The following is a 57,177-nucleotide window of genomic DNA, read 5'->3' on the forward strand; positions in this document are numbered from 1 at the left end:
CTGGCAAAAAAGAGGGAGGTTAGTTATATGAAGGTTCAGGTAGTCTATACAACACATTGTAAAGATGCAAAAATTCTGGCTGAGGATATGGCAAGATATGCACGTACCTATGCGAAGCCTATAACTGACTTCTGTTTTCAAGAAGATATTGATTTACTTGTTATTGGCTTTGAAGAATATCCTTGTTTAAAAGATAAAGAGTTAGAAAATTTTATTTGTCAGCTTTCAAGAAAGCATATTCGCAATTTAGCTTTATTTAATTTGTTTTGCTTTAAAAGCAAGGAAATGGAAAAAGTCATTCAACTTTGTCTGAAACAGGATTTACCATTAATGCGTGAAACATATTCGTGTAAAAAATCAATAAAATCTAAACATTACCTTGATGATGATGTTTTATCAGGTGGACGTGTTTATATTGAGGATATGGTCAATATATGTAATCATTACTATTAAGCTATCGGAAGATAGCTTTTTCTTATCTTTTTTTTATATTCTTAATGTGTTACAATATCTTTCATAAAGGGGGAATGTTTATGTCAAAACAATATCAATTTGAAACTTTACAAATTCATGCTGGACAAAAACCTGATCCAGTAACGAAGGCAACAGGAGTTCCTATTTATTTATCTAATGCCTTTACATTTGATGATGCAGATCAGGCGAAGAATATTTTTGCATTGGAAGAAGGTGGGTATTTTTATTCACGTTTATCCAATCCAACTGTTGATGTTCTTCAACAAAGAATGGCTGCTTTGGATGGTGGTGTTGGTGCAGTCGCATTTGCATCAGGAACAGCAGCTATTATGGGGTTAATTATGACTGTATGTCAAAGTGGAGATGAAATTATTGCAGCTAATAATCTTTACGGTGGAACAATTGGTTCTTTATCTGGAACAATGCGAGGAATGGGCTTTATTTCTCATTTTGTCAATCCAAGAGATTTATCTGCAATGGAAGCTCTCATTAATGAAAAGACAAAAATGGTCTTTGTTGAATCAGTTGGAAATCCTAATGGTGATATGTTGGATTTTGATGCTATAAGTGCTTTATGTCATCGTTATGGTATTTTATTTGTCGTGGATAATACAACACCTACACCATATTTGTTTAAGCCAATTGAACATGGGGCTGATTTGGTTGTTTATTCTACCACAAAATATATAGCTGGACATGGTAATGTTATGGGTGGTATTATTGTGGATAGTGGAAATTTTGATTGGCACAATGAAAGATATCCATTAATGACAACGCCAGATAAAGCATATCATGATATTGTCTATGCAGATTTAGGACAGCAAGCATTTTGTACAAAAGCAGTGGCCAAAACGTTGCGTGATTTAGGTGGATGTATGTCTCCATTTAACGCCTATATGACTTTACTTGGATTAGAAACATTATCTTTACGTATGGATAAGCATGTTGAAAATTCTCGAAAAATAGCACAGTTTTTACAAGAAAATGAAAAAGTGGAATGGGTTAGCTATGCAGAATTAAAAGGGCATTCATCATATGAATTATGTCAAAAGTATTTTCCAAGAGGATTTGGGGGATTATTTACATTTGGTGTCAAAGGTGGATTAGAAGCTGGAAAGTCTGTTATCAACCATATTCAACTTTTTACTCATGTGACGAATTTTGCGGATTCAAGAAGTTTATTAACACATCCTGCATCGACAACACATGCCCAAATGAGTGAAGAAGAAAGACTGGCTGGAGGAGTTCAACAGGGAACAATCCGTATTTCTGTAGGATTAGAAAATGTTGATGATTTAATTGCTGATTTACAACAGGCTTTTGATCAAATTGAATTATAAGAAATGTCATGAATGTAATTTTTTCATGGAAATATTGAATATATCTCATCATTGATGATTGAACTGGTTATAATGACATAATAAAAATGCTTTATCGAAAAGATAAAGCATTTTTCATTATTTGAATAGAATCTTTATTCAACAATCATAGCATCTGGAATAGGTGCTTTTGGATTGGTTTTATTGAAATGATCATAAAAAAGGATGCCATCAAAATGATCTAATTCATGTTGCAAACAGATAGATAAGAATCCTCTTGCTACAATTGTCACATCTTGATGTGTTAAAACATCGTATCCTTTAACTGTTACTTTTGCATGTCTTGGTACGTAACCATCCTTTTCTTCATTGACACTTAAACATCCTTCACCATCTTTCAGATAAGATTGTTTTTCAGTATAAGAAACAATTTTTGGATTGACTAAAGCGTAGTCATCTGCTTTTTTTATATTTCCGTCTTGATCATATGTTAGAACATGGATTGCACACATTCTTTTTAAAATGCCAAGCTGTACTGCTGCAATTCCAACAGCAGGTCTTAATTGATATTTTTCAGACATCTCTTCATCCTGTGAATTGACAAGAAATTCATGCATATCTAGTAATAATTGTTCATCTTCTTGACTTAGAGGCATCTCAACCGGCTTAGAAATTTCACGAATCAAAGGATGATGATCATCAATAATATCTTTCATTAAAATCATAGTTTTAATCACCTCGCCAAGTATTGTATCATAAACAAAAAAAATATGCTAGAAATCTAGCATATTTTCTCTTTTAACAAATTTTTGTGCAGCCACAGATAATTAATAATAAGAAAACAACCAAGACAATCGCAAACCATGTGCAGCCATTACCACAACCGAAGCCACCACAACTTGTTGTCATGATAGGGAAGCTGTTACATCCACCACATCCAAATGGATTGCATCCAAATGTTGGCATAAAACTATTGCATCCGCATCCTCCATAGTTATAACAAGAGTTCATTGAAATCCCTCCTTTCACTTTAAACTATTCTTTATTTACAAATTTGCTAGTGTTTCTACCTAATTCTTATTTTATTTTTAAATAATATCATGTATAATATGAAAAAAGATAGGAAGTGAAAAAACATGTACGATTATCCATTAAGTCCTTTTTGGGATACACAAGATATTATAGATGTTATGGCATTATATAATGCTGTAGAAAAAGCTTATGAAGAAGGCATTTCTAAAGAGGAGTTTATGAATTGTTATCGTCGATATACATCTGTTGTTGACTCTAAAAGTGAACAAAAACAAATTGATACAGCTTTTGAGAAAGTATCACATTATTCAATATATCAGGTATTTAAAAAAGCACAGGAAAATGATTGGATTGACATGCGATGATTAGTTTTCTAAAAAAAATATTTAAAAGTCGAGGTGTAGATAAAACAATATATTTCTGTGTGGTTATTCTTGCTATTTATGGAATTGTTATGATTGGAAGTGCATCAGTAGGTCAGTCAGCCAAAATGGGTGCTATGTATGCTTCTATGAATATGATCAGACAAGCGATATTTGTGTTTGTTGGATTTGGATTGATGATTTTTTTGACGCGTTGTTTCAAAAAAAGCTGGGTAACCTATCGTACAACCTGGATTTTTTATGTCATTGGTTTGGCTTTGATGGTTTTCTGTCTATTCTTTGATGATGGAAATGGTTCTCATGCATGGATACGTATTGGCTCATTTAGTATTCAACCAGCAGAGTTTATGAAAATCATTATGATACTTTTTCTGTCTTTTCATTTCGGAGAAATCGAAGAGTATTGTCAAATTCCACGAAATATATCGAAAACAAAAAAAGAAAGATTACAGAAGAAGAAAGTATGGTATTGTATCTTTAGACCCATTTTAATGATTTTTATTGCTTTTTTTATAGGTGCCTTTTTACAAAGAGATATGGGAAGTTCTTTAATACTGGCTTTTATTTGTATGATGCTATTTTTTATTACTCCACGACCATATTATACTAAGTATAAAAAATTAGCTTTGATTTTATTGGGAATAGGGATTGTTCTGGTTGTTTTAGGTGCAACATTTATTTTAAAACCCTATCAGTTAGGACGTATCTATACATGGTTGAATCCATTAGGTGATATTGAAGGTGATGGATGGCAATTGACAAACTCATTGATTGCTTTTGCGACAGGAGGTCTCTTTGGAAAGGGATTTGGTGCTTCTACTCAAAAATATGGATATATTCCAGAATCTCACAATGACTTTATTGTGGCGATTATTTATGAAGAATTGGGGTTAGCAGGATTCTTATTATTCTTGATACCTTACTTTATTATTATCTACAAAATGTTTCATTATGCGATACAGATTAAAGATACAAAAAGTAAACTGATTCTTTATGGTGTTGGTTTGTACTTTTTTACTCATTTGGTTGTAAATGTTGGTGGTGTTTCTGGATTTATTCCTATGACAGGAGTTCCTTTGTTGTTAATATCTTCAGGGGGCTCTTCAACTTTGGCAGCAATGATGGGATTGGGAATTGCTCAATCTATAATTGCAAAATATAATCGAGATCTTTTAAAAGAACAAATTGAGTAATGATGCATATTCTAATAGTGGTGAGAATATGCAAATAGATGAATTTAAAGCTTTTGTAAAAACAATCCCTGCAATTAGGGAAGAAGTTGTCAAAGGACATTATACTTGGCAACAATTATATGAATTTTATGTTTTATATGGCGAAGATGATAAAATGTGGGAACCATATAAAAAAAACAAAAATGATTTCACTGCTATTTTGGATATTTTAAAAAATGTGGATTTGGATGCTTTATCTAAAAGTTTTGAAGGCCTTCAGAAAATTTTAGATATTGTCAGTACTTTTGTTGTTAAAGAACAACCGTCATCACAAAATAGGCAGTGGTATGATGATTAATGAAGAGATGAGACAATATTTGCGTTTACATCCTAAGTGGTATTTGATTCTTTCACGATATCCACAGGAGTTTCCAACACTTTTACAGCAATATAAAGTTGAAAATAAACTGACTTTAGCAGATCGTATTGAAAAAGTAGGAACAGTATTACAAATGTTAGAAATGTTATTATAGGTGAAAAATATGTATGAAATGATTAATAATCTCATTGACTCTATTATACAGACTTCAGAGTTTCAAAATTATCAGCAGGCACAAAAAGAGCTCTATGATAATCATACAATGGCGTTATTGTCCAGATATCAGGATTTAATGGAAAATTATTTGAGAATAAAAAAATATTCACATGATGTAGGACAAGATGATTTAAAGGCGTCATTAAAAGAGATTCAAGAAGAAATCAAACAAAATCCTGATATTCAAAAATATTATCAGGCATATTATCAATTAAATGATATGTTAGAAGAAGTAACAGAAATTGTTTTTCAGAATATCAGTTCTGATTTGAAGCAAAATCGATGGAAAATATGAGGTAGGAAAATGAGAGTAATTGCTGGAAAATTTAAAAGTCGACAATTGAAAAGCGTTGATTCAAAACGTACAAGACCGACAACTGATAAAAATAAAGAAAATCTTTTTAATATGATTGGCCCGTATTTTCAAGGTGGTGTATGTTTGGACTTGTTTGCTGGTAGTGGCGGTTTAGGAATTGAAGCCATCAGTCGAGGGATGGATGAATTATATAGTGTAGATCATCAATATCGTGCTTTTACAACAATACAGGAAAATGTCAAACTTTTAAAAATTGAAAATCAGGTTCATGTTTATAAATCAGATTATTCAAAAGCTCTATTTAATTTTTCAACAGAGGGAATTCGTTTTGATTTGGTTTTATTAGATCCTCCCTATGGAATGAAGATACATCAGAAAATATTAGATTTTTTAAATCAGCACCAGATGTTAAATGATGGCTGTGTGATTGTTATTGAAGATTTAAAAGAAGAAAAGATAGAGGTTCATGAACCTTTTGTTTTGAAAAAAATTCAAAATTATGGAATAACAATGATGGAAATATTGGAATATAAGGAGAAGAAATAATGAAAGCAGTTTATGCCGGAACATTTGATCCAGTTACAAATGGACACTTAGATATTATAGAGCGTGCCAGTAAAATGTATGATGAGCTCTATGTAACAATATTTATAAATCCTCAAAAACAAACATTATTTTCTTTAGAAGAAAGATTGGAACTTTTAAAAAGTGTAACTCAGCAGTATGATAATGTCTATATAGACGCAAGTGATGATTTGGCTGTCAAATATGCCAAAAGAATGGGTGCGCAGATTTTAGTACGTGGATTACGTGCGACAATGGATTTTGAATATGAATCGCAATTAGCTTTTTCTAATCAATATTTAGATGATAGCATTGATATGGTTTTCTTAATGACAAGACCTAATCATTCTTATATTTCTTCTTCTTCAGTGAAAGAAATTGCCTCACATCAGCATAGTGTAAAAGGTTTGGTACCTGATGTTGTGGAAAAAGCTTTAAAAATGAAATTAGATAAGTTGAATATTTGTCAAACAAAATGACTTTTGATATGATAAAGGTAGAGTATAGATATGAGTCAGATAAGGAGGATATATGAAAAAAATTGTAGATTTAAATGATTTATCTTTGGAACAAATTCAAGATATTATTGATGAAGCAATTGCTTTTAAAAAAGGAAAAACTATTGATTATCATCAAAAAAAGGTTGTTGCCAATCTTTTTTTTGAGCCATCAACAAGAACACATTATAGTTTTGATATGGCTGCTGGCAATTTGGGATGTCGAACACAAAATTTTGAAGCAAGCAATTCTAGTTTGAAAAAAGGCGAAACTTTATATGATACTTGTAAACTTTTTGAAAGTATAGGATGTGATGCCTTGGTTATACGTCATCCAGAAGAAGACTATTATAAACAATTAGAAAATTTGAAAGTTCCTATTTTAAATGCGGGAGATGGTAGAGGCAATCATCCATCACAGTCATTGTTAGATTTAATGACAATTAAAGAAGAATTTGGACATTTTGAAGGATTGAATGTTGTGATTGTGGGAGACATTTTTCACTCACGTGTTGCCCATTCAAACTATCATGTTATGCAAAGATTGGGAATGAATGTTTATACTTCTGGACCATTGGAATATAAGCAGGAAGGTTATCATTATGTTCATTTTGATGATGTCATTGAAGATATGGACATTGTTATGCTGCTTCGTGTTCAACATGAAAGACATATTGGGGATGAAAATTTTTCAAAAGAAAAATATCATCAAATTTATGGCTTGTCTTTAGAAAGATATAAACGTATGAAAGATTCTGCCATTATCATGCATCCTGCACCTATTAATCGAGATGTGGAAATTAAAGATGAATTAGTGGAAAGTGAGAAGAGCCGTATTTTTACACAAATGCAAAATGGTGTTTATGTAAGAATGGCTATGCTTCATAAGGTATTAGAAGATGAATAGTTACTTATTAAAAAATGCTTATTTATATTATTTAGGACAATTCCAGAATGTTGATCTTTTGATCAAAGATGGTTATATTGTTGATATTGATCGTGATATTACTGCTGATGTCCCTGTGATTGATTTACAGGGAAAACTGGTTTCTCACAATTTTATTGATATTCATACACATCTAAGAGAACCAGGATATGAACATAAAGAGACAATTGAAACAGGTAGTTTGAGTGCTTTATATGGTGGTTATGGAACGATTGTTGCTATGGCGAATACTTTACCATGTATGGATGATGTAGAAACTGTGGAAGATTTTAAACAACGTGTTGCTCAAGATGGGCATGTGAATATTTATACATATAGTGCTATTACAGAAAATTTACAGGGTCAAAAACTTGTTGATATGGCTAAACTTGTTCAGGAAGATATTGTTTTGGGATTTTCTGATGATGGAAAAGGTGTCCAAAGTGATGAGATGATGGAATTAGCAATGCAGTTGGCAGGCAATCTTGATTCCATTATTGTTGCTCATTGTGAAGATGAAAGTGAGTTACATGGTGGTTGTATTCATGAGGGACATTATGCCAAAGAACATGGTTTAGTAGGAATTAACAGTGCTTCAGAATTTAAACAGGTTGCAAGAGATCTTGATATTGTCAGACAATATCATAATCGTTATCATATTTGCCATATCTCAACGAAAGAAACAGTTGCTTTATTAAAGCAAGCTCGCTTAGAAGGTTTGTCTGTTTCAGGTGAAGCTTCACCACATCATCTGATTTTGACTGAAGATAATATTAAAGATTGTCATCCAAATTATAAAATGAATCCTCCTTTAAGAAGTCAGGAAGACCATCAAGCTTTAATTCAGGGATTGAATGATCATACAATTACTGTTATTGCGACAGACCATGCGCCTCATGCCAGAGAAGAAAAAAATACAACGATTGATAAAGCACCATTTGGAATTATTGGTTTACAGCATGCATTTTCATTATTGTATACTTATTTGGTCAAAAAAAATCTGGTCTCTTTAGAAACTGTGCTTGATGCATTAACGATTGGTCCTGCACAAGTTTTGAATTTGGATTGTCAAATTCAAAAAGGAAGTTTAGCTAATTTATGTATTTTTGATTTAAATCAATCTTTCACAATTGAAGAAAAAGACATTCAATCAAAATCAATTAATACACCTTTTTTAGGAGTTGAATGTTATGGTAAGATTTTTGCAAATATCATTAATGGTAAATTCATGGAATTGGAGGAAAAATAGATGGTGAACTATCAGGGAATGATGAAAATTGTTTCTAAAAAAGAACTTGTAAGAGATGTTTATGAAATGGTTTTAGAAGGAGATGCTGCTAGTTTTATTGAAGCTCCTGGACAATTTATCAATATTAAAATTAATGATTCATTACAACCATATTTACGACGTCCAATGAGTATTTGTGACTATACTCAGAAACAAATGACAATGATTTTTAAGGTGGTAGGAGAAGGAACAAAAATTTTATCACAAAAAAAGATTGGTGAGTCATTAGATTGTCTTATGGGTCTTGGTAATGGTTTTATTGATCTTGATGCGAAAGAAGCTGTTGTGATTGGTGGGGGTCTTGGAGTTCCACCAATGTATAAGTTGGCTAAGACGTTAAAAGAAAAAGGTGTTCGCGTTCAGGCGGTTTTGGGGTTTAATAGTCAGACAGATATATTTTATGATAAAGAATTTGAAAAAATTTGCCCTACATATATCGCAACAATGGATGGAAGTGTTGGAACAAAAGGGACAGTCATTGATGCTTTAAAAGAAAATCAATTATCGTTTGATAAATATTATGCTTGTGGACCAGAAAAAATGTTAGATGCATTAGTTTTAGAATATCCTGATAATGGTTATCTTTCATTTGAAGCGCGTATGGGCTGTGGTTTTGGTGCCTGTATGGGATGCTCATGTAAGGTTAAAACAAAACCTTATAAACGTATTTGTGTGGAAGGTCCAGTATTAATGTCTAGTGAGGTGATTGTTAATGGCTAATTTACGTGTTTCTTTACCAGGACTTGATATGAAAAATCCCGTTATTCCTGCAAGTGGAACTTTTGGGTTTGGTTATGAATTTGCGAAATTTTATGATATTAATTGTTTAGGCTCAATGATGCTTAAGGGAACAACTTTAGAACCACGTTATGGAAATCCTTTGCCAAGAATTGCTGAAGGACCAAGTGGTATGTTGAATGCTATTGGTTTACAAAATCCTGGCGTTGATGCAGTCATGAATGAAGAATTAGAAAAATTAAGACCATTATATACTGACAAAGTTATCGCGAACATAGGTGGGAGTGCTCTTGATGATTATGTTGAGACAGCAAAACGTTTATCATCACATGATATGGTTGGAGCATTGGAATTAAACATTTCTTGTCCAAATGTACATGCTGGAGGTATTCAATTTGGCACAAATCCAGATATGGCTGCACAAGTCACTCGTGCTGTTAAAGAGGTTAGTCAAAAACCTGTTTATGTCAAACTATCTCCTAATGTAACAGATATTGTGGCAATGGCAAAAGCTGTAGAAGCGGCTGGTGCTGATGGAATTACAATGATTAATACATTGGTTGGGATGCGTTTTGATATCCGTACTGGTAAACCAATTATTGCGAATAAAACAGGTGGATATAGTGGACCGGCTATTTTCCCAGTTGCTTTACGCATGGTTTATCAAGTTAGTCAAGCTGTTTCTATTCCAGTTATTGGAATGGGAGGTATTGCAAGTGGTAAGGATGCTATTGAAATGATGATTGCTGGTGCTAGCGCAGTTGCGGTAGGATGTCAGAATTTAGTGGATCCTTATGCCTGCCCAAAAATTATTCAGGAAATGAATGATATTTTAGATGAAATGGGAATTGAAGATATTCATGAGATTATTGGTAAATCACATCAATATGAATAATGATTGAAATAAATGAAAATGGACATACTAGAAAGGGTGAGTAGTATGTCCATTTATTTTCAACTTTTTTTAGCAAGTTTCTTTTGGGGAAGTAATATTATTGTCATGAAATTATTACTTTCCCATATCCCTTTTTTATTTTTAGCTTTTTTAAGAGTAGTCCTATCTTTTCTATTTTTAGGTTTATATATCTATTTTTATCATATTCCAATTCAATGCCCAAATAAGAAGAAGCTGATAATGATTTCTCTTTTGTCAATTTATTTGAATTTCTATTTTACTTTCTTGGGAATGAATCAAGTTAAAGGTGTAGATAATGCATTTATGAATGCTTTATCTCCATCTCTTACATTTTTATTATCTTTTCTTTTTTTTAGAAACCATCATACATTCAAAGAATGGATAGCCATGTTTTTATCAATGTTTGCTTTTTTACTATCAATTCATTTTCAGCTTTTTTCCATCCAAATTGGCTTCTTTTATCTTTTGATTGGAATAATTCTTTATATTTTAGGGAATATTCTGATTCAAAAATGGAATATTTCCAATGGAATCAGTTTTATCTTTTTTGAATTATTAATGGGTTCTCTTTTTTTATTTATCCATTGCTTGTGGGATGGGCAGTTAGCTTTTTCACAATTAAGTTCATTAAGTATCTGGCATTGGATTTTATTTTTGTTGATATCAGGGATTGGTTTTGCTTTTATACAAGTGACATATATGAAAGCAATTGCTCAAATTGGGGCTGTTCAGACAAGTTTCTTTTTAGGTTTAAATCCTGTGTTTACTTATATTGAGTCACTTGTCTTTTTAAACGAAGATTTTGATTTGTTGCATTTTATGAGTTTTGTATTATTATTGATTTCTTTAATGATCATACAAAAAAAGAAAACCTCATGAGTTTTCTTTAAAATAATGAATCAAAGCCTGCGTACCCAGATCATCTTCCTGAAGACTTTGATACATTTGTAAAACGGTATTTAAAACAGGTAACTTTTGATTATCCATTTCTTCTTTGGCAATTTTCATATCTTTAATAAAATGTTTAATATAGAATCCTGGTTGGAATTGTCCATCAATCATCGCCTGCCCATTATGTTCTAACTGCCAGCTTGAAGCGGCGCCTTTTGTGATACATTGCATCAGGATATTCATATCCAATTGATGCACCTCAGCATAATGGATAGCTTCACTGACACCAGCAATCGTACCTGCAATCACAATCTGATTGGCCATTTTTGTATGCTGACCCATACCCGCTGTTCCAACATAGAGACTTGAGCCCAAGGTATCTAATATTCTTTTGACTTTTTGAAATGTTTGTTTGTCGCCACCAACCATAATGGAAAGAGTCGCGTTTTTAGCTCCAATATCACCTCCAGATACTGGGGCATCTAAACTTTCTAATTGATTTTCTTTTGCATTTTCATAAATGCGTTTAGCAAGTTTTGGAGACGATGTTGTAAAATCTATTAAAATAGCTCCTTTTTTTGCGTTTTTGATGATACCGTTTTGACCAAAATAAATGTCTTCAACATCTTGTGGATAGCCAACCATTGTCATAATAATATCCTGATTTTGAATACATTCACAAACAGTATCTTTCCAAGTGATTCCTTGATCTAACAAGTCTTGAACTTTACTTTTTGTGCGTGTATAGATTGTGACATCATAACCGGCATTGGCAAGATTGAGAACCATGGGTTTACCCATAACACCAACACCAATAAATGCAATTTTTTCCATAAAAAATCCTCCTTTGGAATATTCTATAAATTCTTTTTATGAAAATCAATAAAGAACTTGACTTTTTTTGAGCTTTCCTTATAATAACAAATGCGGCTATATCTAGGTTATAAGAGTCCTCAACCTATGACTTGGACATGGCTAAGTTTAAATAAGGAGGAAATGGAAATGTTAACTAAAGAAGAAAAAACTGCTATTATGAAAGAATATGCAACTAAAGAAGGAGATACTGGTTCTCCAGAAGTACAGATTGCTGTATTAACTGCTGATATCAACAAACTAAATGAACACTTTAAAGTTCACAAAAAAGATTATCATTCAAACAGAGGTCTTTTAAAGAAAATCGGTAGAAGAAGAGATTTATTAAAATATCTTAAAAACAAAGATATTGATAGATATACAGCATTAGTTGACAAATTAGGTTTAAGAAGATAGAGATATTCATTTTGAATATCTTTTCTTTTTATCTCAATGATATGAGAAGATTATCGGTTGTTAGTGAAAGTCTATGATTTTTTTAAATGATAGTTATACAACTATATATTTTGATGAAAGAGATTTGAAAAAATAAAGAAATGTTTTGTTATTATAATAAAATATGCTATAATGACAAAGATAATAAACGAGGTGAAAATATAATATGTCGAAACATGTAAAAAGTTTAGATTTTTATGGAAAAACAATAACTGTTGAAACAGGTGAATTAGCAAAACAGGCTAATGGTTCTGTTTTAATTAGATATGATGATACAGTCATTTTATCTACTGCTGTAGCAGGAAAAGAACCAAAAGATGTTGATTTTTTTCCTTTGACAGTTACATATGAAGAAAAATTATATTCAGTAGGAAAAATTCCAGGTGGTTTTTTAAAGAGAGAAGGGCGTCCAAGTGAACATGGAACTTTAACAGCACGTATGATTGATCGTCCAATTAGACCACTTTTTGCAGATGGGTTTAGAAATGAAGTTCAGGTAGTCAATACAGTTTTATCTGTTGATCAGGAAGCATCACCAGAAATGGCTGCTATGCTAGGAGCATCACTGGCATTATGTTTATCAGATATTCCATTCAATGGACCTATTGCTGGGGTAAATGTTGGACTTATTGATGGGGAGTTTACAATTAATGCTGGTCCTGAAGAGATGGAAAGAAGTTTAATTAATCTTGAAGTTGCTGGAACAAAAGAAGCTATTAATATGGTTGAAGCTGACGCTAAAGAAGTTGATGAGGAAACAATGTTAAATGCTTTATTGTTTGGACATGAAGCTATTAAACAGTTAATTGCTTTTGAAGAAGAAATTGTAGCTTTATATGGTAAAGAAAAAATTGAAATACCATTATTTGAATTGGATCAAAATATTGTTGAAGAAGTCGAATCACTAGCAAAAGAAAGAATGATTCAGGCTGTTTCTATTCCTGGTAAATTAGAAAGATATGCTGCAATCGATCAAATTAATGAAGAAGTTGTTGCTTTGTTTGAAAATAGGGAATATGCTGATTTAAAGGAACAGGAAGCTGTTATTAAACAGGTGAAGATTGTTTTACATGATCTTGAAAAAGATGAAGTGAGAAGATTAATTACAGAAGATAAGATTAGACCAGATGGACGTAAAATTGATGAAGTTCGTCCATTGGATGCACAAGTTGACTTACTTCCTAGAGTTCATGGATCAGCATTATTTACACGTGGTGAAACACAAGTGCTTTCTGTTTGTACTTTAGGAGCTTTGGGAGAACATCAAAAAATTGATGGCCTTGGTCTTGAAGATCAAAAACGTTTTATGCATCACTATAATTTCCCACCTTATTCAGTTGGTGAAACAGGAAGAATGGGTGCTCCAGGTCGTCGTGAAATCGGGCATGGAGCATTAGGTGAAAGAGCTTTGGCTCAAGTCATTCCAAGTGAAGAAGAGTTTCCATATACAATTCGTGTCGTTTCTGAAGTTTTAGAATCTAATGGTTCTTCATCACAAGCTTCAATTTGTGCTTCATCTATGGCCTTAATGGCTGCTGGCGTTCCTATTAGTAATCCAGTGAGTGGAGTTGCCATGGGGTTAGTCAAAAAAGGTGACGATTATACAATCTTAACAGATATCCAAGGTATGGAAGATCATTTAGGTGATATGGATTTTAAGGTTGCTGGAACAAAAAATGGTATCTGCGCTTTACAGATGGATATTAAAATTGACGGTATAACTAAAGAAATATTACAGGAAGCTTTAGCACAGGCGAAAGTTGGTCGTCAACAAATCATGGAATGTATGATGAATGCTATTAGTGAACCTAGAGATCATTTAAGCCCTTATGCACCTAAAGTTTATATGATGAAGATTGAACCTGATCAAATTAAAGATGTTATTGGAACAGGTGGAAAAACAATCAATGAAATCATTGAAAAATCAAATGATGTTAAGATTGACATTGAACAGGATGGACGTGTGACAATTTATCATCATGACCAAGAAGCTATTGAAACTGCAGCAAAATTAATTGAAAATATTGTAAGAAGAGCTGAAGTTGGTGAAATTTATGATGGAAAAGTTGTTCGTGTAGAAGATAAATATGCATTTGTTGAACTTTTTGAAGGAACAAATGGTTTCTTGCATGTTGGAGACATTGCTCATGAACGCATCAATAAGGCATCTGATGTATTAAAAATAGGTGATATCATTAAAGTAAAGGTCACAAAAATTACTGATAAAGGTGTTAATGTTTCTCGAAAAGCATTATTACCTAAACCAATACATAAAGAAGAAAAAAAGGAACATGCATAAAAAGATAATATTAGCTAGCACTTCTCCAAGAAGGAAAGAATTGCTGGAAAGAGAAGGCATTGACTTTATAGTTGATGCTTCTTTTATTGAAGAAACATTAGATGATTCATCACCTATTGATGAAAGATTACGTCAGCTTGCAATAAAAAAGGCAACACCAATTCATCAAAAATATCCTCAAGATATTGTTATTGGTGCAGATACTGTTGTCTATTTTGAAAATCAGGTGATTGGTAAGGCGCATAGTCGAGAAGAAGCCAATCAAATTCTTCATCGTTTATCGCATCATAAACATGATGTTTACACAGCTGTTGCTATTTATGATGCCGATACTTTAACAAGTTTTTGTGAGAAAACAGAAGTTTATTTCAAAGATATCACTGATATGATTGAAGCATATTTGGATTCAAATGAATGGGAAGGTAAAGCAGGTGCATATGGGATTCAAGGTGCAGCAGAAGTTTTTGTTGATCATATTGTTGGTGATAAAGATAATGTCATAGGTCTTCCTGTATGCCGTATTAAAGATTATTTACTAAAAAAATAATTGTTTTTAATTTATAATTTTTGTAAAAAAATATTGTAAACGGATACATTTTATGTTGTTTTCTTGTTCGATTTTTATTATAATGAGAAATGGAAATTGATTGTGGAGGATAATGGATATGGAAAAGGAAGTCAAAAGAATCGCATTACTTTCAGGAGGAGGAGATTGTCCTGGATTGAATGCAGTTATTAGAACAATTACAAAAACAGCTATTCGTAAATATGGTTGGGAAGTTATCGGTTATGTTTATGGATATCGTGGTTTATATAACAATAATTATATTGAATTAACAGAAGAAAAAGTAGAAAACATTTATAAAGAGGGCGGAACTATTTTGTATAGTTCTAATAAAGATAACCTTTTTGATTATTTAGTTGATGATGGAAAAGGTGGAAAAGTTAAAAAAGATGTCAGTGATGTAGGTGTTGAAAATCTTAAGAAAGCTGGTGTTGATGTTTTAGTCGTTTTAGGTGGCGATGGAACTTTAACAAGTGCCAGAGATTTTTCAAGAAAAGGTGTCAATGTCATTGGTGTTCCAAAAACAATGGATAATGATTTATCAAGTACCGATTTAACTTATGGCTTTATTAGTGCAATGAGTGTGGGAACAGAGTTTATTGATCGTTTACAGACAACTGCGAAATCTCATCATCGTGTTATCTGCTGTGAATTAATGGGTAGAGATGCAGGATGGATTGCTTTATATTCTGGTTTAGCTGGAAATGCAGGTGTATGTTTGATTCCAGAAATTCCATTTACAATTGAAAATATTGCTAAACACATTGCTAAACGTGATGAACAAGGATTGCCTTATACAGTTATTGCTGTGGCTGAAGGTGCTAAATATGCCGATGGAACAAAGGTTATTGGTAAAATCGTTGAAGATTCACCAGATCCTGTTCGATATAGTGGATTAGCAGCAAAGGTTGCTGATGATTTAGAAAAAGTCATTCCAAATCATGAAGTTCGTTCTGTCAATCCTGGACATATTATCCGTGGTGGAGACATTAGCCCTTATGATCGTATCTTATCAATTCGTTTTGGTGTCAAAGCATGTGAATTGATTGATCAAGGTCTATTTGGAAATGTTGTCACTCTTCATGGAGAAGAAATGGATTATACTTCATTAGAAGAAGTGATTGGGGATGCTAAATTTGGAAAACAGAAACGTGTTGATCCAAATGGTGAATTGGTTCGTGCTGCTAAAGCTATTGGTGTTTGTTTTGGAGACGAATAAAGTCCAACTGTTATACAAAAAATGTATAACAGTTTTTTAAAGAAAAAAATTTTAGTTTTATTTGCTTAAATGAATGAACTTTGATAGAATAACTCGTACAAGTCAAAAGAGGTGAAAAAATGGTTGAAGAATTAATTGAAAGTGGTGAATATCTTCAGGCTTTGGATAGTTTGCGTGATATGAATGATGAGAAAACAAGATACTTAAGGCTTGTCTGTCTTATAGGACTTGGTGAATATCAAAAGGCAAAACAAGAAGGTATGAGGGCAAAAGCAATGGCTCAATCAACATACTATGATGTTGTTTCAATGTATATTGTTGCTTTAAAAGAATTAGGAGAATTTGAAGAAGCTATTGATTTGTTGATAGAAGAATTATCGATGCCATACATTCCATATCAATATGAAAATCTATTTAACACAGCATATGATGAAATCCTATTAGAAAAGCAAGAGGCGCGCTATGAAGTGGAAAGCAAGAACCAGATTTTTTCAATTGAAGAAATTGATCAGCTTTTAAATAAGAAGGAATGCAATGAAGATTTATTGTATATGGCTTTAGATCAGTTACAGCAATTAAATATTCGTATGATTATTCCAACTGTCAAAAGATATTTGATTGATCCTCAAAGACATTTCTTTGCTAAAACTTTATTGATTGAAATTATGATTGATCAACAAGTTGATGAAGAGATGGAGGTTGAAAAATTTGGAGAGATTTATCCGTTGAATCCAAGCTATATGCCTATGGTTCTTGAGCAAATGCAATATGAGGGTATTTTAAGGTATCTGGAAAATGCTTTGGAGAATGAGAACCCATCTTTATTGGAACAATGTCAAGAATATCTTGAATATTTACTCTATGCATTTTATCCAAAAGAAATAGATGAAATGGATTATAATGTTTTTGCGGCAGCAATACATTATTATGTCGCCACATTACTTTCTATAGATATTGACTTGTCAGAATTAGAAATTTTATATTATTGTGATTTAGAAGCAATTGAAGAACAAATTTTAGCACTCAAACAAGTTGAGTGTTAAAATAGTTGCATTATGAGATTGTTTCATGTATAATAAGCGTGTTGAAATAATGGAGGAAGTATAAATGGAAACAGTTTGTAACAAACTTGAAAAATCTATGATGGAAGTCAAAGTGACTTTTACAACAGAAGAATGGAAAGATGCTCAAGAAAAAGCATTAAACAAATTAGCAAAACAAGTAAGAATTGATGGATTTAGAAAAGGTCATGTTCCTAAACAAATGGTTAAGGCTAGACTTGGAAAAGGAGCTATTCTTGAAGAAGCAACTGATATGATCTTACAGAAAAACTATTCTGGTATTTTATTGGATAATGATATCCATCCAGTTGGACAACCAGAAGTGAAAATTGATGAAATTTCTGAAGATGTATTAAAATTAACAGTTAATGCTCCAGTTGCACCAACTGTTGAATTAGGACAATATAAAGGTTTAGATGTAAAAAAAGCACAAGTTAAGGTCACAAAAAAAGAAATTGAAGCAGAATTAAAGAATTATCAAAATCAATTTGCTGAATTAGTCATTAAAGAAGATGGCAAAGTAGAAAACGGAGATACAGCAGTTATCGATTTCGAAGGATTTAAAGATGGTGTCGCTTTCGAAGGTGGAAAAGGAGAAAACCATCCTTTAGAAATTGGTTCAGGATCATTTATTCCTGGATTTGAAGAACAATTAATTGGTATGGGTGTAGGTGAAGAAAAAGAAATTGAAGTCACTTTCCCAGAAAATTACCAAGTTGCTGATTTAGCTGGTCAAAAAGCAACTTTCAAAGTGAAAGTTCATGAAATCAAATCAAAAGTTTTACCTGAAATTGATGATGAATTAGCTAAAGATATTAATGTTGATGGAATTGAAACATTGGCTGATTTAGAAACTTATACAAAAGAACAAATTAGAAATAGAAAACAAAATGAAGCTGAAGCTAAATTTAGTGATGATATTTTCAATGCTGTTATTGAAAATACACCACTTGAAGTTCCTGATGCAATGATTGAAACTGAACTTCAACAAATGATTAGAGAAGTTGAACAAAATTTATCTCAACAAGGTTTAACTTTAGATTTATTCCAACAATTAACTGGAAAAACTCTTGATGATATGAAGGCAGAAATGAGAGAACAAGCTGAAAAACGTGTCAAATTCAATTTGATTTTATCTGAAATTGTTAAAGTAGAAAATATTGAAGTTAGCGATGAAGAAGTAGATGAAGAAATCAAAGAAATTGCAAGTTATTATGGAAGAGAATTTGATGAAGTGAAAAAACTCTTCGAAGGACAGCAAGTACAAATTAAAAATGATTTAGCAACACGTAAAGCTGTTCAATTGATTAAAGATAATGTGAAATAAGACGCTTCAAGCGTCTTGTTTTATTAAATCAAATGAATAGACAAGTGACTCATTATTATATATAATAATGAAAACATAAAGGAGGTCATGAATTATGGATGAATTAGATATTGTCGTTGATTTACCTGTCATTTGTACCAGAGGGATGGTTGTTTTCCCTTCGCATGAAATTTCTTTAGATGTAGGAAGAAGTTTCAGTTTAAAAGCAATTGAAACAAGTATCAATGAATTTGATGAGAATGTTGTTTTTATTTCTCAAAAGAATCCACTCGATGAAAATACAGATTTTGACCATGTTTATCACTATGGAACTTTATGTAAGATTAAAAGAAGAATTAAAAGAGATAATCACGGAACAATTAAATTGACGGTGGAAGGTCAAAAAAGAATTGAAATCTTGAACTTAGAAGAAAGAAATGGTTGTCTATTTGCAAAGACAAAATATCTTGAAGATATTCATGGAGATCGTGCTGAAGAAATTGCTTTGGTCAGAAAAATAACAGATCAGATGCAAACAATGCATAAAAATCTTCAGATTTTTCCACGTGAAGTCTTTTCAAGCTTATCACAAGGAATGAGTGCAAGTGCTTTGGCTGATACAATTGGTCAGTACATCAATGTGGAGTTACCAACAAAACAGGCTATTCTTGCAGAATGTGATATTAATAAACGTTTATTGTTAGTTCTTGGTAGCATGGAAGAAGAAAAAGTTATTAATGAAATTGAAGAAAAAATCAATGTAAAAGTGAAAGAAAGCATTGATGAAAACCAAAAAGAATATTATTTAAGAGAAAAATTACGTGCTATTAAAGAAGAATTAGGTGATACACCTAATAAAGAAGATGATACGGATTATATTCGTGAAGAAATTCAGTCAAAACCATATCCTCAACATATTAAAGATAAAATTGAAGAAGAATTAAGAAGATATGATATGATGCCTGCAGCTTCTTCAGAAGCTAACGTTGTCAGAACATACATTGATTGGGTTATGAAAACACCTTGGTATCAGGAAACAGAAGATACTCAGGATATCAATGAAGTGGAAAGAATTCTTGATGAAGATCATTTTGGATTAGAAAAACCAAAGGAAAGAATTGTTGAACATTTAGCTGTTAAGCAAATGACACAATCTTTAAATGCTCCAATCATATGTTTAGTAGGTCCACCAGGAGTAGGTAAAACTTCTATTTCTAAATCTATCGCAAGAGCTTTAGGTAGAAAATTCGTAAAGGCCTCTTTAGGTGGTGTAAGAGACGAAGCTGAAATCAGAGGACATCGTAGAACATATCTTGGATCTATGCCAGGAAGAATCATTCAAGGAATGAAGAAAGCTGGTGTTATCAATCCAGTATTCCTGTTAGATGAAATTGATAAGATGTCTAGTGATTATAAAGGTGATCCAACAAGTGCAATGTTGGAAGTGTTAGATCCAGAACAAAACCAATTCTTCTCTGATAACTACTTAGAAGAACCTTATGATTTATCAAAAGTCTTATTTATTGCAACTGCTAATGATTTAGGAAGTATCCCTGATCCTTTAAGAGACAGATTAGAAATTATTGAAATTTCTTCATATACTGAACAGGAAAAATTGGAAATTGCAAAAAGACATTTGTTGAAAAAGGAATTAAAAGCTCATGGTTTAAATGAAGAACAGTTATCATTAACTGATGATGCTTTAATGTACGTTATTCGTCATTATACGCGTGAAGCAGGAGTTCGTCAGCTTGAAAGATTAATCGCAAAGATTTGTCGTAAAGCCGTTTTAAAAATCTTAAAAGATTCAAGTTTAAAATTAACATTAAATGTTGAAGATTTAGAAGAATATCTTGGTAAAGCACCATTTGAACATACAAAGAAATTAGATAAACCACAAGTTGGTGTTGTGACTGGTATGGCATATACACAATATGGTGGAGATATTTTACCAATTGAAGTCAATCATTTTGCTGGAAGTGGTAAATTTATTATTACTGGACAGCTTGGTGATGTTATGAAAGAATCAGCTTCTATAGCATTGGATTATATGAAAGCAAATTCTCAAAAGTATGGTTTGGAAAATATTGCTTTTGATAAACAGGATATTCATATTCATGTTCCAGAAGGAGCTGTTAAAAAAGATGGACCAAGTGCTGGAGTCACTTTAACAACAGCTATTTTATCCGCATTTAGTAATCGTCCAGTTCGTGATGATGTTGCTATGACGGGTGAAATTACTTTACGTGGACAGGTTTTACCAATTGGTGGATTGAAAGAAAAATCTATTTCTGCTCATCGTAGTGGTATTCGTACAATTATCATTCCTAAGGATAATGAAAAAGATATTGATGATATTCCTCAATCAGTTCAAAATGATTTGAATATTATTTTGGCTGATAATATCGACACTGTTTTAGAAAATGCTTTGGTTAAACAATAAAAACTGTTGATAATAATCAGCAGTTTTTTTGAAAGGAGATCCTATGTATAAAGTCAATAAAGCCGAATTCATGCTTTGTGCTGCATGGAAATCACAATGGCCAGATCATCACTTACCTGAAATATGTTTAGCTGGACGTAGTAACGTTGGTAAGTCTAGTCTTATCAACACTTTAACAGGTCGTCAGAAATTAGCTAAGGTATCCGGCACACCTGGTAAAACACGTACTTTAAATTTTTTCAACATTAACAATGAATTATGTTTAGTGGATGTTCCTGGCTATGGTTATGCAAAGGTAAGTGATGCAATCAAAGAAAACTTTGCGACAATGATTGATACATATCTTAAAGAACGTGATTTACTTAAGGGATTGATTTTGATAGTGGATTATCGTCATAAACCTACACATGATGATATTCAAATGTATCAATATGCGAAGTATTATGAAATTCCAGTGATTGTTGTTGCAACAAAAGAAGATAAATTAAAACGCAATGATTTGAAAAAGAATGAAAGACGTATTAAAGAAACTTTAGATTTTCAAAAAGGAGATATGTTTGTACGTTTTTCAAGCTTAAAAAATAAAGGCGTTGATGAATTATGGCAAAATATTTTAAAACTTTGCGATTTAGAAAATAACGCTTCTTAACAAATTCTTTTGTTTCTTGTATAATAGATGCAAGGAGGGGAAGAATTATGGTACATATTATGTTATGTTGTGCCTCAGGTATGTCTACAAGCCTGTTAGTTGAAAAAATGAAGAAAGCCGCATCAGAACAAGGTATTGATGCTCAGATATGGGCGGTAGGTGCTAATGAAGTGAAAGCTAATGCAGATAAGGCTGATATCATTTTATTAGGACCACAAGTTCGTTATGCACAAAAAAAGATTGAATCAGAAGCTCCAGGAGTACCTGTTGCTCATATAGATATGAGAGATTATGGTATGATGAATGGAAATTCTGTTTTAAAACAGGCTTTAAATATTATTCATGGTCAATAAATAGATGGATTTAAAAAGTTAAATGAGTTATCGAAGGATAGCTCATTTTTTCGTTTAAGATAGAAATAAGGAATATGATAAATGTATGAGCTGTTACTAATTTTTTATTCATATTCTTCTCCTTTTGGCATACAGTTTGTTAGGAGGGGTTGTATGCAAAAAATATTTTTTAAGAAAACTGTTGATTTGAATCATCAACTTCATGAATTGATTTCTATATCTGTCGATGAATCAATTAGCTATAAAATGGAGTCACAAGGAATGCGTGCGGTAGGGAGTATTATGATTAATGGTGAGTACAAAGATTTTGAAAAAAAACAACAATTTCATGAATCTATTGACTTGGATATATTTGCTTTGTTTGAAAAGATTACTGATAAAAGAGACTTTCATGTCAAGGTTGAAGATTTTGACTATCATTTAATAGATGGAAATCTTTCTTTAATCATACAGGCTTTCGTATATGGAGTACAAGATGATGAAGACCGTGTTATAGAAGCAACTGAAAAGAATCTTCGTGAAGAGACAGATGCAGTAGAAGAGATTGAAAAGCTTTTGCGCGAGGAAGAAAAGGTGACTAATGAAACACCGGTTATATCTGAAGCAGTGAATTCAGAAAAAATAAATCAATTATCTGAACCACAAACAATAGATACTTCGTTTTCAGACGATCATGACGATGAGGATCTCGGTGTTTACTATTTCTATGTTGTCCAAGATGGTGACAGTTATGAAACCATAGCAAAACGATATCAAATCGATGAGTATGCTTTAAAAGATTATAATCATGATCGTTCTTTAACAACAGGAACTATTGTGATTGTTCCTTATATGTTATGAAAGCCTTTTTATTAGAAAACTACGATATTCATGTCATTGGTGAAATAAAATTAAGTTCTCATGTTTATAAGATGAAATGTCAAGAAGGTATTTTTGTAGCGAAAATTACGTCACAAAAATCATTACAAACAATGTATGAATATATTGAAACCTTGAGTTTACATCATTTTGTGAAAATTATTCGTAATCAAAATCAGCAATATTTAACACCATATCAGCATCAATATGTTTATTTGATGCCGTTTATGGATAGTGGTTCTTCTTTTTTGAAAGAACTCAAAATTAAATTTTATTTTGAAACACTGGCATATTTACATTCACATAGTTGTTATGATATGAAAGTGAATCAACAATATTATGAAACATTAAAAAATGATATACTGAAAATTATTCATGAAAGATTATCTTATTATGAGCAAATGATGAGAAACTATGAAAATGAAATCTATCGTTCACCAAGTCAATGGTTACTAGTTATGAACTATTATCGTATTTATCATGCATTATGTTGTGCTCAACAATATTTATCGCAATATATGGATATTGTTAATGGACATCATTCCATTCGTGTTTGTCTGACTTATAAAAATTTTGATTATCAGCATATTTATTTAAAAGAGAAATGTCTTTTATCTTTAGATTATATGTGTATTGATTTACCTATTTATGATATATTTGATATGTATCAAAGAATACCAGATATATTATTTGATTTGGACTGTTTCAGTCAATGCTATATCAAGAAGTTTGAATTAAGAGAAGATGAAAAGCTCTTATTATGCTGTTTAATGAATATTGTACCAATTATACAACTAGAACATGATGAAATTGATAATATTATTAAAATATCACGTTTATTATATTATTTAGATTCAATACAGAATTTTATTTCTCAGTTATAATTGACTTTGAATGCAAGGTTTGTTAGAATAGAAGAAACGTTGAAGAGGAGGAGTACATTTTGTATTCTTAAAGAGAATCTCTGGTTGGTGTGAAGAGATAGAAGAAGAAATGGAAGGTAGCCTTGGAGTTTGTTTTCTGAAAATTCGAGTAAGTGAACACGTATAACTGCGTTAAAGTTTAGAGGTTATCTACGGATAATAAAAAAAGGTGGTACCACGAGATTTCGTCCTTTGGGTTGAAATCTCTTTTTTTTTGAAGGAGGAGAAAATTGTGGATGCAAATATGATTGTATGGATTTTATTTATTGCTGCATTATGTTTCTTAGGTTTTTTCTTTAGAAAAAGAGTGAAAGAGATGCAAACAAAACGTAAAGAGGCAATGATGGAATACGAAGTAAAAAAAGAAAAATATAGTTATTTAAAACCAGGGACTTTGGATTCTTGTCCAAGAGATGACGTAACAGCAGCTGCTTTATTTCATTGTATGAGAAAAGAAAATGATGATTTTGACCATTATTTTGAAAACATGAATGATAGTGAAAAAACTGTTTATGGAATTTATATGGTCAGTTCATCTTTGGAAGGAAAGAATGCTTCATTACATAGTTTCTTTTTAAGTCCAGCAAGTCAACCTTATGTACCAATGATTGTAGATATTTTTGAAAAGGTAGGTGCTCATGAGATTGCGGATTTAATGAAAGCAGCAAGACGTTTTGCTGAGATTATTGAAAATGATGAAGATGACAATGAAGACGATCCAGAAATGGGAGATTATTCACGTTATAATTTTTCTGATTTTACTAATGAGTTTGTAACGCTTGTCAGTACAACAAACTTACCTGAAAAACTGACTCAATTTGTATTAGAACATAAAGAGGATTTCTATGATACGGATATTCCAGAAGAAATTCATGAGGGGGATGAAAGTGATGAAGAAAGAGTTAGCGACGAAGTATGATCATAAAAGTGTAGAAGAAGGGAAATACAAAAATTGGTTGGATCATCATTATTTTGAGGCTGGTGATACATCTAAAAAACCTTATAGTATTGTCATTCCACCACCTAATGTTACTGGAAAGTTGCATTTAGGACATGCATGGGATACAACGCTTCAAGATATGATTATTCGTTATAAGAGAATGCAAGGTTATGATGCATTATGGCTACCAGGTATGGATCATGCTGGTATTGCAACACAAGCTAAAGTTGAAGCACGTTTAAGAGAAGAAGGTATTTCTCGTTATGATTTAGGAAGAGAAAAGTTTTTGGAAAAAGCATGGTCATGGAAAGAAGAATATGCTTCTATTATTCGTAGTCAATGGGAAAAATTAGGTCTTTCACTTGATTATACGAAAGAACGTTTTACTTTAGATGAAGGATTAAGTGAAGCTGTTAAGACTGTTTTTGTGACATTATATGAAAAAGGATATATTTATCAAGGAGAACGTATTATTAACTGGGATCCAGTACAACGTACGGCTTTATCAAATATTGAAGTTATTCATAAAGAAATCGAAGGACATATGTATTATTTCAATTATGAAGTTGTTGAAACTGGAGAAAACTTGGTTATTGCGACAACACGTCCTGAAACAATGTTTGCTGACCAGGCGATTTTCGTTCATCCAGATGATGAAAGATATCAGCATTTGGTTGGAAAACATGCTATTAATCCGGCCAATGGTGAATCATTACCGATTATGGCTGATAGTTATATTGATATGAGTTTTGGAACTGCTGTTATGAAATGTACACCAGCTCATGATCCAAATGACTTTGCATTAGCAAAAAAATATCATTTAGCTATGCCTAAATGTATGAATGATGATGGAACAATGAATGAGCTATGTGGTGAATACCAGGGAATGGATCGTTTTGCTTGTCGTGAGGCATTGGTCAAAGATTTTGAAGCAAGGGGCGTTGTTGACCATATTGAAAAACATATGCATCAGGTTGGACACTCTGAACGTAGTAATGCCATTGTTGAACCATATTTATCAAAACAATGGTTTGTCAAGATGAAACCTTTAGCACAGGCAGCTTTGGACAATCAATTAAGAGATTCAAAAGTTAATTTTGTGCCACCACGTTTTGAAAAAACATTTAAACAATGGATGGAAAATATTGAAGATTGGTGTATTTCACGTCAATTATGGTGGGGACATCAAATTCCTGCCTGGTATCATAAAGAAACTGGTGAAATCTATGTTGGTAAAAATCCACCTGCAGATATCGAAAACTGGAAACAGGATGAAGATGTTCTTGATACATGGTTTTCAAGTGCTTTATGGCCATTTTCTACAATGGGTTGGCCAAATAAGGATAGTGAACTCTATCAACGTTATTTCCCAACTGATACATTGGTAACAGGTTATGATATTATCTTTTTCTGGGTATCTCGTATGATATTCCAGTCATTAGAATTTACAGGTCAAAGACCATTTAAAGATGTTCTTATTCATGGTTTGATTCGTGATGAACAAGGAAGAAAAATGTCTAAATCTTTAGGTAATGGTGTAGATCCTATGGATGTTATTGATCAATATGGAGCTGATACTTTAAGATTCTTCTTGACAACAAATTCTGCTCCTGGTATGGATTTGAGATATATTCCTGAAAAATTAGATGCTGCTTGGAATTTTATTAATAAAATATGGAATTCCGCAAGATTTGTTTTAATGAATATAGATGAAGATATGTCATATGAAAATTTAAACTTTGATCATTTGAATCTAGCTGATCAATGGATTTTAAATCGTTTAAATGAAGTGATTGCATCTGTTGATGAAAATATGGATAAATTTGAATTTGTCAATGTAGGTAGTGAACTTTATAATTTCATTTGGGATGATTTTTGTTCTTGGTATATTGAGTTATCAAAAGTGCATCTTCATAGTGATAATGAAATGGAAAAACAAGCAACACAAAATACATTGGTTTATGTCTTAAATGCAATTGTAAGATTGTTGCATCCATTTATGCCTTTTGTGACTGAAGAGATTTATCAATCTATCCCTCATATGGCAGAGTCTATTTGTATTGCAAAGTGGCCTCAGGTAGAACCTCAGTTTACAAACGAAACAATTCAAGATCAATTTGTATATTTAATTGATATTATCAAAGGTATTAGAAATTTAAGAGCACAATATGTCATTAAAAATGCCATTGAAATTGCTTATTCAATTCAAACACAGAATAACCAATTAGAAAACTTATTAGAGAATCTTTCACCTTATATTTATAAGTTATGTCATGCACGTTGTTTTGGATATAATGTTGAAACATCTTCAAATGTTGCGACTGAAATGATTAAAGGTGGTAATGCTTTAATTATTGAACTTGGTGATTATGTAGACTTAGAAGCAGAAAAGAAAAAAATGGAAGCAGAGCTTCAAAAATTAGAAAATGAAATTAAACGTTGTGAATCAATGCTTTCTAATCCAAATTTTGTTCAAAAAGCACCACAACAAAAAGTTGAACAAGAAAGAAAAAAATTAGAAGATTATCAATCTAAGTATAAGACAATGAAAGAAAAGATGGATACTATGTAAAAAAAATTGGTCATTATTTAGAATTTGATATTATGATTTTGAAAAAAATTAAAATTATTATGTTGTACCAACGAAACGACCTAAGCAGTTAGGCCGTTTTTTGTATATTCATATATAATATTTTTTCAATTTAAACAAATTCAATAAAAGGTGAGTTTTTCTTGCAATCAAAAATAAACTTGGTTATTATTCTCTAAGTTGATAAGATATTATCATCGCTCAGTTTAAGTTGGTTTTTAAAATATACTATAAGGATAGATATTTTTTAAGTAATACCAGTATAATAAGAGAAAAATAGGAATAATTCATAAGAATGAAATACTTGGAATGATTATTATAAGCAATGTATAACTTTTAAAGAGCACGTTGATATAATATATATTATTTTATTAGACGTTTTATATTTCTTAACTTTAAATAAAATACTATGAAAAAACAAGCAATTGATATTGAAATGATTATGGATTTAATATTATGAATCTTATTAATTTTTTTATCAATATTTTGTTGATAAAGTTGAAAATCATATTCATATAGTTTTTTACCAATTTCTATATCACTCTTGTTACAAAGATTATATTTATCCTGATGCATTTCTTTTAGTTCGGGATAAAAAAAGATAGTTGCTTTAGCTTCTAAATAGTAGGTATTTGTTGATGAGTCAAAATCTTTGATTTCAATATCACTCATATATTTATAGTCTTGTATATCCCTTTTTTCAAAACATTGATTAAATTCTTCAAGAAGTTGAAAATAAGTATCAAAATCTTTCTTGTCAAGAGTACCATTTAAAGTAAATTCACAAAAAGCAAAACTGTCTTGAAATGAGTTGTCATTGTTATATGCATGAATAGAAATATAGTCATTAAAATGTATACGTTCATAATCAAGTAAGGAACAGCCAAAAAATATTTTTTTGATTAAATCTTTGTTATTTCTGTGATAATATATTTCATCAGATAAACCTTCTGCATAACCAAATTTTTGGTTGGCATGGAAAAAAGAATTATCATCTCGATTATTCATATATAAATTTTCTCTACGAGAGAGAAAGTATGCTGATGTTATGTTAACGAGTATAAGTACTATAGATATAATGATTAGTTTTTTCATACATTTCCTCCAGTGATATTTATGCATAAAATGTAGTATCTTCTTTTATTTTAAACAAATAATATAAAAATACAATTTTTTAAGAAAATTATCCTATTTACTTATTTATCAATAGAAGCTTTTTAGATCTTCTCATATATTTTATATAAATTGATTTTAAATTAAATCAAATGATGAAATATCATATTTCACTTCAATGGTGATTTTTGATACTTGAAAATATTCTTTGCATAGATAATTTTAAGTGTATAATAAAGGAAAACATGTGTTTTCAATCTTAAGATTAATTTTTTATGTTTTATAAAAATCTATAGAATATAAAAGTATAACTTATAATGCTAATTTCTATTTATTTTATAAATATAAAATTTATACATCTAAAAATATTTTATACAGCACCACCTAACCTCTGTCATAAAAAGAAAAATAATAAATCATGATATAACATCTAAAAATAGGGGATAAGATAATAACTTATTATAAAGTAGAAAAATAGGATATCCTTATCGTTTAAAATTAATAGTGATTTTTTTGATAATAATCGAAATATTGTAGCTCGCATAATAAATATGACCTATTGAAATTAAGATATATTATTTTTTTAGTTAGAAAAAATATATTTTAAAATAATTTCAACATCTAATCATAAAATATGAATCTTCCTTATATTTTCTTTTATAAAAAAGTTTTTTTATTTTTTTGCTGTTTTGAGAAGAAAAATGATAAAAAATTGCGTATATAATAGATGAAGGGCTACTGATGAAAGGAAGGATCAACATGAAAGAATTAACATTACAACAACAATGTGAAATTCAGGGTGGAGGTTTAATTGCGACAGCTTTACTTTATTTGATTTTAGGTGCTGCAGCTTATAAACTTATTAAATCAAAAAAGGGAAGAATTTCGATACCAAGACTCATCAGTATTGAATGGCGTGATTAGTTATGAAAGGCAATTTTGCCTTTCATATTTTTATTAATGAAACATACAATAAACATAGGAGGGGATGAATATGAAGTTTGAATGGAAAATTGTTTTGTTGTCATTAATATCTTCAGTAGTTTTTATGTTGTTATTTACATATGGATGTTCTTTAGGACAAAAAACAGTCTATGTATATCAAGTTGGTATTTATAAAGAAGAAAGCAATAAGGATAATAAAATAGCTGAATTAAAAGAAATGGGAATAGAAGGATATACTTATCAAAAGGATAATCAATATTATGTGCTTTCAATGATAACACAATCAAAAGATGAAATTGAAAAACATGCTACTCAGGTTAAAGGTATCATGAAAACTTATACTGTATCAACATCTACAACGAATGAGATGTTATTAAAATCATTATCGGATGGAGGAATTTCATGATTAAAGATTTGCCATTGGAAGAAAATCCAAGAGAAAAAGCGATTGCTTTTGGAATTGAGACATTAAGTAATGTTGAATTGATTGCTTTGATTTTACGTACGGGATATAAGCAGGAATCTGTTTTGGAATTAGCACAGCGACTCTTAAAGGAAATAGGTGGTTTTTCAGCTCTTTCCACTGTAACTTATGCAGATTTAACAGCTTTAAAAGGAATCAAACAAGCTAAAGCTATTGAATTGTTAAGTATTATTGAAATTGCGAAAAGATTGAAAAATATATCTACGTTGGAAAAGTCGCTTTTGAATCCATATGATATTTTTGAAAGAGTACATAATCAATTGATGTTTTTGAAACAGGAACATTTTTTGGTTCTTTGCTTAGATAATAAAAATAGAGTTCTTAAAGAAAAAACAATATTTATCGGATCTTTAAATATGAGTGTTGTAACACCAAGAGAAGTTTTTAAGGAAGCGATTGCTGTAAATAGTGCGAAGATTGTTTTGGTTCATAATCATCCCAGTGGTGATGCTAGACCGAGCCATGAAGATATTTGCATGACGAATCAATTCAAGGAATTAGGAAAAATGATGGATATAGAAGTGATAGATCATATTATTATTGGATGGAATCAATTTTATAGCATTGAAGCTAACCAGTTGTTTGAAAGTCAGCAAGATGTGAAAATATAGGAATTTGATAAATTGTTTTTTATGAATTGCTTTTTTTATATAGAGATATTATAATGAATGAATGATGAGGTGGTATCTTTGTATAGAAAAGGCAATAAATGGTCAAAACAAAAAAGAAGAATTGTTATTATTACTGTTGTTCTCGTCTTTTTTTCTGTCGTTACACTAATAACAAGTCGTTCAGCTTCTGGACTTGAAATTATATTTAGAGACACAATCGCTAATCTTGAGTATTATGTGATTAAAGCACCTGTTCAATATGTGACAGGTTTATTTGATGAATATAATGATCTTAAAGATGTATATGAAGAAAATGCAAAACTTAAGGAACAATTGGATAATTTAGCTAGAGAAAGTGCAATGAATGAAGTTTTAACGAATGAATTAAATGATTTAAAAGAAATGATGGAGATGAATTATTTACCTACAGAGTATCAGGTGAAATATACAAATGTTATCTCTAGAGATGCAGAAAATTGGAGTAACCAGGTAACAATCAATCTGGGAAGGATTTCTGGTATTCAAGAAGGAATGGCTGTTGTGAATGCTCAAGGAATGATTGGAACAGTAACAAATGTCAGTGAAATTTCTTCTACTGTATCTTTACTTTCAAGTGAAAATGCAAAATCACAATTACCAGTTATGATTATGAGTGGTGATAATGAATATTATGGTTTATTAAATCGTTATGATATCAATAGTCATAAATATACAATTACATTATTAAGTGATGTAGAAAGAATTGAAAAAGGATCTCAAGTTGTAACCAGTGGGCTTGGTGGTGAAGGAAAGAGCCCTAGAGGTATCTTGATTGGAACAGTAGATAGCTATACAGCTGGTGATGATGCAACGACATCAGTCTGTGAAGTGACACCAAGCGTAGATTTTGATTCTTTAAATGCTGTAGCAGTTGTCCAAAGGGTGAATGAAGAATGAGAAAACGCGTTCAAGAGAGTTATCTTGTCAAATGTTTTTTAGTTGTTTTTTGTTGCTTCATTGTTGACAGTACTATTCATTTCTTTTTACCTTATAATTTTACAAAGACTGGCATAACAGTGACACCTTGTTTGGGATTAATGATGTTTGCATTGCTTGTCAGAACGATTGATGGTGTTGCTGAAAGATATTTCTTTGCTGCTATTTGCAGTGTTTACTATTCAGTTGTATATGCGAATTCTTTAGCTATATATATCCTTATTTATTGTTTAATCGTTTTTATTCGATCTTATCTTTTTAAATTAGACACACTTAATCTTATGGAAACTGTCATTTATTGTGTTTTGACAATATTCGCACAGGAATCTGTTATATATTGGTTGATGTGGATTACCAATATTACAAGATATCCCATGTTATCATTTGTAACAATGCAACTTTTACCAACATTGCTGGTGAATGCCATATTGTCATTAGGGATTTATTGGGTCTACAATAAAGTGAAGATCGAGGTGGAATAATGAATCATATTCAAGTCAAAGGAATTAATGGTATTCTCGTTATGAAAGTGAATGACGATTGTTCATTTGCTCAATTTTTAGAAGATTTAGATCAGCTTTTGGATCAGCCGCTTTTTTTACAAGAGGGCTATTATCCAAGAGCTTTTTTTGATTTTGGTTGTCGGGTTTTGTCTGATGATGAAATGCATCAATTGATAACATTACTCATGAAAAAAGAAAGGGTTTTGTTTGATGGTATGAAACTTCCATCATCTCAACATCATGTTTGTATCAAAAAAGAACAGTTACATAATGGTGAAGAAATTTTTATTTATGATGAAACATTATTTTTAGGAACGGTGAATGTTGGGAGTTATGTTTACTGTTATCAAAACGTTTATTTTTTAAATACTGTCAAAGGAACTATTATTGTTATGAATGAAGATGTGAAAATATTTGGTCATGATTTTTGTAATGCACAAATTATAATAAATCAACAAAGTTTACACGATTTGACAACTTCTGCATTAACAAGCGTCTATTATAAAGATAATCAGATTATTTTGACGAAGGAGGAAAATTATGTGCAGAACGATAGTTATTACGTCGGGTAAAGGAGGAGTTGGTAAAAGCAGCATAACGATTAACTTAGGTTATGCATTGGCGCATATGAATAAAAAAGTTTGTTTAATAGATGCAGATTTTGGATTAAAAAACCTTGATGTTATGTTAGGTTTAGAAAATAGAGTGATATATGATCTTAAAGATGTGATTTCTAATAAATGTTCATTACAACAAATATTGGTCAAAGATAAAAGAATGGCATCATTATATCTTTTGCCTGCTTATAAATCATTATCTTTTGAAAATCTGAATTTAGATTATATGATTAATCTGGTAGAACAGTTGAAAAAGGATTTTGACTATATTTTGATAGATAGTCCAGCGGGAATTGAAAAGGGATTTCAATATGCCAGTAGTTTATCCCATGAAGCGATTATTGTTGTCAATCTGGATACTGTTTCTTTACGTGATGCTGATCGCGTTGTTGGATTACTTTTGAAACAAGGTGTTGATGAATTACATATGATTGTCAACAAATATAACGATATTGATGTTCAAAAAGGGCGTTGTCCTTCTCTTAAGGAAGCCTATGATATCTTGTCTGTTCCACTTTTAGGTATTGTTTATGAGGAACATGATATGATTGAAGCAAACAATAAGGGAATGCCAATTTATATGAATAAAAAAGCAAATCTTTATCATTGTTTTGATCGTATTGTGAAAAGGCTGGAAGGTCAGGAAATACCATTTCAGAAAAATAAAAGAAAACCACTTATAGAACGTATTTTTGGATAATATTTTATCAATGAATTTCATAAGTTAAAATGAGGTGAAAACTTGTGAATGATATTGATGAAATTAGAAAGAGAATGGAAAAAAGGAGAGCTCAACGTCATCCTATCTTGACTGATCGTCATTTTTCAAAATTTTATAATGCAATGATTAAAGCTATGGTTGCTCTTTTGGTCGGTATTGCTGTTTGTGCATATGTCAAAATAAGCCCAAATGGCGAACATATCAAAAACTATGTATTAAATGATTTACAATTTTCTAAAGTAAATCAATGGATTAATAATGAAATATTATCTTTTCAAAATCAGGATGAAACAGCAACCGTTTCATCAAAAATCAGTTATACACATATCAAAGATAACTATTATACCAATCAGACAAATGAAGCATTAAATTTTGGAAAGGGACGTGTGATATATGTGGGAGAACAGGATATGCTTGGAAAGTATGTTACTGTTCTGCTGGAAAATAATGTAGAAGTTACATTTGGAAACCTTCAGGATGTTTTTGTCAGTCTTTATGATCAGGTGGAAGAATCGACAATTTTAGGCACATATGAAGATCAGATCATGATTATTTTTACGCAAGGCGAACAGGAAATTGATTATTCAACATTTGAAGAACTTATATCATAAGTTATCCGTCCATCCTTTAACACTTATTTATTTTGTTTTGGCTTGGATGGGAGGATATTTAAAATGGTATCTTTCAACATTACTGATTGTGTGTCTTCATGAAATATGCCATCTTTTGATGGCATATTATTTTCATTTTCAAATTAAAAAAGTAGAAATATTACCTTTTGGTGCATATTTAACTTTGGATGATTTTTATTATCGCTCTATCATACAGGAAATGTGTGTTGTCTTGGCAGGACCATGTAGTCATATTGTGATAGGATTGTTTATTCCTCTACTGACAAAAGGTGTTTATCAGGAATATTTATTGATGATGAATCAATTTGTTTTTCTGTTTAATATTTTGCCTATTTATCCTTTAGATGGAGGACGCTTTATGAGTTTACTTCTCCAAAGTGTGATGGATTTAAAAAAATCTTTAATCCTGACATTAAAGATTTCAATATTTGTCTATTGTCTTCTTTTTCTTTTCTACTTACAAATCAATACAATAGTGATTTTATGCTATCTTTTATATCAACTTATTCAATATTATCAGTTTATTTATGATTATTTAAGGATATACTATAGTCGCATTCCTTCTTTTCCGGAAAATAGACCTATTCTGATTCATCATCATTTGATTTATCGTAGAGGTTATCATAATTACTATTTGATAAAAGAACAATTATTAGATGAAAAAGAAGTGATAAGTGATTTGATAATGAATATAAAAATGTAAAAAGATAGGAAATTATCTTGTTTTTTTTGATATGTTATGTTATTATACAACAGGTATTGAAAATACACACATTGTGAATTCATAAATCTAGTGCCGTTTGGTGGTTTGTGTTAGAAACAATGGAGGAAAAAACGAAAAGGAGGAAGTTACAATGCCAGTAATTTCAATGAAAAAATTATTAGAAGTTGGTGTTCATTTTGGACATCAGACAAAAAGATGGAATCCAAAAATGGCTCCATACATTTTCACAGCAAGAAATGGTATCTATATCATTGATTTAAAGAAATCATCTGATAAAATTGATGAAGCTTATGCAGCTTTAATGGATATCGTTGCTAAAGGTGGAAAAGTTTTATTTGTAGGAACAAAAAAACAAGCTCAAGAAGCTGTTCAAACTGAAGCTGAAAGATCTGGAAGCTTCTATGTCAATTCTCGTTGGTTAGGAGGAACATTAACTAACTTCAAAACTATCCAAAAGAGAATTAGAAGATTAAAAGAATTAGAAAAAATGGAAGAAGATGGAACTTTAGAATTATTTACAAAAAAAGAAGCAGTTCTTCTTATGAAAGAAAAAGCTAAGTTAGAAAAGAACTTAGGTGGTATCAAAGAAATGAGAAGATTACCTAATGCTTTATTTGTAGTAGATCCTAAAGTTGAACATAATGCTGTTGCAGAAGCAAGAATCTTAGGTATCCCAGTATTTGGTATCGTTGATACAAACTGTGATCCTGATGAAGTGGATTATGTAATCCCAGCAAATGATGATGCTATTAGAGCTGTTAAATTAATTGTTGCAGCTATGGCTGATGCAGTATGTGAAGCAAAAGGTGAACCTGTTACTGTTGCTTATGTAAAAGATGAAGATGATAAAGAAGTATCAATGAATGATGCTGTTGCTTCTGTAGAAGAAAACAAACAAAAAGGACCTAGATATAAAAATGCTGGACGTCCTAGAAATAACAAACCTGCTGAAGTAAGCAAACCAGCTGAAGTTAAAGAAGAAAAAACTGAAGCATAGTTAATAAGAGGGGAAGCTTATGCTTTCCTTTTTTTATAAAAAAAGATGGAGGAGAAAAAAATGGCTATTAGTGCAAAATTAGTAAAAGAATTACGTGAAAAAACTGGTGCTGGAATGATGGATTGTAAAAAAGCACTTGAAGCTTGTAATGGTGATTTAGAAGCTTCTTTTGACTGGTTAAGAGAAAAAGGTATTGCAAAAGCTGCTAAAAAAGCAGATCGTATTGCTGCTGAAGGTTTAACTGCTTTCGTTGTTGATGGAAATGCTGCTGCAATCGTAGAAGTCAACTCTGAAACAGATTTCGTTGCTAAAAATGCTGAATTCCAAGAATTAGTAGCTTTAGTTGCAAAAACAATTGTTGCTGCTCAACCAGCAGATGTTGAAGCTGCATTACAATTGGATGTTGATGGTAAAGATTTAGGAACTGTTATTGCTGAAAAAAGTGGTAAAATTGGTGAAAAATTAAGCTTAAGAAGATTTGCTGTTATGAATAAAAATGATGACGAAATCTTTGGAGCATATTCTCATATGGGTGGGAAAATGTGTGCTTTAGTTAAAGCTTCTGGTATTGATGAAGTGAAAGCTAAAGACATTGCTATGCAAGTTGCTGCAATTGCTCCACAATATATTGATAGAACAGCTATTCCTGCTGAAATTTTAGAACATGAAAGAACTGTTTTAAAAGCTCAAGCTATGGAAGAAAATGCACAAAGTGCAAAACCAAAACCAGAAAATATTATTGAAAAAATGATTGAAGGACGTTTAAATAAAAACTTAAAAGAAATGTGCTTAGTTGATCAAGCTTTCATTAAAGATTCTGATCAGACAGTAGCTCAATATTTAGGAAAAGGTAAAGTTTTAGAAATGGTTCGTTTTGAAGTTGGTGAAGGAATGGAAAAACGCGAAGAAAACTTTGCTGAAGAAGTTGCTGCTCAAATGAGAGGATAATTATATAAATAGAAAGGACACACTTTTTGTGCCCTTTTCTTGTAAAATGGAGGAGAGATCATATGAAATATAAAAGAGTTTTATTAAAGCTGAGTGGTGAAGCTTTAGCTGGAGAACAAGGATTTGGCATTAATCCTGTTGTTGTTGCAGATGTAGCTAGACAAATTAAAGATGCTAAAGATTTAGGTGTTGAAATTGCTATTGTTTGTGGTGGTGGAAATATCTGGCGTGGAAAAACAGGTAGTGATATGGGTATGGAAAGAGCTGCTGCTGACTATATGGGAATGTTAGCCACTGTGATGAATGGTATGGCTTTACAAAATGCTTTAGAAGCTATTGGATTAGATACAAGATTATTATCTGCAATTGATATGAAAGAAGTGGCTGAGCCTTATATTAGAAGAAGAGCAGTACGTCATTTAGAAAAAAATCGTATTGTTATTTTTGGAGCAGGTACAGGTAGCCCATTCTTTACAACTGATACAACTGCAGCTTTGCGTGCTGCTGAAATGAATGCTGATGTTATTTTGATGGCAAAAAACGGAGTTGATGGTGTTTATTCAGCTGATCCAAAAGTTGATCCACAGGCGAAAAAATATGATCATATAACTTATTTGGATGTCTTAAATGAAGATTTACATATTATGGATCAGACAGCTATTACATTATGTAAAGATAATGGTATTGATCTTTGTGTATTTAATATGCAGGAAGATGGTAACATTGCAAGAGCTTGTAATGGAGAATCCATAGGAACAATTATTTCGAAAGGAGGGAAAGAAACATGTTAGATCTTATTTTAGAAGAAACAAAGGAAAGAATGGAAAAGTCTATAGAAGCTTTTAAACATGAATTGGCTTCTGTAAGAACTGGTCGTGCAAATCCAACAATGCTTGACCGTGTCAAAGTGAATTATTGGGGTGAAATGACACCATTAAATCAAACAGCTGGTATTTCTGTTGTCGAAGGACGTCAGTTGGTTATTAAGCCTTATGACAAAAATATCTTAAAAGATATCGAACATGCTATTTATGAGGCTAATTTAGGATTGACTCCTCAAAATGATGGTGAAATTATTCGTATCAACGTTCCTGCTTTAACAGAAGAAACAAGAAAAGAATATGTTAAACAAGCAAAAAAATATGCTGAAGAAGCGAAAGTTGCTTTACGTAATATTCGTAGAAATGCCAATGATGATGTTGAAAAAGCAGATTTATCTGAAGATGAAGTGAAAATGGGAAAAGAAAAAGTTCAGAAATTAACTGATCAATATGTTAAAGTCATTGATCAATTAACAAAAGAAAAAGAAACAGATTTAATGACTGTTTAAATTTCATGAAACTCTTACTCTTTATTGATGAGTAGGAGTTTTTTATTGGTGTAGTGAGATGACATTTTTTTTGATAAGAGTTCGCATGTTGATATCTTTTATGTTATAATACAAAAAGATTATGAGGTGAAAGTATGCTTTTTAAGAAAAAAAGAGATTTTGATTATGATTTAGATATGGATAACATTCCACAACATATTGCTTTTATTATGGATGGTAATGGACGTTGGGCCAAAAAAAGAAAAATGCCACGTACTTATGGTCATCATGAAGGGACAAAAACAATTCGTACTCTAGCATTAGAAGCTAATCGTTTAGGTGTGAAAGCAATGACAGTATATGCTTTTTCAACAGAAAACTTTAAAAGGGATGCGAGTGAAGTTGATTATATTTTTAAACTTCCTAAAGAGTTTTTTAATCTTTATTTAAAAGAACTTATGGATAATAATGTCCAGATTCGTTATATTGGTCATTTAGAAATGGCACCTTTAGAAACGAGAAACATTATTGAAGAAGCTGTTCATCAAACTTCTCATAATAATGGGTTAATATTGACTTTTGCTTTTATTTATGGTGGTAGAGATGAAATTGTTGAAGCAACAAAGATGATTTGTGAACAGTATAAAAATGGTGACATAACACTTGATGATATCACTGAAGATTATTTTGAAAGTCATCTTATGACTAAGGATTTACCTCCAGTTGATTTGATGGTGAGAAGTAGTGGTGAATATCGCTTATCCAATTTCTTGCTTTGGCAATTGGCTTATGCTGAGTTTGTTTTTGATGATACACTCTGGCCTGATTTTGATGAAGAAAGACTTCATCATGCTATTGCAATTTATCAGGGTAGAGAAAGAAGGTTTGGGGGTGTTCATCAATGAAAACGCGAATTATAACAGCCTTAATTCTTTTGATTGTTATTTTGCCATGTGTTATTTTTGGAGGATTATCGTTTAAATTATTATTAGGTATTGTTGCAGGTATTGCTGTTTTTGAAATGCTTTCGATATGTAATCGTCCAAAAGCTCATATATATCTTTATCCAATCACTGCAATTTTTGTTTTTTATTCATTGTTTTTTGAAAATGCTTTACTGATTTCTAGTGAAGCAATCATTCTATATATGATTATTTTAATGATTTGTAGTGTTTTTGATGACGGCATGAATTTTTTAAGATTATGTTATTATTTTACTGCTGGGGTTTTGATTGCGATGGGTTTACATATGCTTTATCAGTTAAGAATAATATATGGATTTGATTATATTTTAATTCTTGCATTGGCAACTTTTGGGACGGATACAGGAGCTTATTTTGCAGGGATGCTTTTTGGCAAACATAAATTAAATCCTCGTTTATCACCTAAGAAAACGATTGAGGGTTCAATCGGGGGAATAATTTTAGGGACTGTTCTTTCTGTTGCCTATGGAGCATATATTCAAATAGACATGCCAATGATTTGGTTTGCTGTAATGTGTATTTCGCTGACAATGACAAGTCAGATTGGGGATTTGACATTTAGTAGTATGAAACGTACTTTTGAAGTCAAAGATTTTTCGCAGATTTTACCAGGACATGGTGGCATTTTAGATCGCTTTGATTCGATTTTATTTAATGCTATGGTTTTTGGAATTTTTATTCATTTTATAACAATGGTGGTGGCTTAATATGAAGAAAATTTGTGTTTTAGGAGTAACAGGATCAATTGGACAACAAACTGTTGATGTTGTCAAACATCATCGTGACAGTTTTGAAATTGTAGCGATGAGTGCCGGAAAGAATATAGATTTATTAGAAAAAATCATGACAACAATACATGCCAAACATATTTGTGTGCAAAATGAGGAGGATATGATTTATCTTCAAAGAAAATATAAAGATATTCATTTTTATTGTGGTGAAGATGGTTTGATTTCTATCGCAACTTTATCTGATGTTGATATTGTCCTGAATGCGATTGTAGGATTTGCTGGATTGGTTCCTACAATGAAAGCTATTGAAGCTCATAAAGATATTGCGCTTGCCAATAAGGAAACACTTGTTGTGGCTGGGCATTTAATTATTCCATTGGTTAAACAAAATCATGTTCAGTTATTACCTGTTGATAGTGAACATTCTGCTATTTTCCAATCACTTAATGGTGAGCGTCATTGTGACATCAATAAAATTATTTTAACAGCCAGTGGTGGAAGTTTTCGTGATAAATCCAGATTAGAACTTCAACATGTTACAGTTGAAGAAGCTTTAAAACATCCCAATTGGTCAATGGGTGCTAAAATTACTATTGACAGTGCAACATTGTTCAATAAAGGATTAGAAGTTATGGAAGCCAAATGGCTTTTTGATGTTGATTATGATGATATTGAAGTCCTTATTCATCCTGAAAGTATTATTCATTCTATGGTTGAATTTAAAGATACTTCCGTAATTGCACAACTAGGAACACCTGATATGCGTTTACCTATTCAATATGCTTTAACTTATCCAGAACGTCAGCCATTGATAGGTGGAAAGAGATTGTCACTTGGAGAAATAGGAAGTTTACACTTTGAAAAACCTGATTTTCATCGCTTCCGTGCTTTAGCGTTATCTTATGAGGCTGGGCGTAAAGGTGGGTCTATGCCATGTGTTTTAAATGGTGCAAATGAACAAGCCAATGCATTGTTCCTCAATGGACATATTTCTTTTTTAGATATTGAAAAACTTGTCGAAGAAGCAATGCGTGCTCATCATTGGATTGATAATCCTTGTTTAGACCAATTGATTGAAATTGATCAATGGGCTAGAGATTATGTACTAGAGAGAGTAGGAGAAAGATAGATGCAGACAATTATAACGATTATTGTTTTTTTACTGATTTTAGGTTCCATTATTATCATTCATGAATTTGGTCATTTTATGGCTGCAAAAATATTTGGAGTCTATTGTTCTCATTTTTCCATTGGTTTTGGTCCTAAATTATGGTCAAAGAAAGGAAAAGAAACGGAGTATGAAATACGTGCTCTTCCTTTTGGCGGATTTGTTTCTATGGCGGGAGAAGAACAAAGTGAAGATGACGAATTCAAAGATGTTCCTATTGAAAGAACATTAAAAGGTATCAAGACATATCAAAAAGTTATTATCTTTTTGGCAGGTGTCTTTATGAATTTTATTTTGGCTATTGTTGTCACTTTTGGTGTTAATCTATTCAGTGGGCAGTTACCTGTCAATAATGCACAAGTGGGACAGGTAATTGAGAACTCAGCAGCCCAGGAAGCTGGCTTACAGACGGGGGATATCATTCAAGAAATGACTATTAATGAAACAGGTCAGGTCATTTTGGTTTCTAATTTTGATGATATACAATTAACACAAGAAGGGCTCAATACAACAGCCTCTTCAATTCATGTTCAAATCAAAGTTCAAAGAGGGAATCAAACAGAAATGCTTAATGCAACTTTAAAGTATGATTCAACTTCCCAAGCATATAAATTAGGTATCTATCAAGCAACTCGTTCAATGAATCTTGCAGAATCTATTCAATATACATTTATTTCGATTGGAGAGATGAGTGTTGCTATTTTTGCAGCATTAAGTCAGTTGATTACGCGTTTTAGTGATACAGTTACACAACTGTCAGGTCCAGTTGGCATTTTTCAGGTCACTTCTCAGGTTACCCAGACAGGACAGGTCACTTATATTTTGAATTTGTTATCGTTGCTTTCTGTCAATGTAGGTATTTTCAATCTTTTACCTATTCCTGGTTTGGATGGATGTCAGGTACTATTCGCATTGATTGAAAAGGTTATAGGTAGAGAACTTCCTGAAAAAGTTAAAATTGGTTTACAGTTATGTGGTTTAGGTCTTGTGATGCTTTTAATGGTTTTTGTCACATATCAAGATATTTTAAGAATATTTCAATAAAAGGGATTATATCATCCCTTTTTGATATAAGGAGGTAAATTTCATGGATAAAATGCTTATTCTCTTGCAACAGTTACACCTTGAAAATGATGTTTCTGCATTGAAGAGTGCATATATAGAACGTGTTATTGTTCATAAAGATAATTCGTATACGTTTTATATTGGGGCTTCTCATATTGTTCCATTAAAGGAAATACGATTGTTATTTGCTGCTAAAAATGAATTTCCTTATCCTTGTGAATTTCTTTTTGATTGGGCATCATCTTATTCACCACAAGATGTTAAAGAATATGCTTTATTTATTTTTGATGGCTTAAAGCATCGTTTCCCACAGATAGATTTTATAAATGAACAATTATTAAGCTTTCAAGATAATACACTACAAATAGAGGTTATTAATGAAATTCAGCTGAATCAGTTAGAAAAACTTTATCAGATTTTTGATAAATATTTTAATAAATTTGGTATGCAAATTGGTTTTAAAGCTTATATTGATCAAAATAACAGTACATATCAATCTATCCAAGAGGAAATGAATGCCTTAAATGAAGTTAAGGTTGATAGCAAAACATTTGATCAGAATGTTCCTGTAAAAAAAGAAACGAAGACTAAATATCAGGGATATAAAAAAGATTATTTTTCTTTAACGATTGATGAAATTGATGATACAGTTAAAGATGTCATGATTCAAGGATATGTTTTTAAAGAAGATTCAAAGAAAGTCAGATCTGGAAAAACAATTCAATCATTGTATGTGACTGATTATACGAATAGTATTGTTGTCAAAAGATTTGAAAATAAAGGATCCAACAGTTTAGAAGAAATGAACAAAGTCAAAAAAGGGGATGTCTGGGTTCGTGTTAAAGGTAATGTGGAGTATGATAATTATTTAAAAGATACTGTTCTTAATGCAAGAGAAGTAGAAATTATACCATCTCCTAAAGTCCGTCAAGATCAGGCCGAAAAGAAACGTGTTGAATTACATGTACACTCTAAAATGTCTTCCATGGATGGAATTGGCAGTATTACTGAATATGTGCAAAGAGCTGCATATTGGGGACATCAGGCTATTGCTGTGACAGATCATGGCAATGTACAATCTTTCCCAGAAGCGCAGACTGCCAGCCAAAAATATAAGATAAAAATGATTTATGGTGTTGAAATGTATATGATTGACCCTGAATTTACTGTTGTTTATAACGAAAGAGATGAAACATTAAAAGATTTAACTTTTGTATCTTTCGACTTAGAAACAACGGGTCTTTCTGTAATGGATGATGATATTACTGAATTTGGAGCTGTTAAAATAAAAAACGGACAGGAAATAGATCGTATTCAGAGTTTAATTAAACCAAAGAAACGTATATCACAAAAGATTACAAATTTAACACATATTACAAATGAAGATGTGAAAAATGCACCTACGATTGAAGAGTTTTTACCAAAGATTTTGGAATTTTTTGGTGATGATGTGATTGTTGCTCATAATGCGACATTTGACGTTGGTTTCTTAAATGAAATTCTACAAAGATACGGATATCCAAAATTAAAGAATCCTGCTATTGATTCTTTAACATTGGCATGGAAAATTTTGCCTGAGCTGAAAGGATATCGTTTAGGAAATGTAGCACGTCATTATCGTATTCCATACGATGGCGATGATGCTCATAGAGCTGATTATGACGCAGAGGTTTTAGCAGGTGTTTTCAATATGATGCTTCATGATATGATGCAGAATGGATATTATCATCTGTTAGATATGAATCAAATGGAGTGTCCACATGCCTATAAAATTGTTCGTCCTAAACATATGTGTGTCTTAGCTAAAAATAAAACAGGTCTTAAAAATATGTTTAAGCTTGTTTCTGAAGCCAATACAACGTATTTTGAAAAAACATCACGTATTCCTCGTCAAAGACTTGAACATTATCGAGAAGGTCTCCTTTTTGGAAGTGGATGTTACAACTCTGAAATCTTTGATTTGGCGATGACACGAAGTTTAGATGAATTAAAACAGGCCATGTCTTTTTATGATTATATTGAAATTATGCCACTGGATATTTGTCAATATTTTGTAGAGCGTGGAAGAATTGATACCATGGATGATTTGATTCGTATTTTACGTCGTATTGTTGATACTGCCAAAAGTATGGGGAAGTTGATTGTGGCGACAGGTGATGTTCATTACCTTGATCAAAAAGATAAAATATTTAGAGATGTTTTTACCTGCAATCCTAAAATAGGATTGGGTGGAGCACTTCATCCGTTGACTGATCGTAACAATCCTCAAGCATGGACACCGGACGAATACTTAAGAACAACAAATGAAATGATGGATAGTCTTCCTTATTTAAGTGATGATGAAAAATATGAGTATGTTGTTGAAAATACGAATAAGATTGCGGATATGATTGATGGTGATTTTCATGTTGTTCATGATAAACTTTTTACACCTCATATTGATAATGCTGATGAAAATTTAAGAAAACTCTGTTTTGAAAATGCCCATAAACAATATGGAGAAGTTTTACCTGAGATTGTTGAAAAACGTTTAACTAAAGAATTGGATAACATTATTAAACATGGGTTTGGGGTGATTTATTATATCGCTCATAAGTTAGTTAAAAAGTCTAATGAAGCTGGATATCTGGTAGGAAGCCGTGGGTCTGTAGGATCTTCATTTGTTGCGACGATGGCCAATATTTCTGAAGTGAATCCTTTGCCACCTCATTATTTCTGCCCACATTGTCAATACAGTGAATTTTTGCCAGAAGGTTATATCGCAAATGGATATGATCTTCCTGATAAAAAGTGCCCTCACTGTGGTCATCCATTAAAGGGTGATGGACATAATATTCCTTTTGAAACATTCCTTGGATTTAATGCTGATAAAGTTCCTGATATTGATTTGAACTTTTCTGGTGATTATCAACCTACAGCACATGCTTATACAAAAGAGATTTTTGGTGAAAGTCACGTCTATCGTGCCGGAACAATCTCAACTGTTGCCGAAAAAACAGCTTATGGATATGCGAAAGGATATGCGGAACTCATGGGCAAAGAAAACACAATACGTGGGGCTGAACTAGAGCGTATTGCGAAAGGATGTACAGGAGTTAAACGTACAACAGGACAGCATCCAGGTGGGATTATTGTCATACCTGAGAATATGGATGTCTTTGATTTTACACCCTATCAATATCCTGCCGACGATTTGACTGCTGAATGGAAGACAACGCATTTTGACTTCCATGCCATTCATGATAACGTTCTTAAATTTGATATTTTAGGACATGTTGATCCAACAGTTATTAGAATGCTACAGGACTTGACAGGAGTCAATCCAAAAGATATACCAACCAATGATCCAAAAGTCATGAGTTTATTTAATTCAACAGATGCTCTTGGTATTGATTTGAGTTTCCTTAATTGTAAAACAGGAGCATTAGGATTACCTGAGTTTGGAACAAAATTCGTTCGTGGTATGCTTGAGCAGACACACCCAACTTCATTTAGTGATCTAGTCATTCTTTCAGGGTTGTCACATGGAACCGATGTTTATTTAGGAAATGCGGAAACATTGATTAGTTCAGGAACTTGTACTTTAAAAGAAGTCATTGGATGTCGTGATGATATCATGGTTTATTTGATTGAAAAAGGTTTACCAAATAAAGATGCTTTTGACATCATGGAATGTGTTCGTAAAGGGAAATCTCCAGTTGTTTTCCCTGAGAAAAAATATGAAGAATTAATGCGTCAACATGATGTACCGACATGGTATATTGAATCATGTAAAAAAATCAAATACATGTTCCCTAAAGCTCATGCGGCCGCATACGTTTTGAGTGCTGTACGTGTAGCGTGGTGGAAATTATATTATCCTAGAGAATACTATGCTGTTTATTTTTCAACACGTTGCGATGCCTATGATATTGAAACAATGATTCAAGGCAAAGATGCTGTTTATGCAAAATATCAGCAGATTTTAAATGATAAACAAAACGGTGTTAAAATTTCTAATAAAGAAGAAGCTTTGATATCTGTTTTTGAAATTGCTTTAGAGATGTTTGAAAGAGGAATACACTTTAATAATATTTCTCTTGAAAAATCAGATTCTCAGAATTTTATTATTGATCCTGATGATGATTCAGCACTTCTGCCACCATTTACATCTATTGATGGACTGGGAACTTCAGTAGGAGACAGTGTTATTGAGGCACGTTTGGAAAATAATTTTTTATCCAAAGAAGATGTTATGAAAAGAACAAAATTAACAAATAATCAGATTGATTTTTTAACGAAACTAGGCGTTTTTGAAAATATGTCTGAAGAAAATCAATTATCTTTGTTTGATTTATAATAAAAAAGAGTGATGAAAGCATTGTTTTTTGTGATTGATTATGTTATATTATTAAAGTAATCAGTGATTTACGAGAGGGGCAACCCTCTCGTTTATATTTGTAAGCGGAGGATTATATGTTAGAAAAGATTAAACAACTTATTCAACCCATACTAGATGAAAATGATGTTTACCTTGATGATATTGAGTATGTGAAAGAAAAAAATGAATGGTACTTAAGAATCTTTATTGAAAAAAATCAAGGTCATCTTGATATGGATACATGTGTTGTTGTCAGTGAAGCCATTAGTGATTTGTTGGATCGTGAAGATCTTATTCAGGATGAATATTATCTGGAAGTTTCTTCACCTGGTGCTGAAAAGCCATTAAAAACACTAGAGAAAGTTCAACAATCTGTTGGTGAATATGTTTATATTAAATTTAAGAATCCAACACAAGGAATGGATGAAGTCTATGCAACAATATTAAATGTTGAAGATACAAACATTGAATTGCAATATATGGCAAAAAATATCAAGAAAAAATGTTTCATTGACTATAATGATATTGCTTTTATAAGGTTAGCTGTTAAATTTTAAGGAGGATCATGAAAAATGGCTAGTAAGAAGTTTATTCAGGCATTAGATTTACTTGAAAGTGAAAAAGGAATTAAGAAAGAAATTGTTCTTGATGCTTTAAAAGAAGCTTTAGAGAAATCTTATAAAAAGAATTATGGAGGACCTGAATCAATTATTCGTGTTGAAATTAATGAAGTAAATGGTAAGATTCGTTTGTATGAAATTAAACATGTTGTTGATGATGTTAATGATGAGGATTATGAATTATCTTTAGAAGAAGCACAAATGATAAATCCTAAATACCAGATTGGTGATGATGTTGTGACAGAAGTGGATCCAGAAGTTTTTGGACGTTTAGCTGCCATTCAAACGAAACAATTATTAAAACAAAAAATTCGTGAAGCTGAAAAAGAAACTTTATATAATGAATACATTGATAAAAAAGATGATATTATCAATGGAACTGTTGATCGTGTTGAAGAACGTTTTGCGATTATCAATATTGGGAGAACAGGCGCATTATTGCCATTGAATCAACAAATTCCAGGGGAAAAGATTTATGAAGGACAACGTATTAAAGTTTATGTCAGCGATGTTGAGCGTAATACAAAAGGAACACATATTGGTGTGTCTAGAACAGAACCTGGTTTAGTTAAAAGATTATTTGAAATGGAAGTTCCAGAAATTTATGATGGAACAGTTGAAATTAAATCTGTTTCTCGTGAAGCAGGAGATCGTAGTAAAATTGCTGTTTATACAGCTCATGAAAATATTGATCCAATTGGTGCCTGTGTTGGACCAAAAGGAAGCCGTGTGCGTAATGTTGTCAATGAATTAAATGGTGAAATGATTGATATCATTGAATGGAGCGAAGATCCTGTTGTTTACATTTCTCATGCCCTGTCACCATCTGATGTTGTTTATGTTGATGTAGATGAGGAAAAACATAGTGCATTAGTTATTGTGCCTGATAATCAGTTATCACTTGCTATTGGGAAAAAGGGGCAGAATGCGCGTTTAGCTGTTCGTTTGACTGGATGGAAAATTGATATTAAATCAGTGAGTGAAGCCGCAAGTGAAGGTATTGTTTATGGAGAAGATGCTGAATTTGAAAAATCATTTGAATCAGCAATGAATATGGAAGAAGATATGCCAGTTCAAGAAGAAACTTTTGATGAAATCTCTGAAGAAGTGCAAGAAAATGTTACTGTTGATAATGAAAATGGTATAATAGAAGAAGAGGAAGTCTCATACGATGATCAAGAGTCTGAGGATCAGGAACAATCTGATGATTATGAAGAGTCAGATGAATATGACGATTATGACGATTACGATTATGATCCAAAATATGATGAAGACATTGATTACGATGAATTTGATAAATACTATGATGAAAAATAGGGGTGATTTTGATGCGTAAAATACCTTTAAGAAAATGTGTAGCAACACATGAACAACTTCCAAAAAAAGAATTGATTCGTGTTGTGAGAAATAAAGAAGGAGAAGTCTTTGTAGATCCAACAGGAAAAATGAATGGGCGTGGCGCATATTTGAAAAAAAGTCTTGAAGCTATTGAAATTGCTCAAAAGAAAGGCGTTTTAAAAAAGTCACTAGAAGTTGATATTCCTGATTCTATTTTTGAGGAACTTAAAAAATATGTTGGATAAAAATGTACTCTCTTTATTAGGACTTGCTATGCGAGCAAAAAAAATTGTTACTGGCGATGTTTTAATGAAAAACATACGCCAGAAGAAAGTTTATTTTGTTTTAATTGCTGAGGATGCAAGTGAGAATACAAAGAAAAAGTATGTAGATAAGTGTTCATATTATCACATTGATTATCAGATTAATGGATTTATTGATGAGATATCTCGTGCAATTGGGAAAGATAATCGTGTTGCTTTAGGTATAGTAGATAGAGGTTTTGCAGATAAAATCAAATCAAAATGAGGAGGTTGATATTATGGCAAAAAAGAATACATCAGCAAAAAAGAAGGGTAACCATCATAAAAAGAAATTGATTTCTAATATTCCTGCCAAAAAGGAAGAAAAGACTTTAGAAGATGGGATTGTTGAGTATGAGGAAGGAATCACTGTTGGTGAATTGGCTGAGATGATTGGGCAGACACCTGCTAATGTTATCAAAGTCTTATTCATGCTTGGCATTATGGTGACAATTAATTCATCTTTAACTGACGAACAAGTAGAACTTATTTGTCTTGAATATGGTTATGAAGCTAAGAAAAAAGTTGTTGTTAGTGAAATTAATTTTGAAGATATTGAAATTGTAGATGATGAGGCTGATTTAGTCAGCCGTCCACCTGTTGTTACAATTATGGGACATGTCGATCATGGGAAAACAACTTTACTTGATTATATTAGAAAATCAAGAGTTGCTGAAGGAGAGTTTGGTGGAATTACACAACATATTGGTGCCTATCAGGTAGATGTTAACGGTAAAAAGATTACCTTTTTAGACACACCTGGACATGAGGCCTTCACAGCTATGCGTGCCCGTGGAGCTCAGTTAACGGATATTGTTATTATTGTTGTTGCTGCGGATGATGGTGTTATGCCTCAAACAAAAGAAGCAGTTGACCATGCTTTGGCTGCTGGAGTTCCTATTGTTGTGGCTATCAACAAAATTGATAAAGAAGGTGCTGATCCTGAACGTATTAAAGGTGAAATGAGTGAGTTGGGTCTGATGCCTGAAGAATGGGGTGGAGATACAGTTTATTGTAATATTTCTGCCAAAAAAGGAATTGGAATTGAAGAACTTTTAGAAACTTTAACAGTTGTTGCCGAATTAGCGGATTTAAAAGCTAATCCAAATCGATATGCATATGGTAGTGTTGTTGAAGGACGTTTAGATAAAGGTCGTGGACCAGTTGCTACATTATTAGTTCAAAATGGGACATTAAGAGCTGGTGATCCTATTGTTGTAGGTACTGCTTTTGGTCGTGTTCGTCAGATGCTTAATGATAGTGGAAAAGAATTAAAAGAAGCTGGACCATCAATGCCTGTAGAAATTACTGGTTTAAATGATGTACCTGTTGCTGGAGATAAATTCATGGCTTTTGAAACTGAAAAGATGGCACGTCATGTTGGAGAAGAAAGACAAAAAGCAAAACAGGAACAAGATCGTGGTGTAAGTTCTGCGATGAGTCTGGATGATTTATTTAATCAGATTAAAGAAGGACAAGTTGCTCATTTAAATATTATTGTTAAAGCTGATGTGAATGGAACAGCAGAAGCTGTTAAAGGATCATTAGAAAAAATTGATATTGATGGTGTCCGTGTGAATGTTATTCGTTCTACTGTTGGGGCAATTAGTGAATCTGATGTTTTATTAGCAAGTGCTTCTAAAGCAATCATTTACGGCTTTAATGTGAGACCTGATGCTAATGTTAGACGTAAAGCTGAAGAAGAAGGTGTTGAAATCAGACTTCATAATATTATTTATAAAATGGTTGAAGAAATCGAAGCTGCAATGCGTGGAATGTTAGCACCTGAATTAGAAGAAGTCATTACTGGACAGGCTGAAATCAGACAGGTTATTAAAGTTTCAAAGATTGGGAATATTGCAGGTTCATATGTCACTGATGGATACATTAGAAGAGATTGTGGTATTCGTTTAATCCGTGATGGTGTTGTGATTTATGAAGGAAAATTAGCGTCATTGAAACGTTTTAAAGATGATGCCAAAGAAGTTTCAGCTGGTTATGAATGTGGTATGACAATTGAGAATTATAATGATATTAAAGAAGGAGATATCATTGAAGGATTCATCATGGAAGAAGTAGAAAGAAAATAGGAGATGTTCTTTTATGGTATTAAAAAAAGAAAAAATGAATAATATTATTCAAAGAGAATTATCTGAAATTTTACAGATGGAAGTCAAAGATCCAGCAATTGGATTTTGTACTATCACTGGTGTAAAGGTCACAAATGATTTATCTATTGCCAAAGTTTATGTTTCTTTTTTGAATAAAAATCCTCAAAAAAGAATGGCTGCATTAGAACATTCTAAAGGATTTATTCGTACTTTGTTATCAAAACGATTAACGATTCGTAAATGCCCAGAACTTCAATTTATTATAGATTCTTCATTGGAATATGGGAATAAAATTGAAAGCATTATTGAAGAATTGCATACTGATAAAAAGATTTCTAAGTAATTGGAAATCTTTTTTATATATTATTTGAAGATTAGAAATAATAGGCATATAATAAAGAAAGGAGGACGTAAAATATGAAGAAATGTATTATAAACGGGAAAGTCATTCTACATGATGAAATTGTAGAAAAGAATGTATTTATCGAAGATGATAAAATTACTGAAATCAGTGAACGTATGCCTGATGGAGAGGAAATTATTGATGCAAAAGGTGATTATGTAAGCCCTGGATTTATCGATGTTCATACACATGGACGTGGTGGCAGTGATACAATGTATGCAACTTTTGATGATTTAAATACGATTTCTAAAGCAACATTAAAAACAGGAGTTACAACTTTTTTACCAACAACAATGACAATGCCTGTAGATGATATTGCGAAAGCTGTTGAAAATGTAGCTCTTCACAAAGATGAGGTTGAAGGTGCGCAAGTTTTAGGTGTACATTTGGAGGGACCTTTTTTTAATAAAAAATATAAGGGAGCTCAGCCAGAAGAATGTATGATTTTGCCAACGGTAGACAATTATCTTTCTTTTGTAAAAGATCATCAGGATATTATTCGAAAAATATCAATTGCTCCTGAATTAGAGCATTCTATTGAGTTTATTCAATATCTTAAAGATAAAAATACTGTTGTTTCTATAGGACATACAAATGCAACTTATGAAGAAGCGCAAGCTGCTATTGATGCTGGTGCGACTTCAGGAACACATACTTATAATGCAATGACACCTTTGACACATCGTGCTCCAGGTGTTGTTGGTGCGATTATGATCAATGATAGTGTTTATGCTGAATTGATTTTAGATGGTGTCCATGTCAATTTTGCTGCTGCTAAAGCTTTATTACGTACAAAAGGAAAAGATAAATTAATTTTAATTACAGATTCATTAGAAGCAGCAGGTTTGGAAAATGGAAAATATCTTTTAGGAAATCAGGATGTGTATGTTAAAGATGGAGAAGCAAGATTAATTGATGGAACATTAGCAGGAAGTATTGTTTCTATGAATGTCGCAGTTAAAAATGCTTATGAACATCTTGGATTAACTTTAAATGAAGCTGTTAATTTAGCAAGCTACAATCCAGCTCAAAGTTTAAATGAACCATTATTAGGTGAAATTAAAGTTGGAAATTATGCTGATATTATTTTCTTTGATGAAAATATTCAGGTTTCTCAAACAATGATTAAAGGTCAAATGAAATAGGTGGGTATAAAATATGATGACTTTAAAAAATAAGGAATTAGAAGTAGAACTTAATGCAAAAGGTGCTGAAATCATTAAAATAATTGGTCAACACGATCAAATTAATTATATGTGGCGTAGAGATCCATCATTATGGGCAAGCAGTGCACCTATTTTGTTTCCAATTGTAGGTGCTTTGCATAATGATGAATGTACTATTGATGGACAAACATATCATATGACACAACATGGTTTTTCACGTCATAATGAGTATAAAACGCATCAAATATCTGATACATGTGTCGAATTTGAATTAACACCAAATGAGGCTATTTTACAGCAATATCCTTATTTGTTTCAATTAAAAGTTATTTATACATTAAAAGATAATACACTTGAATGTCAATGTATTGTCAAAAATACAGATCAACGCACTATTTATTTCCAAATTGGTGGACATCCTGCTTTTGCTTGTCCTTTTATGGAAAATGAATCAAGCAACGATTATTATATTGAGTTTGAAAAAGAAGAAACAATGTCTCAGAAGGTGATTGATGTTCCACATCGTGCTATGTCGCATGTCACAAAACCTTTCTTTGATCATGAAAAACGCTTTTTTATCAGACAGGCATTATTTGATAATGATGCTATTGTTTTTAAAGATTTTCAATCAAGTTATGTGACTTTAAAATCATTAAATCATCAAAAGTATATCCGTTTCCATATGCAAAATTTCCCTCATTTAGGAATTTGGACAAGTAAACATGTGGGTGGATTGGTTGCATTAGAACCATGGAACGGACATGCTGATTATGTAGATTTTCAAGGTGAATTCAAAGATAAAGAAGGTATTATTTCATTAGAACCCGAACAAGAATTTACTTGTCAATTTGCTATTGAAATACAACAATAAATAACAATCTTTTTATCACAAACATGTTATACTTTGATCATGAAGATCAAAATTATTGAAAAAACACATGAATTGGATTTAGAAGATGCGTTAAATGAATTTCTTCAAAAAGAACAGCCTCATATTCAAGATTTACAGTATCAAGTTGCATTAACATCATGTCATGGCGTTTTAGAATACAGTTTTAGTTGTCTCATTGTATATTCATGATGAAATAAAGCCATAATAATCTTATGGAGGTGAGACTATGGCTAAAGATGTGAAATGTAGTGTAGATAGTTGTAAATATTATTGTAATGGGAGTTGTGAAGCGAATTGTATACATGTAGGTAATTGTCATTGTGTTGAAGCAAAAAAGACTGCTGAAACTGCATGTGATACATTTGAATGCCGTGGAAAATAAGTCTAATGATTCTATTTTCATCATTCATGAATGAATGTAAGGATGTCATTATATGAATTATAATGATATCCTTTTTTATATGAACGTCATAATTAGATATGGCTATCTTATAACAAATTTGTTATAATAAATAAGGTGATGATATGAAAAAAATAGGTATAATGATCATCATTTTGTTCTTATGTGTTGCATGTCATTCATCGTCTTCTCAAGAACAATTTAAAGAATATTATCAAATCAAAGAACAATTGATGTCTTGTGAGAATTTCGATGAAAGTTATCCTTTTCAAGTTCGACTTGTTTTTAATCAGATAGATGATAAATATCGTTATGATGTCATTATAGATCAACCTGAAATAGATATGTATTATATCGAAGCCATGGCTTATGCGCATGAAAACGATGATGAAATGTGTCCTGTATTAGGCATTGTTGATGACTCTGTTAGTCATTTAAAAGTGGGATATGTTGATAAGACTGAACATTTTTATAAAGGTGTACAGCTTTCCGGACAATGTTTAGAAAAACAGGATGTGAGATTGTATATATCTTATTATTTAGATGAAGCACAAAAGCAAAAAGTTGAAAAATATATTGAGGTAAAAATATGAGATTAGATAAATTATTGGCTCATTGTGGTTTTGGGACACGAAAAGAAGTCAAAACTCTTATAAAAAATGGATATGTAAAAGTGAATGGTGAAGTGATTAAAAAAGATAAATACCATGTTGATCCGGTCGGAGATAAAGTCTATGTAGATGATGAACAAATTCATTATCAGGAATTTGTTTACTATATGCTTAATAAACCAGCTGGATATGTCAGTGCAACTGAAGATAATATCTATCCTACAGTTATTGATTTGATTGAAGAAAATTATCGTCAGGATCTTTTTCCTGTTGGACGTTTGGACATTGATACTGAAGGATTACTTTTAATAACGAATGATGGTGTTTTAGCACATCAGTTATTATCACCTAAAAAACATTGTCCTAAAGTTTATTATGCGAAAATAAAGGGCGTTGTTACAAATGATGATGTACAGACTTTCTTATCTGGTGTTACAATTGATGATGATTATCAATGTCAAAGTGCACATTTAAAGATTTTAACAACAAGTGATACAGAAAGTGAAATTGAAGTTGAAATCTATGAAGGGAAGTTCCATCAAGTCAAAAAAATGTTTAAAGCTGTAGGTAAAGAAGTTGTTTATTTAAAGAGAATTCGTATGAAAAATCTCACTTTGGATGAATCTTTACAGCTTGGTGAATATCGACAGCTTACGGATGAAGAATTAGATAGATTAAAAAATGAAACTGTGTTACAATAGAAAAAAATACAGGAGGAAAATATGCGTTTAAGAAATAATCCTAAAGCTAACGATATTTTAGCACAACATGAAGATATCGTTGTGTTAGATGGAAAAAAACATAAAGCAAAATGGAATGAGTTATTTGGAACAGAAAATCCAATTTATATTGAAATTGGTATGGGAAAAGGTGATTTTATTATTGAAAATGCCTTACGTTACCCAGATATAAATTTTATAGGTATTGAAAAATTTCCTAGTGTTATGGTAGGGGCCTTGAAAAAAATAGATCAACAAAATCTATCTTTACCTAACTTAAAATTATTAAAAGAAGATGCTATCTTTTTGACTGATATTTTTGATAAATATGAAGTCAGCCGTATCTATTTAAACTTTAGCGATCCATGGCCAAAAAAACGTCATACGAAAAGACGTTTGACTTCGCCAGCTTTTTTAGATGTTTATCAAAATATTTTAGTACCTAATGGTGAATTAATTTTAAAAACTGATAACCGATCACTTTTTGAATATTCTTTAGTATCTTTTCAAAATTATGGGTTATATTTTAATGATGTCTGTTTAGATTTACATCATAGTGAGGGCTATGAAGATAATATTCAGACAGAATATGAAAGAAAGTTTTCTCCGTTAGGACCTATTTATCAAGTAAAAACAACTTTTAGAAGGAGTGAAAATAATGGATAATTTAATAAAAATTAGTGATTTAGAAAGTTATGAAAAAGCAATTCAAGGACAATCAATGCTTGTCTTTTCTACAACATGGTGCCCTGATTGTCATTTTTTGAAAACATTTATTGATGATCTGGTGAAACAAAATCCACAGTGGACTTTCTATTATGTTGATAGAGATGAAATGGTTGATTTATGTGTTGATTTAGAAATTATGGGAATTCCATCATTTATTGCATATAAAAATGGAAAAGAAGTTTCTCGTTATGTAGACAAATTAAGAAAAACACAACAACAGATTCAGGAATTTATTGATCAAATTCAATAACCAAGATTACAGGGACTGAATTTTAGGAGGCGTACAATATGTTTAAAAAGTTTTTTAAAAAAGAAGAGGAAGAAGAATTGTATGAAAAAGTGGATCCTGTTTTAGAACAAAGACGTAAAGAGAAATTTAGTGCACCATTGATTTATAATGATGAAATAAATGAAGAAAAGGATACCAAAAAAGAAGAAGTAAAAAAGAAAGAACCGAAAAAAAATACAAACATTGAATCAACTTATAGGATGAGTGAAATTATTTCTCCTATGACAGGTCTTAAAGAAACAAAAAAACCTGAAGTTAAAAAGACTGTAAAACCTAAAGTCAAAAAAATAAAAAAGGAATCTGATGAACTTATTCCTATTATTAGTCCTTTCTATGGACCATTTGAAAACATTGATGAGGAAAAGAAGACATCTCCAACAAAAAAACAGGAAGAGCCAAGTGTTGAGGAAAATTTAAGAAATATAGCCAATATTGTCGAAGAAGAACAAGATCAATTAAAAATTATTGAAGAGAGAACTGGAGAATTTAAATTAGATTTTAAAAATAAGGACGAAGATTCTTTTATAGATGAAATTGATGACTCTATGAGTTTAGATGAATTAATGAGTCTATATGAAAAGAAATTTAAAGATTAATGAAGGGAATAGGTGTTGACATTATTGATCTTGAGCGTTTAGATGTTGAGAATTTAAATTTTGTTAAACATATTTTAACAGAAAAAGAATACTTGATATTTGTAAATATGAAATCTCAAAAAAGACAAAGAGAATTTTTAGGTGGACGATTTGCGGGAAAAGAGGCCTATATGAAAGCAAATCATATAGGAATTGGAGACATTTCTTTTCATGATATCGAAATTCTTAATGATAAAAGTGGTGCTCCTTATCTTCATGATTCTCATGCTCATATATCTATTTCTCACGAAAATAAATATGCTATTGCCTTTGTTGTAGTTGAAAAGTAAAGATTTTCTTTACTTTTTTTATATCTTTTGTTTATCCAATTTTTTCAAATTGGATAAGTTATTCAATGATTTTGAGCATTTCTATACGTTTTTGTTGATTTTTTTCTTCCAAAATAGAGTAAAAATGTATAGAAAAGTGCAAAAAATGCTAATTTTGGTCAT

65 protein-coding genes and 1 other annotated feature are annotated in these 57,177 nt (G+C 31.5%); of the genes, 61 read left to right on the forward strand and 4 right to left on the reverse strand.

The annotated features are described in order from the left end of the window. Positions 1-27: 27 nt before the first annotated feature. Together ACZYT4_RS08380 and ACZYT4_RS08385 are read left to right on the forward strand one after the other, a co-directional pair. Entirely contained in the window at positions 28-453 is a 426-nt protein-coding gene (locus tag ACZYT4_RS08380; protein WP_463784569.1) for a hypothetical protein, read from the forward strand. Between the two features lie 80 nt (positions 454-533). Next, a complete protein-coding gene (locus ACZYT4_RS08385) occupies positions 534-1,814 on the forward strand; it encodes an O-acetylhomoserine aminocarboxypropyltransferase/cysteine synthase family protein (protein WP_463784571.1) in 1,281 nt (426 codons plus the stop codon). Between the two features lie 134 nt (positions 1,815-1,948). Here ACZYT4_RS08385 and def read toward each other — a convergent pair whose 3' ends face one another. Continuing rightward, complete coding sequence (def, locus tag ACZYT4_RS08390) at positions 1,949-2,518, reverse strand: peptide deformylase (protein ID WP_463784573.1); 570 nt, start codon at positions 2,516-2,518, stop codon at positions 1,949-1,951. Between the two features lie 73 nt (positions 2,519-2,591). Further along, a complete protein-coding gene (locus ACZYT4_RS08395) occupies positions 2,592-2,804 on the reverse strand; it encodes a hypothetical protein (RefSeq protein WP_463784575.1) in 213 nt (70 codons plus the stop codon). Between the two features lie 125 nt (positions 2,805-2,929). On the opposite strand from ACZYT4_RS08395, the gene ACZYT4_RS08400 reads away from it, so the two are divergent. From ACZYT4_RS08400 to ACZYT4_RS08455, 12 genes are read left to right on the forward strand one after another with little or no spacing between them, the layout of a single operon-like run. Beyond that, entirely contained in the window at positions 2,930-3,190 is a 261-nt protein-coding gene (locus ACZYT4_RS08400) for a UPF0223 family protein (protein ID WP_463784577.1), read from the forward strand. Next, on the forward strand, positions 3,187-4,401 hold the full coding sequence (locus tag ACZYT4_RS08405) for an FtsW/RodA/SpoVE family cell cycle protein (RefSeq protein ID WP_463784579.1): 1,215 nt from the start codon (positions 3,187-3,189) through the stop codon (positions 4,399-4,401). The genes ACZYT4_RS08400 and ACZYT4_RS08405 overlap by 4 nt, the downstream gene beginning before the upstream one ends. A gap of 28 nt (positions 4,402-4,429) precedes the next feature. Continuing rightward, positions 4,430-4,738: a spore coat protein YlbD gene (gene ylbD / locus ACZYT4_RS08410; protein WP_463784582.1), complete on the forward strand. Its 309-nt coding sequence runs from the start codon at positions 4,430-4,432 to the stop codon at positions 4,736-4,738. Continuing rightward, positions 4,731-4,913 (forward strand): YlbE-like family protein, encoded by a 183-nt coding sequence (locus ACZYT4_RS08415; RefSeq protein ID WP_463784584.1) that lies wholly within the window; start codon positions 4,731-4,733, stop codon positions 4,911-4,913. Before ylbD ends, ACZYT4_RS08415 begins: the two co-directional genes overlap by 8 nt. Positions 4,914-4,922: 9 nt before the next feature. Further along, positions 4,923-5,270: a YlbF/YmcA family competence regulator gene (locus ACZYT4_RS08420; protein ID WP_463784587.1), complete on the forward strand. Its 348-nt coding sequence runs from the start codon at positions 4,923-4,925 to the stop codon at positions 5,268-5,270. 9 nt (positions 5,271-5,279) lie between these two features. After that, complete coding sequence (rsmD, locus tag ACZYT4_RS08425) at positions 5,280-5,837, forward strand: 16S rRNA (guanine(966)-N(2))-methyltransferase RsmD (RefSeq protein ID WP_463784589.1); 558 nt, start codon at positions 5,280-5,282, stop codon at positions 5,835-5,837. After that, positions 5,837-6,334, forward strand: coding sequence for a pantetheine-phosphate adenylyltransferase (gene coaD / locus ACZYT4_RS08430; protein ID WP_463784591.1), 498 nt, complete (start codon positions 5,837-5,839; stop codon positions 6,332-6,334). Before rsmD ends, coaD begins: the two co-directional genes overlap by 1 nt. A 52-nt stretch (positions 6,335-6,386) precedes the next feature. Next, entirely contained in the window at positions 6,387-7,259 is an 873-nt protein-coding gene (locus ACZYT4_RS08435) for an aspartate carbamoyltransferase catalytic subunit (RefSeq protein ID WP_463784593.1), read from the forward strand. Next, positions 7,252-8,526, forward strand: coding sequence for a dihydroorotase (locus ACZYT4_RS08440; protein WP_463784595.1), 1,275 nt, complete (start codon positions 7,252-7,254; stop codon positions 8,524-8,526). Before ACZYT4_RS08435 ends, ACZYT4_RS08440 begins: the two co-directional genes overlap by 8 nt. Further along, positions 8,527-9,285, forward strand: coding sequence for a dihydroorotate dehydrogenase electron transfer subunit (locus tag ACZYT4_RS08445; RefSeq protein ID WP_463784598.1), 759 nt, complete (start codon positions 8,527-8,529; stop codon positions 9,283-9,285). Next, positions 9,278-10,198: a dihydroorotate dehydrogenase gene (locus ACZYT4_RS08450; protein WP_463784601.1), complete on the forward strand. Its 921-nt coding sequence runs from the start codon at positions 9,278-9,280 to the stop codon at positions 10,196-10,198. Before ACZYT4_RS08445 ends, ACZYT4_RS08450 begins: the two co-directional genes overlap by 8 nt. Positions 10,199-10,243: 45 nt before the next feature. Continuing rightward, positions 10,244-11,098 carry a DMT family transporter gene (locus tag ACZYT4_RS08455; protein ID WP_463784602.1) on the forward strand — a complete coding sequence of 285 codons (855 nt, stop codon included), beginning with the start codon at positions 10,244-10,246 and terminating at the stop codon, positions 11,096-11,098. Here ACZYT4_RS08455 and ACZYT4_RS08460 read toward each other — a convergent pair. Next, complete coding sequence (locus ACZYT4_RS08460) at positions 11,093-11,944, reverse strand: NAD(P)-dependent oxidoreductase (protein ID WP_463784604.1); 852 nt, start codon at positions 11,942-11,944, stop codon at positions 11,093-11,095. The two genes, ACZYT4_RS08455 and ACZYT4_RS08460, sit on opposite strands and share 6 nt — an antisense overlap. Before the next feature lie 168 nt (positions 11,945-12,112). Between ACZYT4_RS08460 and rpsO the strand changes: the two genes are divergently transcribed. The 13 genes from rpsO to ACZYT4_RS08525 all read left to right on the forward strand — a co-directional run bounded on the left by rpsO (position 12,113) and on the right by ACZYT4_RS08525 (position 27,606). Further along, on the forward strand, positions 12,113-12,379 hold the full coding sequence (rpsO, locus tag ACZYT4_RS08465; protein WP_463784607.1) for a 30S ribosomal protein S15: 267 nt from the start codon (positions 12,113-12,115) through the stop codon (positions 12,377-12,379). A gap of 205 nt (positions 12,380-12,584) precedes the next feature. Then, positions 12,585-14,717 carry a polyribonucleotide nucleotidyltransferase gene (gene pnp / locus ACZYT4_RS08470; protein WP_463784610.1) on the forward strand — a complete coding sequence of 711 codons (2,133 nt, stop codon included), beginning with the start codon at positions 12,585-12,587 and terminating at the stop codon, positions 14,715-14,717. Continuing rightward, entirely contained in the window at positions 14,710-15,264 is a 555-nt protein-coding gene (locus tag ACZYT4_RS08475; protein WP_463784612.1) for a Maf family protein, read from the forward strand. The genes pnp and ACZYT4_RS08475 overlap by 8 nt, the downstream gene beginning before the upstream one ends. Before the next feature lie 118 nt (positions 15,265-15,382). Next, the gene (locus tag ACZYT4_RS08480; protein ID WP_463784615.1) at positions 15,383-16,501 is read left to right on the forward strand and encodes a 6-phosphofructokinase; all 1,119 of its coding nucleotides are present in this window, start codon (positions 15,383-15,385) and stop codon (positions 16,499-16,501) included. Between the two features lie 119 nt (positions 16,502-16,620). Continuing rightward, positions 16,621-17,544, forward strand: coding sequence for a hypothetical protein (locus ACZYT4_RS08485; RefSeq protein WP_463784618.1), 924 nt, complete (start codon positions 16,621-16,623; stop codon positions 17,542-17,544). Between the two features lie 64 nt (positions 17,545-17,608). Beyond that, entirely contained in the window at positions 17,609-18,889 is a 1,281-nt protein-coding gene (gene tig / locus ACZYT4_RS08490; RefSeq protein WP_463784620.1) for a trigger factor, read from the forward strand. A gap of 94 nt (positions 18,890-18,983) precedes the next feature. Continuing rightward, complete coding sequence (gene lon, locus ACZYT4_RS08495; protein ID WP_463784622.1) at positions 18,984-21,311, forward strand: endopeptidase La; 2,328 nt, start codon at positions 18,984-18,986, stop codon at positions 21,309-21,311. A 43-nt stretch (positions 21,312-21,354) separates the two neighbouring features. After that, positions 21,355-21,960 carry a ribosome biogenesis GTP-binding protein YihA/YsxC gene (yihA, locus tag ACZYT4_RS08500; RefSeq protein WP_463784626.1) on the forward strand — a complete coding sequence of 202 codons (606 nt, stop codon included), beginning with the start codon at positions 21,355-21,357 and terminating at the stop codon, positions 21,958-21,960. Positions 21,961-22,007: 47 nt separating this feature from the next. Beyond that, complete coding sequence (locus ACZYT4_RS08505) at positions 22,008-22,313, forward strand: PTS sugar transporter subunit IIB (protein ID WP_463784630.1); 306 nt, start codon at positions 22,008-22,010, stop codon at positions 22,311-22,313. Between the two features lie 153 nt (positions 22,314-22,466). Then, positions 22,467-23,153 (forward strand): LysM peptidoglycan-binding domain-containing protein, encoded by a 687-nt coding sequence (locus tag ACZYT4_RS08510; RefSeq protein ID WP_463784634.1) that lies wholly within the window; start codon positions 22,467-22,469, stop codon positions 23,151-23,153. Continuing rightward, the gene (locus ACZYT4_RS08515) at positions 23,150-24,055 is read left to right on the forward strand and encodes a hypothetical protein (RefSeq protein ID WP_463784636.1); all 906 of its coding nucleotides are present in this window, start codon (positions 23,150-23,152) and stop codon (positions 24,053-24,055) included. The genes ACZYT4_RS08510 and ACZYT4_RS08515 overlap by 4 nt, the downstream gene beginning before the upstream one ends. Before the next feature lie 30 nt (positions 24,056-24,085). After that, positions 24,086-24,290, forward strand: a binding site (T-box leader). Between the two features lie 36 nt (positions 24,291-24,326). Beyond that, the gene (locus ACZYT4_RS08520; RefSeq protein WP_463784638.1) at positions 24,327-25,013 is read left to right on the forward strand and encodes a DMP19 family protein; all 687 of its coding nucleotides are present in this window, start codon (positions 24,327-24,329) and stop codon (positions 25,011-25,013) included. Next, on the forward strand, positions 24,985-27,606 hold the full coding sequence (locus tag ACZYT4_RS08525) for a valine--tRNA ligase (RefSeq protein ID WP_463784640.1): 2,622 nt from the start codon (positions 24,985-24,987) through the stop codon (positions 27,604-27,606). Before ACZYT4_RS08520 ends, ACZYT4_RS08525 begins: the two co-directional genes overlap by 29 nt. A 381-nt stretch (positions 27,607-27,987) precedes the next feature. Here ACZYT4_RS08525 and ACZYT4_RS08530 read toward each other — a convergent pair whose 3' ends face one another. Then, positions 27,988-28,719, reverse strand: a complete 732-nt coding sequence (locus ACZYT4_RS08530; protein ID WP_463784641.1) for a hypothetical protein — start codon at positions 28,717-28,719, stop codon at positions 27,988-27,990. A gap of 777 nt (positions 28,720-29,496) precedes the next feature. On the opposite strand from ACZYT4_RS08530, the gene ACZYT4_RS08535 reads away from it, so the two are divergent. The 34 genes from ACZYT4_RS08535 (at position 29,497) to acpS (ending at position 57,015) form a co-directional block, all read left to right on the forward strand. After that, complete coding sequence (locus ACZYT4_RS08535; protein ID WP_463784646.1) at positions 29,497-29,661, forward strand: hypothetical protein; 165 nt, start codon at positions 29,497-29,499, stop codon at positions 29,659-29,661. A 70-nt stretch (positions 29,662-29,731) separates the two neighbouring features. Beyond that, positions 29,732-30,088: an SPOR domain-containing protein gene (locus ACZYT4_RS08540; RefSeq protein ID WP_463784648.1), complete on the forward strand. Its 357-nt coding sequence runs from the start codon at positions 29,732-29,734 to the stop codon at positions 30,086-30,088. After that, complete coding sequence (gene radC / locus ACZYT4_RS08545) at positions 30,085-30,777, forward strand: RadC family protein (protein WP_463784650.1); 693 nt, start codon at positions 30,085-30,087, stop codon at positions 30,775-30,777. The genes ACZYT4_RS08540 and radC overlap by 4 nt, the downstream gene beginning before the upstream one ends. 69 nt (positions 30,778-30,846) lie before the next feature. Continuing rightward, entirely contained in the window at positions 30,847-31,713 is an 867-nt protein-coding gene (mreC, locus tag ACZYT4_RS08550; protein WP_463784792.1) for a rod shape-determining protein MreC, read from the forward strand. After that, positions 31,710-32,234: a hypothetical protein gene (locus ACZYT4_RS08555; RefSeq protein ID WP_463784652.1), complete on the forward strand. Its 525-nt coding sequence runs from the start codon at positions 31,710-31,712 to the stop codon at positions 32,232-32,234. The genes mreC and ACZYT4_RS08555 overlap by 4 nt, the downstream gene beginning before the upstream one ends. Beyond that, positions 32,234-32,827, forward strand: a complete 594-nt coding sequence (locus ACZYT4_RS08560) for a septum site-determining protein MinC (protein ID WP_463784654.1) — start codon at positions 32,234-32,236, stop codon at positions 32,825-32,827. The genes ACZYT4_RS08555 and ACZYT4_RS08560 overlap by 1 nt, the downstream gene beginning before the upstream one ends. Continuing rightward, entirely contained in the window at positions 32,796-33,572 is a 777-nt protein-coding gene (gene minD, locus ACZYT4_RS08565; protein WP_463784656.1) for a septum site-determining protein MinD, read from the forward strand. Before ACZYT4_RS08560 ends, minD begins: the two co-directional genes overlap by 32 nt. Before the next feature lie 44 nt (positions 33,573-33,616). After that, positions 33,617-34,204 (forward strand): hypothetical protein, encoded by a 588-nt coding sequence (locus ACZYT4_RS08570; RefSeq protein ID WP_463784659.1) that lies wholly within the window; start codon positions 33,617-33,619, stop codon positions 34,202-34,204. After that, the gene (locus tag ACZYT4_RS08575; protein ID WP_463784661.1) at positions 34,170-34,928 is read left to right on the forward strand and encodes a site-2 protease family protein; all 759 of its coding nucleotides are present in this window, start codon (positions 34,170-34,172) and stop codon (positions 34,926-34,928) included. Before ACZYT4_RS08570 ends, ACZYT4_RS08575 begins: the two co-directional genes overlap by 35 nt. A gap of 151 nt (positions 34,929-35,079) precedes the next feature. Then, entirely contained in the window at positions 35,080-35,946 is an 867-nt protein-coding gene (rpsB, locus tag ACZYT4_RS08580; protein ID WP_463784663.1) for a 30S ribosomal protein S2, read from the forward strand. Positions 35,947-36,006: 60 nt separating this feature from the next. After that, positions 36,007-36,894, forward strand: coding sequence for a translation elongation factor Ts (gene tsf / locus ACZYT4_RS08585; protein WP_463784666.1), 888 nt, complete (start codon positions 36,007-36,009; stop codon positions 36,892-36,894). Between the two features lie 62 nt (positions 36,895-36,956). Beyond that, on the forward strand, positions 36,957-37,685 hold the full coding sequence (gene pyrH / locus ACZYT4_RS08590; protein ID WP_463784668.1) for a UMP kinase: 729 nt from the start codon (positions 36,957-36,959) through the stop codon (positions 37,683-37,685). Continuing rightward, positions 37,679-38,224, forward strand: a complete 546-nt coding sequence (frr, locus tag ACZYT4_RS08595; RefSeq protein ID WP_463784671.1) for a ribosome recycling factor — start codon at positions 37,679-37,681, stop codon at positions 38,222-38,224. Before pyrH ends, frr begins: the two co-directional genes overlap by 7 nt. A gap of 134 nt (positions 38,225-38,358) precedes the next feature. Then, complete coding sequence (locus ACZYT4_RS08600) at positions 38,359-39,108, forward strand: isoprenyl transferase (protein WP_463784674.1); 750 nt, start codon at positions 38,359-38,361, stop codon at positions 39,106-39,108. Continuing rightward, complete coding sequence (locus tag ACZYT4_RS08605) at positions 39,105-39,893, forward strand: phosphatidate cytidylyltransferase (protein ID WP_463784676.1); 789 nt, start codon at positions 39,105-39,107, stop codon at positions 39,891-39,893. Before ACZYT4_RS08600 ends, ACZYT4_RS08605 begins: the two co-directional genes overlap by 4 nt. A gap of 1 nt (position 39,894) precedes the next feature. Then, positions 39,895-41,046 (forward strand): 1-deoxy-D-xylulose-5-phosphate reductoisomerase, encoded by a 1,152-nt coding sequence (locus ACZYT4_RS08610; RefSeq protein ID WP_463784678.1) that lies wholly within the window; start codon positions 39,895-39,897, stop codon positions 41,044-41,046. Then, on the forward strand, positions 41,047-42,129 hold the full coding sequence (locus ACZYT4_RS08615; protein WP_463784680.1) for a M50 family metallopeptidase: 1,083 nt from the start codon (positions 41,047-41,049) through the stop codon (positions 42,127-42,129). Between the two features lie 43 nt (positions 42,130-42,172). Continuing rightward, positions 42,173-46,489, forward strand: coding sequence for a PolC-type DNA polymerase III (locus ACZYT4_RS08620; protein WP_463784683.1), 4,317 nt, complete (start codon positions 42,173-42,175; stop codon positions 46,487-46,489). Positions 46,490-46,605: 116 nt separating this feature from the next. Next, positions 46,606-47,067 (forward strand): ribosome maturation factor RimP, encoded by a 462-nt coding sequence (locus tag ACZYT4_RS08625; protein WP_463784685.1) that lies wholly within the window; start codon positions 46,606-46,608, stop codon positions 47,065-47,067. 15 nt (positions 47,068-47,082) lie between these two features. Further along, positions 47,083-48,447 carry a transcription termination factor NusA gene (gene nusA / locus ACZYT4_RS08630; RefSeq protein WP_463784688.1) on the forward strand — a complete coding sequence of 455 codons (1,365 nt, stop codon included), beginning with the start codon at positions 47,083-47,085 and terminating at the stop codon, positions 48,445-48,447. Positions 48,448-48,458: 11 nt separating this feature from the next. Then, positions 48,459-48,713 carry an RNase P modulator RnpM gene (rnpM, locus tag ACZYT4_RS08635; protein ID WP_463784689.1) on the forward strand — a complete coding sequence of 85 codons (255 nt, stop codon included), beginning with the start codon at positions 48,459-48,461 and terminating at the stop codon, positions 48,711-48,713. After that, positions 48,703-48,996, forward strand: coding sequence for a L7Ae/L30e/S12e/Gadd45 family ribosomal protein (locus ACZYT4_RS08640; protein WP_463784691.1), 294 nt, complete (start codon positions 48,703-48,705; stop codon positions 48,994-48,996). Before rnpM ends, ACZYT4_RS08640 begins: the two co-directional genes overlap by 11 nt. A gap of 13 nt (positions 48,997-49,009) precedes the next feature. Beyond that, a complete protein-coding gene (gene infB, locus ACZYT4_RS08645; RefSeq protein ID WP_463784693.1) occupies positions 49,010-50,860 on the forward strand; it encodes a translation initiation factor IF-2 in 1,851 nt (616 codons plus the stop codon). A 13-nt stretch (positions 50,861-50,873) separates the two neighbouring features. Next, a complete protein-coding gene (gene rbfA, locus ACZYT4_RS08650; RefSeq protein WP_463784696.1) occupies positions 50,874-51,224 on the forward strand; it encodes a 30S ribosome-binding factor RbfA in 351 nt (116 codons plus the stop codon). A gap of 74 nt (positions 51,225-51,298) precedes the next feature. Beyond that, positions 51,299-52,429 (forward strand): N-acetylglucosamine-6-phosphate deacetylase, encoded by a 1,131-nt coding sequence (gene nagA / locus ACZYT4_RS08655; protein WP_463784700.1) that lies wholly within the window; start codon positions 51,299-51,301, stop codon positions 52,427-52,429. A 13-nt stretch (positions 52,430-52,442) separates the two neighbouring features. Next, a complete protein-coding gene (locus ACZYT4_RS08660; RefSeq protein ID WP_463784703.1) occupies positions 52,443-53,321 on the forward strand; it encodes an aldose 1-epimerase family protein in 879 nt (292 codons plus the stop codon). Positions 53,322-53,360: 39 nt separating this feature from the next. Continuing rightward, positions 53,361-53,531: a sporulation protein Cse60 gene (locus ACZYT4_RS08665; RefSeq protein ID WP_463784707.1), complete on the forward strand. Its 171-nt coding sequence runs from the start codon at positions 53,361-53,363 to the stop codon at positions 53,529-53,531. Positions 53,532-53,568: 37 nt separating this feature from the next. Next, entirely contained in the window at positions 53,569-53,724 is a 156-nt protein-coding gene (locus ACZYT4_RS08670; RefSeq protein WP_463784708.1) for a DUF1540 domain-containing protein, read from the forward strand. 143 nt (positions 53,725-53,867) lie between these two features. After that, on the forward strand, positions 53,868-54,335 hold the full coding sequence (locus ACZYT4_RS08675; RefSeq protein ID WP_463784710.1) for a hypothetical protein: 468 nt from the start codon (positions 53,868-53,870) through the stop codon (positions 54,333-54,335). Further along, positions 54,332-55,054 (forward strand): pseudouridine synthase, encoded by a 723-nt coding sequence (locus ACZYT4_RS08680; RefSeq protein ID WP_463784713.1) that lies wholly within the window; start codon positions 54,332-54,334, stop codon positions 55,052-55,054. The genes ACZYT4_RS08675 and ACZYT4_RS08680 overlap by 4 nt, the downstream gene beginning before the upstream one ends. Positions 55,055-55,075: 21 nt before the next feature. Continuing rightward, positions 55,076-55,738 carry a tRNA (guanosine(46)-N7)-methyltransferase TrmB gene (trmB, locus tag ACZYT4_RS08685; RefSeq protein ID WP_463784717.1) on the forward strand — a complete coding sequence of 221 codons (663 nt, stop codon included), beginning with the start codon at positions 55,076-55,078 and terminating at the stop codon, positions 55,736-55,738. Then, positions 55,731-56,051 carry a thioredoxin family protein gene (locus ACZYT4_RS08690; RefSeq protein ID WP_463784719.1) on the forward strand — a complete coding sequence of 107 codons (321 nt, stop codon included), beginning with the start codon at positions 55,731-55,733 and terminating at the stop codon, positions 56,049-56,051. The genes trmB and ACZYT4_RS08690 overlap by 8 nt, the downstream gene beginning before the upstream one ends. A 38-nt stretch (positions 56,052-56,089) precedes the next feature. Beyond that, positions 56,090-56,686, forward strand: coding sequence for a hypothetical protein (locus ACZYT4_RS08695; RefSeq protein ID WP_463784720.1), 597 nt, complete (start codon positions 56,090-56,092; stop codon positions 56,684-56,686). Beyond that, positions 56,686-57,015 (forward strand): holo-ACP synthase, encoded by a 330-nt coding sequence (gene acpS, locus ACZYT4_RS08700; RefSeq protein ID WP_463784724.1) that lies wholly within the window; start codon positions 56,686-56,688, stop codon positions 57,013-57,015. Before ACZYT4_RS08695 ends, acpS begins: the two co-directional genes overlap by 1 nt. Positions 57,016-57,177 lie beyond the last annotated feature (162 nt).

Source organism: Massilimicrobiota sp. mt181 (genome assembly GCF_055420065.1).

What these genes read in the sequence shown, in the direction of transcription:
- ACZYT4_RS08610 (WP_463784678.1), top strand. Translation starts at nt 39,895, where the DNA reads ATGAAGAAAATTTGTGTTTTAGGAGTAACAGGATCAATTGGACAACAA.
- ACZYT4_RS08665 (WP_463784707.1), top strand. Translation starts at nt 53,361, where the DNA reads ATGAAGATCAAAATTATTGAAAAAACACATGAATTGGATTTAGAAGAT.
- ACZYT4_RS08480 (WP_463784615.1), top strand. Translation starts at nt 15,383, where the DNA reads ATGGAAAAGGAAGTCAAAAGAATCGCATTACTTTCAGGAGGAGGAGAT.
- frr (WP_463784671.1), top strand. Translation starts at nt 37,679, where the DNA reads ATGTTAGATCTTATTTTAGAAGAAACAAAGGAAAGAATGGAAAAGTCT.
- ACZYT4_RS08530 (WP_463784641.1), bottom strand. Translation starts at nt 28,719, where the DNA reads ATGAAAAAACTAATCATTATATCTATAGTACTTATACTCGTTAACATA.
- ACZYT4_RS08445 (WP_463784598.1), top strand. Translation starts at nt 8,527, where the DNA reads ATGGTGAACTATCAGGGAATGATGAAAATTGTTTCTAAAAAAGAACTT.
- pyrH (WP_463784668.1), top strand. Translation starts at nt 36,957, where the DNA reads ATGAAATATAAAAGAGTTTTATTAAAGCTGAGTGGTGAAGCTTTAGCT.
- ACZYT4_RS08670 (WP_463784708.1), top strand. Translation starts at nt 53,569, where the DNA reads ATGGCTAAAGATGTGAAATGTAGTGTAGATAGTTGTAAATATTATTGT.
- ACZYT4_RS08450 (WP_463784601.1), top strand. Translation starts at nt 9,278, where the DNA reads ATGGCTAATTTACGTGTTTCTTTACCAGGACTTGATATGAAAAATCCC.
- ACZYT4_RS08660 (WP_463784703.1), top strand. Translation starts at nt 52,443, where the DNA reads ATGATGACTTTAAAAAATAAGGAATTAGAAGTAGAACTTAATGCAAAA.
- ACZYT4_RS08515 (WP_463784636.1), top strand. Translation starts at nt 23,150, where the DNA reads ATGAAAGCCTTTTTATTAGAAAACTACGATATTCATGTCATTGGTGAA.
- ACZYT4_RS08525 (WP_463784640.1), top strand. Translation starts at nt 24,985, where the DNA reads ATGAAGAAAGAGTTAGCGACGAAGTATGATCATAAAAGTGTAGAAGAA.
- ACZYT4_RS08505 (WP_463784630.1), top strand. Translation starts at nt 22,008, where the DNA reads ATGGTACATATTATGTTATGTTGTGCCTCAGGTATGTCTACAAGCCTG.
- ACZYT4_RS08380 (WP_463784569.1), top strand. Translation starts at nt 28, where the DNA reads ATGAAGGTTCAGGTAGTCTATACAACACATTGTAAAGATGCAAAAATT.
- ACZYT4_RS08440 (WP_463784595.1), top strand. Translation starts at nt 7,252, where the DNA reads ATGAATAGTTACTTATTAAAAAATGCTTATTTATATTATTTAGGACAA.
- ACZYT4_RS08695 (WP_463784720.1), top strand. Translation starts at nt 56,090, where the DNA reads ATGTTTAAAAAGTTTTTTAAAAAAGAAGAGGAAGAAGAATTGTATGAA.
- ACZYT4_RS08435 (WP_463784593.1), top strand. Translation starts at nt 6,387, where the DNA reads ATGAAAAAAATTGTAGATTTAAATGATTTATCTTTGGAACAAATTCAA.
- ACZYT4_RS08395 (WP_463784575.1), bottom strand. Translation starts at nt 2,804, where the DNA reads ATGAACTCTTGTTATAACTATGGAGGATGCGGATGCAATAGTTTTATG.
- nagA (WP_463784700.1), top strand. Translation starts at nt 51,299, where the DNA reads ATGAAGAAATGTATTATAAACGGGAAAGTCATTCTACATGATGAAATT.
- ACZYT4_RS08485 (WP_463784618.1), top strand. Translation starts at nt 16,621, where the DNA reads ATGGTTGAAGAATTAATTGAAAGTGGTGAATATCTTCAGGCTTTGGAT.
- ACZYT4_RS08510 (WP_463784634.1), top strand. Translation starts at nt 22,467, where the DNA reads ATGCAAAAAATATTTTTTAAGAAAACTGTTGATTTGAATCATCAACTT.
- trmB (WP_463784717.1), top strand. Translation starts at nt 55,076, where the DNA reads ATGCGTTTAAGAAATAATCCTAAAGCTAACGATATTTTAGCACAACAT.
- rbfA (WP_463784696.1), top strand. Translation starts at nt 50,874, where the DNA reads ATGGTATTAAAAAAAGAAAAAATGAATAATATTATTCAAAGAGAATTA.
- ACZYT4_RS08690 (WP_463784719.1), top strand. Translation starts at nt 55,731, where the DNA reads ATGGATAATTTAATAAAAATTAGTGATTTAGAAAGTTATGAAAAAGCA.
- nusA (WP_463784688.1), top strand. Translation starts at nt 47,083, where the DNA reads ATGGCTAGTAAGAAGTTTATTCAGGCATTAGATTTACTTGAAAGTGAA.
- ACZYT4_RS08420 (WP_463784587.1), top strand. Translation starts at nt 4,923, where the DNA reads ATGTATGAAATGATTAATAATCTCATTGACTCTATTATACAGACTTCA.
- ACZYT4_RS08460 (WP_463784604.1), bottom strand. Translation starts at nt 11,944, where the DNA reads ATGGAAAAAATTGCATTTATTGGTGTTGGTGTTATGGGTAAACCCATG.
- ACZYT4_RS08615 (WP_463784680.1), top strand. Translation starts at nt 41,047, where the DNA reads ATGCAGACAATTATAACGATTATTGTTTTTTTACTGATTTTAGGTTCC.
- minD (WP_463784656.1), top strand. Translation starts at nt 32,796, where the DNA reads ATGTGCAGAACGATAGTTATTACGTCGGGTAAAGGAGGAGTTGGTAAA.
- ACZYT4_RS08385 (WP_463784571.1), top strand. Translation starts at nt 534, where the DNA reads ATGTCAAAACAATATCAATTTGAAACTTTACAAATTCATGCTGGACAA.
- infB (WP_463784693.1), top strand. Translation starts at nt 49,010, where the DNA reads ATGGCAAAAAAGAATACATCAGCAAAAAAGAAGGGTAACCATCATAAA.
- lon (WP_463784622.1), top strand. Translation starts at nt 18,984, where the DNA reads ATGGATGAATTAGATATTGTCGTTGATTTACCTGTCATTTGTACCAGA.
- ACZYT4_RS08560 (WP_463784654.1), top strand. Translation starts at nt 32,234, where the DNA reads ATGAATCATATTCAAGTCAAAGGAATTAATGGTATTCTCGTTATGAAA.
- tsf (WP_463784666.1), top strand. Translation starts at nt 36,007, where the DNA reads ATGGCTATTAGTGCAAAATTAGTAAAAGAATTACGTGAAAAAACTGGT.
- ACZYT4_RS08640 (WP_463784691.1), top strand. Translation starts at nt 48,703, where the DNA reads ATGTTGGATAAAAATGTACTCTCTTTATTAGGACTTGCTATGCGAGCA.
- ACZYT4_RS08620 (WP_463784683.1), top strand. Translation starts at nt 42,173, where the DNA reads ATGGATAAAATGCTTATTCTCTTGCAACAGTTACACCTTGAAAATGAT.
- coaD (WP_463784591.1), top strand. Translation starts at nt 5,837, where the DNA reads ATGAAAGCAGTTTATGCCGGAACATTTGATCCAGTTACAAATGGACAC.
- ylbD (WP_463784582.1), top strand. Translation starts at nt 4,430, where the DNA reads ATGCAAATAGATGAATTTAAAGCTTTTGTAAAAACAATCCCTGCAATT.
- def (WP_463784573.1), bottom strand. Translation starts at nt 2,518, where the DNA reads ATGATTTTAATGAAAGATATTATTGATGATCATCATCCTTTGATTCGT.
- rpsB (WP_463784663.1), top strand. Translation starts at nt 35,080, where the DNA reads ATGCCAGTAATTTCAATGAAAAAATTATTAGAAGTTGGTGTTCATTTT.
- acpS (WP_463784724.1), top strand. Translation starts at nt 56,686, where the DNA reads ATGAAGGGAATAGGTGTTGACATTATTGATCTTGAGCGTTTAGATGTT.
- yihA (WP_463784626.1), top strand. Translation starts at nt 21,355, where the DNA reads ATGTATAAAGTCAATAAAGCCGAATTCATGCTTTGTGCTGCATGGAAA.
- ACZYT4_RS08555 (WP_463784652.1), top strand. Translation starts at nt 31,710, where the DNA reads ATGAGAAAACGCGTTCAAGAGAGTTATCTTGTCAAATGTTTTTTAGTT.
- ACZYT4_RS08605 (WP_463784676.1), top strand. Translation starts at nt 39,105, where the DNA reads ATGAAAACGCGAATTATAACAGCCTTAATTCTTTTGATTGTTATTTTG.
- ACZYT4_RS08600 (WP_463784674.1), top strand. Translation starts at nt 38,359, where the DNA reads ATGCTTTTTAAGAAAAAAAGAGATTTTGATTATGATTTAGATATGGAT.
- tig (WP_463784620.1), top strand. Translation starts at nt 17,609, where the DNA reads ATGGAAACAGTTTGTAACAAACTTGAAAAATCTATGATGGAAGTCAAA.
- ACZYT4_RS08680 (WP_463784713.1), top strand. Translation starts at nt 54,332, where the DNA reads ATGAGATTAGATAAATTATTGGCTCATTGTGGTTTTGGGACACGAAAA.
- ACZYT4_RS08535 (WP_463784646.1), top strand. Translation starts at nt 29,497, where the DNA reads ATGAAAGAATTAACATTACAACAACAATGTGAAATTCAGGGTGGAGGT.
- pnp (WP_463784610.1), top strand. Translation starts at nt 12,585, where the DNA reads ATGTCGAAACATGTAAAAAGTTTAGATTTTTATGGAAAAACAATAACT.
- ACZYT4_RS08675 (WP_463784710.1), top strand. Translation starts at nt 53,868, where the DNA reads ATGAAAAAAATAGGTATAATGATCATCATTTTGTTCTTATGTGTTGCA.
- ACZYT4_RS08400 (WP_463784577.1), top strand. Translation starts at nt 2,930, where the DNA reads ATGTACGATTATCCATTAAGTCCTTTTTGGGATACACAAGATATTATA.
- rsmD (WP_463784589.1), top strand. Translation starts at nt 5,280, where the DNA reads ATGAGAGTAATTGCTGGAAAATTTAAAAGTCGACAATTGAAAAGCGTT.
- ACZYT4_RS08475 (WP_463784612.1), top strand. Translation starts at nt 14,710, where the DNA reads ATGCATAAAAAGATAATATTAGCTAGCACTTCTCCAAGAAGGAAAGAA.
- ACZYT4_RS08415 (WP_463784584.1), top strand. Translation starts at nt 4,731, where the DNA reads ATGATTAATGAAGAGATGAGACAATATTTGCGTTTACATCCTAAGTGG.
- rnpM (WP_463784689.1), top strand. Translation starts at nt 48,459, where the DNA reads ATGCGTAAAATACCTTTAAGAAAATGTGTAGCAACACATGAACAACTT.
- ACZYT4_RS08405 (WP_463784579.1), top strand. Translation starts at nt 3,187, where the DNA reads ATGATTAGTTTTCTAAAAAAAATATTTAAAAGTCGAGGTGTAGATAAA.
- ACZYT4_RS08540 (WP_463784648.1), top strand. Translation starts at nt 29,732, where the DNA reads ATGAAGTTTGAATGGAAAATTGTTTTGTTGTCATTAATATCTTCAGTA.
- rpsO (WP_463784607.1), top strand. Translation starts at nt 12,113, where the DNA reads ATGTTAACTAAAGAAGAAAAAACTGCTATTATGAAAGAATATGCAACT.
- ACZYT4_RS08625 (WP_463784685.1), top strand. Translation starts at nt 46,606, where the DNA reads ATGTTAGAAAAGATTAAACAACTTATTCAACCCATACTAGATGAAAAT.
- radC (WP_463784650.1), top strand. Translation starts at nt 30,085, where the DNA reads ATGATTAAAGATTTGCCATTGGAAGAAAATCCAAGAGAAAAAGCGATT.
- ACZYT4_RS08455 (WP_463784602.1), top strand. Translation starts at nt 10,244, where the DNA reads ATGTCCATTTATTTTCAACTTTTTTTAGCAAGTTTCTTTTGGGGAAGT.